General features: G+C 70.3%; 57 protein-coding genes (1 of these 57 only partly in view). 14 read left to right on the forward strand and 43 right to left on the reverse strand.

Annotated features, from left to right (window positions below; genetic code table 11):
• The 13 genes from M503_RS16630 to gspE form a co-directional block, all read right to left on the reverse strand.
• On the reverse strand, positions 1–256 hold a 256-nt coding region (locus M503_RS16630; protein ID WP_037061578.1), incomplete at its 3' end, for a hypothetical protein.
• Positions 257–525: 269 nt separating this feature from the next.
• Positions 526–4803: an RHS repeat protein gene (locus M503_RS0114685; RefSeq protein ID WP_155952083.1), complete on the reverse strand. Its 4278-nt coding sequence runs from the start codon at positions 4801–4803 to the stop codon at positions 526–528.
• Between the two features lie 209 nt (positions 4804–5012).
• Positions 5013–7139: a type II secretion system secretin GspD gene (gene gspD / locus M503_RS0114690; RefSeq protein WP_028917498.1), complete on the reverse strand. Its 2127-nt coding sequence runs from the start codon at positions 7137–7139 to the stop codon at positions 5013–5015.
• A 47-nt stretch (positions 7140–7186) separates the two neighbouring features.
• Complete coding sequence (locus M503_RS0114695) at positions 7187–7873, reverse strand: hypothetical protein (protein WP_028917497.1); 687 nt, start codon at positions 7871–7873, stop codon at positions 7187–7189.
• Positions 7863–8489, reverse strand: coding sequence for a type II secretion system protein GspM (gspM, locus tag M503_RS0114700; RefSeq protein WP_028917496.1), 627 nt, complete (start codon positions 8487–8489; stop codon positions 7863–7865). The genes M503_RS0114695 and gspM overlap by 11 nt, the downstream gene beginning before the upstream one ends.
• Entirely contained in the window at positions 8467–9600 is a 1134-nt protein-coding gene (locus M503_RS0114705; protein WP_028917495.1) for a PilN domain-containing protein, read from the reverse strand. The genes gspM and M503_RS0114705 overlap by 23 nt, the downstream gene beginning before the upstream one ends.
• Positions 9597–10370 carry a general secretion pathway protein GspK gene (locus M503_RS0114710; RefSeq protein WP_051412620.1) on the reverse strand — a complete coding sequence of 258 codons (774 nt, stop codon included), beginning with the start codon at positions 10368–10370 and terminating at the stop codon, positions 9597–9599. Before M503_RS0114710 ends, M503_RS0114705 begins: the two co-directional genes overlap by 4 nt.
• A gap of 131 nt (positions 10371–10501) precedes the next feature.
• Positions 10502–11158: a prepilin-type N-terminal cleavage/methylation domain-containing protein gene (locus M503_RS0114715; protein WP_051412617.1), complete on the reverse strand. Its 657-nt coding sequence runs from the start codon at positions 11156–11158 to the stop codon at positions 10502–10504.
• Entirely contained in the window at positions 11158–11601 is a 444-nt protein-coding gene (xpsI, locus tag M503_RS0114720) for a type II secretion system protein XpsI (RefSeq protein WP_051414663.1), read from the reverse strand. Before xpsI ends, M503_RS0114715 begins: the two co-directional genes overlap by 1 nt.
• Positions 11598–12068, reverse strand: coding sequence for a type II secretion system protein XpsH (xpsH, locus tag M503_RS0114725; RefSeq protein ID WP_051412615.1), 471 nt, complete (start codon positions 12066–12068; stop codon positions 11598–11600). The genes xpsI and xpsH overlap by 4 nt, the downstream gene beginning before the upstream one ends.
• A gap of 43 nt (positions 12069–12111) precedes the next feature.
• Positions 12112–12546, reverse strand: a complete 435-nt coding sequence (gspG, locus tag M503_RS0114730) for a type II secretion system major pseudopilin GspG (RefSeq protein WP_037061592.1) — start codon at positions 12544–12546, stop codon at positions 12112–12114.
• Positions 12547–12590: 44 nt separating this feature from the next.
• The gene (gene xpsF / locus M503_RS0114735) at positions 12591–13808 is read right to left on the reverse strand and encodes a type II secretion system protein XpsF (RefSeq protein ID WP_028917489.1); all 1218 of its coding nucleotides are present in this window, start codon (positions 13806–13808) and stop codon (positions 12591–12593) included.
• Positions 13809–13812: 4 nt separating this feature from the next.
• A complete protein-coding gene (gene gspE / locus M503_RS0114740) occupies positions 13813–15576 on the reverse strand; it encodes a type II secretion system ATPase GspE (protein WP_051414664.1) in 1764 nt (587 codons plus the stop codon).
• Between the two features lie 290 nt (positions 15577–15866).
• On the opposite strand from gspE, the gene M503_RS0114745 reads away from it, so the two are divergent.
• Positions 15867–16160 carry a hypothetical protein gene (locus tag M503_RS0114745; RefSeq protein ID WP_028919638.1) on the forward strand — a complete coding sequence of 98 codons (294 nt, stop codon included), beginning with the start codon at positions 15867–15869 and terminating at the stop codon, positions 16158–16160.
• Between the two features lie 19 nt (positions 16161–16179).
• Here the strand turns inward: M503_RS0114745 and M503_RS0114750 are convergent, their stop codons facing one another.
• Positions 16180–16536, reverse strand: a complete 357-nt coding sequence (locus M503_RS0114750; RefSeq protein WP_037061583.1) for a GFA family protein — start codon at positions 16534–16536, stop codon at positions 16180–16182.
• 129 nt (positions 16537–16665) lie between these two features.
• Between M503_RS0114750 and M503_RS0114755 the strand changes: the two genes are divergently transcribed.
• Positions 16666–18474 (forward strand): DUF885 domain-containing protein, encoded by a 1809-nt coding sequence (locus M503_RS0114755; protein WP_028919637.1) that lies wholly within the window; start codon positions 16666–16668, stop codon positions 18472–18474.
• Positions 18475–18851: 377 nt separating this feature from the next.
• Here M503_RS0114755 and M503_RS0114760 read toward each other — a convergent pair whose 3' ends face one another.
• On the reverse strand, positions 18852–20492 hold the full coding sequence (locus tag M503_RS0114760) for a serine hydrolase (RefSeq protein ID WP_028919636.1): 1641 nt from the start codon (positions 20490–20492) through the stop codon (positions 18852–18854).
• A gap of 155 nt (positions 20493–20647) precedes the next feature.
• Here M503_RS0114760 and M503_RS0114765 point away from each other — a divergent pair, with 155 nt between their 5' ends.
• The 4 genes from M503_RS0114765 (at position 20648) to M503_RS0114780 (ending at position 23690) form a co-directional block, all read left to right on the forward strand.
• The gene (locus M503_RS0114765) at positions 20648–21073 is read left to right on the forward strand and encodes a VOC family protein (protein ID WP_028919635.1); all 426 of its coding nucleotides are present in this window, start codon (positions 20648–20650) and stop codon (positions 21071–21073) included.
• A gap of 46 nt (positions 21074–21119) precedes the next feature.
• On the forward strand, positions 21120–21944 hold the full coding sequence (locus M503_RS0114770; RefSeq protein ID WP_028919634.1) for a DUF72 domain-containing protein: 825 nt from the start codon (positions 21120–21122) through the stop codon (positions 21942–21944).
• Between the two features lie 49 nt (positions 21945–21993).
• Positions 21994–22644, forward strand: a complete 651-nt coding sequence (locus tag M503_RS16635; protein WP_028919633.1) for a DUF2238 domain-containing protein — start codon at positions 21994–21996, stop codon at positions 22642–22644.
• Between the two features lie 74 nt (positions 22645–22718).
• Entirely contained in the window at positions 22719–23690 is a 972-nt protein-coding gene (locus M503_RS0114780; RefSeq protein ID WP_028928325.1) for a DMT family transporter, read from the forward strand.
• Between the two features lie 25 nt (positions 23691–23715).
• Here the strand turns inward: M503_RS0114780 and M503_RS16640 are convergent, their stop codons facing one another.
• From M503_RS16640 to M503_RS0114810, 6 genes are all read right to left on the reverse strand, one after another.
• Positions 23716–24666 (reverse strand): sensor domain-containing diguanylate cyclase, encoded by a 951-nt coding sequence (locus M503_RS16640; RefSeq protein WP_231472389.1) that lies wholly within the window; start codon positions 24664–24666, stop codon positions 23716–23718.
• A gap of 69 nt (positions 24667–24735) precedes the next feature.
• Positions 24736–25158, reverse strand: coding sequence for a universal stress protein (locus tag M503_RS16940; protein WP_051414665.1), 423 nt, complete (start codon positions 25156–25158; stop codon positions 24736–24738).
• An 88-nt stretch (positions 25159–25246) separates the two neighbouring features.
• Positions 25247–25966, reverse strand: a complete 720-nt coding sequence (locus M503_RS0114795) for a pseudouridine synthase (RefSeq protein ID WP_028928326.1) — start codon at positions 25964–25966, stop codon at positions 25247–25249.
• 112 nt (positions 25967–26078) lie between these two features.
• The gene (locus M503_RS0114800; protein ID WP_028928327.1) at positions 26079–27911 is read right to left on the reverse strand and encodes a DEAD/DEAH box helicase; all 1833 of its coding nucleotides are present in this window, start codon (positions 27909–27911) and stop codon (positions 26079–26081) included.
• A 148-nt stretch (positions 27912–28059) separates the two neighbouring features.
• Positions 28060–29247, reverse strand: a complete 1188-nt coding sequence (locus M503_RS16650) for a hypothetical protein (RefSeq protein WP_081721081.1) — start codon at positions 29245–29247, stop codon at positions 28060–28062.
• A gap of 91 nt (positions 29248–29338) precedes the next feature.
• Positions 29339–29731, reverse strand: a complete 393-nt coding sequence (locus M503_RS0114810; RefSeq protein ID WP_028919629.1) for an MAPEG family protein — start codon at positions 29729–29731, stop codon at positions 29339–29341.
• Between the two features lie 108 nt (positions 29732–29839).
• On the opposite strand from M503_RS0114810, the gene M503_RS16655 reads away from it, so the two are divergent.
• The 3 genes from M503_RS16655 (at position 29840) to M503_RS0114825 (ending at position 32873) form a co-directional block, all read left to right on the forward strand.
• Entirely contained in the window at positions 29840–31720 is a 1881-nt protein-coding gene (locus tag M503_RS16655) for an FUSC family protein (protein WP_155952084.1), read from the forward strand.
• Between the two features lie 139 nt (positions 31721–31859).
• Positions 31860–32213 carry a DUF1428 domain-containing protein gene (locus tag M503_RS0114820; protein ID WP_028919628.1) on the forward strand — a complete coding sequence of 118 codons (354 nt, stop codon included), beginning with the start codon at positions 31860–31862 and terminating at the stop codon, positions 32211–32213.
• A 288-nt stretch (positions 32214–32501) separates the two neighbouring features.
• Positions 32502–32873, forward strand: a complete 372-nt coding sequence (locus tag M503_RS0114825) for a GFA family protein (protein WP_037061585.1) — start codon at positions 32502–32504, stop codon at positions 32871–32873.
• Positions 32874–32904: 31 nt separating this feature from the next.
• Here M503_RS0114825 and M503_RS0114830 read toward each other — a convergent pair whose 3' ends face one another.
• From M503_RS0114830 to M503_RS0114865, 9 genes are all read right to left on the reverse strand, one after another.
• A complete protein-coding gene (locus tag M503_RS0114830; RefSeq protein ID WP_155952085.1) occupies positions 32905–33273 on the reverse strand; it encodes a VOC family protein in 369 nt (122 codons plus the stop codon).
• 41 nt (positions 33274–33314) lie between these two features.
• Positions 33315–33443 (reverse strand): hypothetical protein, encoded by a 129-nt coding sequence (locus M503_RS17920; protein WP_269319387.1) that lies wholly within the window; start codon positions 33441–33443, stop codon positions 33315–33317.
• Positions 33422–33700 (reverse strand): hypothetical protein, encoded by a 279-nt coding sequence (locus tag M503_RS16660; RefSeq protein ID WP_197017249.1) that lies wholly within the window; start codon positions 33698–33700, stop codon positions 33422–33424. The genes M503_RS17920 and M503_RS16660 overlap by 22 nt, the downstream gene beginning before the upstream one ends.
• 93 nt (positions 33701–33793) lie before the next feature.
• The gene (locus M503_RS16945) at positions 33794–34171 is read right to left on the reverse strand and encodes a DUF6404 family protein (protein WP_051414667.1); all 378 of its coding nucleotides are present in this window, start codon (positions 34169–34171) and stop codon (positions 33794–33796) included.
• A 68-nt stretch (positions 34172–34239) separates the two neighbouring features.
• Complete coding sequence (locus tag M503_RS0114845) at positions 34240–34470, reverse strand: hypothetical protein (protein WP_028919625.1); 231 nt, start codon at positions 34468–34470, stop codon at positions 34240–34242.
• 88 nt (positions 34471–34558) lie between these two features.
• Complete coding sequence (gene hutU / locus M503_RS0114850; protein WP_028919624.1) at positions 34559–36229, reverse strand: urocanate hydratase; 1671 nt, start codon at positions 36227–36229, stop codon at positions 34559–34561.
• A gap of 130 nt (positions 36230–36359) precedes the next feature.
• Complete coding sequence (locus M503_RS0114855; RefSeq protein ID WP_155952086.1) at positions 36360–36803, reverse strand: hypothetical protein; 444 nt, start codon at positions 36801–36803, stop codon at positions 36360–36362.
• Positions 36804–36866: 63 nt separating this feature from the next.
• Positions 36867–37388 (reverse strand): YybH family protein, encoded by a 522-nt coding sequence (locus tag M503_RS0114860; RefSeq protein WP_051414669.1) that lies wholly within the window; start codon positions 37386–37388, stop codon positions 36867–36869.
• A 6-nt stretch (positions 37389–37394) separates the two neighbouring features.
• Positions 37395–37760 (reverse strand): hypothetical protein, encoded by a 366-nt coding sequence (locus M503_RS0114865; protein WP_028919622.1) that lies wholly within the window; start codon positions 37758–37760, stop codon positions 37395–37397.
• Between the two features lie 135 nt (positions 37761–37895).
• On the opposite strand from M503_RS0114865, the gene M503_RS0114870 reads away from it, so the two are divergent.
• The 3 genes from M503_RS0114870 to M503_RS16670 all read left to right on the forward strand — a co-directional run bounded on the left by M503_RS0114870 (position 37896) and on the right by M503_RS16670 (position 41301).
• On the forward strand, positions 37896–39146 hold the full coding sequence (locus tag M503_RS0114870) for an ectonucleotide pyrophosphatase/phosphodiesterase (protein WP_028919621.1): 1251 nt from the start codon (positions 37896–37898) through the stop codon (positions 39144–39146).
• A 74-nt stretch (positions 39147–39220) separates the two neighbouring features.
• The gene (locus tag M503_RS0114875) at positions 39221–40753 is read left to right on the forward strand and encodes a DNA-3-methyladenine glycosylase 2 (protein WP_028919620.1); all 1533 of its coding nucleotides are present in this window, start codon (positions 39221–39223) and stop codon (positions 40751–40753) included.
• Positions 40750–41301 carry a methylated-DNA--[protein]-cysteine S-methyltransferase gene (locus M503_RS16670; protein WP_028919619.1) on the forward strand — a complete coding sequence of 184 codons (552 nt, stop codon included), beginning with the start codon at positions 40750–40752 and terminating at the stop codon, positions 41299–41301. The genes M503_RS0114875 and M503_RS16670 overlap by 4 nt, the downstream gene beginning before the upstream one ends.
• A gap of 122 nt (positions 41302–41423) precedes the next feature.
• Here M503_RS16670 and trpA read toward each other — a convergent pair whose 3' ends face one another.
• Both trpA and trpB read right to left on the reverse strand, forming a co-directional pair.
• The gene (gene trpA / locus M503_RS0114885) at positions 41424–42224 is read right to left on the reverse strand and encodes a tryptophan synthase subunit alpha (protein ID WP_028919618.1); all 801 of its coding nucleotides are present in this window, start codon (positions 42222–42224) and stop codon (positions 41424–41426) included.
• 160 nt (positions 42225–42384) lie between these two features.
• On the reverse strand, positions 42385–43596 hold the full coding sequence (gene trpB / locus M503_RS0114890) for a tryptophan synthase subunit beta (RefSeq protein ID WP_028919617.1): 1212 nt from the start codon (positions 43594–43596) through the stop codon (positions 42385–42387).
• 99 nt (positions 43597–43695) lie between these two features.
• Here trpB and M503_RS0114895 point away from each other — a divergent pair, with 99 nt between their 5' ends.
• The gene (locus tag M503_RS0114895; protein ID WP_028919616.1) at positions 43696–44583 is read left to right on the forward strand and encodes a LysR family transcriptional regulator; all 888 of its coding nucleotides are present in this window, start codon (positions 43696–43698) and stop codon (positions 44581–44583) included.
• A 395-nt stretch (positions 44584–44978) separates the two neighbouring features.
• Here the strand turns inward: M503_RS0114895 and M503_RS16675 are convergent, their stop codons facing one another.
• The 7 genes from M503_RS16675 to M503_RS0114915 all read right to left on the reverse strand — a co-directional run bounded on the left by M503_RS16675 (position 44979) and on the right by M503_RS0114915 (position 50814).
• Positions 44979–47078, reverse strand: coding sequence for a peptidase domain-containing ABC transporter (locus tag M503_RS16675; protein ID WP_051414670.1), 2100 nt, complete (start codon positions 47076–47078; stop codon positions 44979–44981).
• Between the two features lie 65 nt (positions 47079–47143).
• Complete coding sequence (locus M503_RS17545; RefSeq protein WP_155952087.1) at positions 47144–47617, reverse strand: hypothetical protein; 474 nt, start codon at positions 47615–47617, stop codon at positions 47144–47146.
• On the reverse strand, positions 47610–47771 hold the full coding sequence (locus tag M503_RS0114905) for a hypothetical protein (RefSeq protein WP_155952088.1): 162 nt from the start codon (positions 47769–47771) through the stop codon (positions 47610–47612). Before M503_RS0114905 ends, M503_RS17545 begins: the two co-directional genes overlap by 8 nt.
• A 64-nt stretch (positions 47772–47835) precedes the next feature.
• Positions 47836–48669 carry a hypothetical protein gene (locus M503_RS17550; RefSeq protein WP_155952089.1) on the reverse strand — a complete coding sequence of 278 codons (834 nt, stop codon included), beginning with the start codon at positions 48667–48669 and terminating at the stop codon, positions 47836–47838.
• Positions 48670–48739: 70 nt separating this feature from the next.
• Positions 48740–48991, reverse strand: a complete 252-nt coding sequence (locus M503_RS0114910; RefSeq protein ID WP_155952090.1) for a hypothetical protein — start codon at positions 48989–48991, stop codon at positions 48740–48742.
• Between the two features lie 35 nt (positions 48992–49026).
• Complete coding sequence (locus M503_RS17555; RefSeq protein ID WP_155952091.1) at positions 49027–49269, reverse strand: hypothetical protein; 243 nt, start codon at positions 49267–49269, stop codon at positions 49027–49029.
• 300 nt (positions 49270–49569) lie between these two features.
• Entirely contained in the window at positions 49570–50814 is a 1245-nt protein-coding gene (locus tag M503_RS0114915) for an HlyD family secretion protein (RefSeq protein ID WP_028919612.1), read from the reverse strand.
• Between the two features lie 319 nt (positions 50815–51133).
• Here M503_RS0114915 and M503_RS0114920 point away from each other — a divergent pair, with 319 nt between their 5' ends.
• Entirely contained in the window at positions 51134–51502 is a 369-nt protein-coding gene (locus tag M503_RS0114920; RefSeq protein ID WP_231472391.1) for a helix-turn-helix domain-containing protein, read from the forward strand.
• 36 nt (positions 51503–51538) lie between these two features.
• Here the strand turns inward: M503_RS0114920 and M503_RS0114925 are convergent, their stop codons facing one another.
• The 4 genes from M503_RS0114925 to M503_RS0114940 all read right to left on the reverse strand — a co-directional run.
• The gene (locus M503_RS0114925; protein WP_028919611.1) at positions 51539–52192 is read right to left on the reverse strand and encodes a phosphoribosylanthranilate isomerase; all 654 of its coding nucleotides are present in this window, start codon (positions 52190–52192) and stop codon (positions 51539–51541) included.
• On the reverse strand, positions 52189–52962 hold the full coding sequence (gene truA, locus M503_RS0114930) for a tRNA pseudouridine(38-40) synthase TruA (RefSeq protein ID WP_028919610.1): 774 nt from the start codon (positions 52960–52962) through the stop codon (positions 52189–52191). The genes M503_RS0114925 and truA overlap by 4 nt, the downstream gene beginning before the upstream one ends.
• A 12-nt stretch (positions 52963–52974) precedes the next feature.
• A complete protein-coding gene (locus M503_RS0114935; protein WP_028919609.1) occupies positions 52975–54678 on the reverse strand; it encodes a FimV/HubP family polar landmark protein in 1704 nt (567 codons plus the stop codon).
• Between the two features lie 90 nt (positions 54679–54768).
• On the reverse strand, positions 54769–55458 hold the 3' portion of the coding sequence (locus M503_RS0114940; protein ID WP_028919608.1) for an aspartate-semialdehyde dehydrogenase. The gene runs 336 nt beyond the window's last position; only the last 690 of its 1026 coding nucleotides appear in the window; its start codon lies beyond the right edge, outside the window — the gene reads right to left on this strand; the stop codon is at positions 54769–54771.

Genomic DNA, 55458 nt, shown 5'->3' on the forward strand with positions numbered 1-55458 from the left:
CGCTCGGCCCGTAGGCATAGCCCGTGGCCGTCGCATCCGACCCCCGGTCCTTGCGCACCCGCTGGCCCAGCGCGTTGATCCGGTAGTAGGTCGTGATGCCGCCCTGGGTCACCTGGCCGAGCCGGTCGAACGCGTCGTAGCCGTAGCTGTTGCCCCCGCCGCTGGTCGTGTTGCCGCGGATGTTGTAGACGAAGCTCTTGGCCCGCGGGCCGGTGATCGAGCTCAGCCGGTTGTTGGCGCTGGCCGTCACGTACACGTCGGTCGCCCCGCCCTGTAATCGAAAGGGGTCGGGTTCATTTTCCCTGATGCCTAAAATGTACCTGACCCCTTTTCCTGAAGATTTTCTTGAAGAACATGTAGCTGAGGTACAGGGCTACGAGACCAATTGGAACCGCAACCCAATCGAACGGTTCCAACCCGCCCGTCACATAGATTTTGCTTCCTATGTAGAACACCGCTCGCAAAAAGATTGAGAGACATACCAGCGCGCCAACCCATCTCATAAATTTGCTCTGCATATTCACCTCAATTGCACCCGCATGGGTCATTGGCAGCCTCGTTTATACCCTTCATCGCTTCCATGGTGTCCTTATCCGTCGCTGCTCGGCGCATCAGATTTCGGAAGCCTCTAAGCGCTCCACTGAAGGTCATCGCATTGGACGCCACTTCGCCGATCGCTGCGCCTTGTGCTCCAAGGAGCATCCCTCCGACCTGACTAAATGCAGACGGCCTCTCCTTCCCGTCAAGAGCAGTCTGAATACCAGACATTCCATCGTACATAGTGGCCATTCCAACGCCAGCCACAAGAGCACCAGGCGCTGCAATTTCCGGTTGTCCAGCGGAAACACCTATTAAGAACGATGCAGTTCCACTAATTGCCTCATAGCCACCCATTCCGATGTCCGCAACGCCGAACGCTATGCCCAAGTAATCGGGCGGGCAAGGTCTTAGGCCAAACGGATCAACGAAGCTGACCGGATTCCCCCCGACATAGGCATAGGTATTCAACCCGCCCGCCAGCCCAATCGGATCGCTTTCGACATAGCGCCCCGTACTCGGATCGTAGCTCCGGAACCGGTTGTACCAGAGCCCACTCTCCTGGTCCCAGTACTGCCCCGGGAACCCCAGGTTCAATCCCCCGATACTGTCCAGGGTGACGGTGCGGTCGAACGCATAGTTGCTCGCCCGCCAGACAATCGCCCGGCTGCTGTTGCTCGCCACCTCCGGCCGCCCCAGGTGGTCGGTGTGGATCGCATAGAGTTGCCCGCCGCGCACCAGCGCCACCGGCTCCCCGCCCGGCAGCCGCAGGTAGTGGCTCCAGCTGCCCGCGCCCCAGCTGTACTCGGCCTCCACCTGCCCGCTCGGCCCGTAGGCATAGCCCGTGGCCGTCGCATCCGACCCCCGGTCCTTGCGCACCCGCTGGCCCAGCGCGTTGATCCGGTAGTAGGTCGTGNTGCCGCCCTGGGTCACCTGGCTGAGCCGGTCGAACGCGTCGTAGCCGTATGTGTTGCCGCCGCCGAGGGTGGTGTTGCCCCGCGCGTTGTAGCTGAACCCCTTGGCCCGCGGGCCGGTGATCGCACTGAGCTGGTTGTTGGCGCCGGCGATCACGTAGCTGTCCGTCAATCCGCCCCAGGTGTGGCTGGTCCGGTTGCCGTTGGCGTCGTAGCCGAACCCCTGGTTGGCGCCGCTGGCCGTCACCCCGGTCAGCCGGCCCAGGGCATCGTACCCGTAGGCCTGGGTCAGGGCGCTGTTGACGCCGTTGGTGATCTGGGTGATCTCCTCGGCGGCGTTGTAGCCGTAGGTCAGCCGCTGCAGGTCGGTGCCGCCGTTCTTCGCGTTCAGCTCGGTCAGCCGCCCCACCCCGTTGCGCACCACGGCCCGGGTGGCCCCGTTGCCGTAGGTCCATCCGCTCGCCGCGCCGAACGGACGGTAGCCGATCCCGGTGGCCACGTGGTGGGTCACACCGCCGACCATCGCCGTCATCGCCGTCATCCGTCCGCCGCTGTAGCCGTAGCCTACGCTCACCCCGCCCGGATAGCCGATCCCGGTCAGGCGCCCGGCTGCATCGTAGGCGTATGTCTGCCCGAACGCCACGCCACTGCCGGCCACGGTCTGCGACTGCGCCGTGGCCTCGCCGGCGCTGTTGTAGGTCCAGCCCAGCGTTCCGCTCGGGTCGCCGACCGCGCACAGCCGGCCCTTGCCATTAGTGCAACTGTCCCAGGTGAAGGCCTGGGTCTGGCCGCCGGAGGCCGCCGAGGTCACCCGGCCCAGGCCGTCGTAGCCATACGTGGTGGTCAGGCTGCCGGCCCGGGTCATCGAACTGCGCTGGCCGTAGGCGTTGTAGGCGTAGGTCGTGGTGCCCGTGTCCGGGCTGACCTGCTGGGTCAGGTCGCCGAAGCCGTTGTAGGTGTAGCTGGTGACCTTGCCGCGCGGGTCGGTCACGCTGGACAGCCGGCCCAGCACGTCATAACCGAACTGCGCCGGCTGCAGCAGCGGGTCGATGACCGTCTTCCTGCGGCCATGGCTGTCGTACAGGTACGCCGTGGTCCGGCCCAGCGGATCGGAAACGCCCGCCAGCCGGCCGTTGGCGTCGTACTGGTACAGCGTCTCCTGGCCCGAGACCTGCCACGACCGCTCCAGGAACCCGGCACTGTCGTAGGCGTACTGCGCGTTGCTGGTCTGCGTGAACGAGACGCCATCGGCCTGGTAACCCGTGCGGCGCTGGGTGACGTTGCTGAGCGCGTCGTAGCTGATCAGCAGCCGGTCCAGCGAGTTGGCGCCGTAGAGGCTGCCGCGCGACTCGCGCACCTCGGTCAGGCGGCCGATGCCGTCGTACAGGTAGCCCAGCGAGATCCCGCCGGGACTGGTCGTGGCCGACGGCTGGTCGTCGGACCGCCAGGTCGTGGTCCAGTCGCGATTGCCGCCGGGACCGAGCACGCGCTGCTGGGTCAGGCGCCCCTTGAGGTCCCAGGTGTACTGGGTGACCAGCCCGTTGGCGTCGGTCATGCTGCCCGGCAGGCCCAGGGCGTTGTAGCCGGCGTAGGTGACCGCATGGCCGAGGCCGTTGGTCACCGAAGTGAGGTTGCCGGCCGTGTCGTACTGGTAGGTCACCGCGTCGCCGTTGCCGTCCAGCGGGCCATCGACGACCAGGGTCTGGATCATGCGGTTGCCGTATACGGCATAGGCGTAGGTGGTGGTGCGCTTCTGGCCAGACGTGCAGTCCGGCGCGCACTGTTCCACTTTTTCCAGCAGCCGCGCGCGGGGCGCGTCGCTGTCCGGGTAGTAGGTGTAGACGGTTTCGGCCTGGATGTTGCCGCCGTTGCCGTAGTGCGACTCGCGGACCAGCAGGTTGCGCGCGGTATCCCAGCCATAGGTGGTGCGCTGCTGGTTGGCCGTGCTGTTGCCCGGCGCCGGGCCGACGCCGCTGCGCCGCTCCAGCAGTTCGCCGCGGTCGTTGTAGGTGAGGAAGGTCTGGTTGCCCTCGAAGTCCACGTTGCGGGTGGGATAGCCACGGGTGTCGTAGTCGGTGGCTGCGACTCCCGCCGGACAGGCCGTGCTGGCCGGACGGCTCACCGAGGCCACCCGCTTGATGCCCTTGACGGTCACGAAGTTGTAGCGCGTGGTGTGCCCCAGCGCATTGGTCACGTCGGTGTAGTTGCCGCCATACGCGAATGTGTCGCGCTCGACCGCGCCTTCGCGCCCGGACCAGGCGACCTTCCCGTCGGCCTGGTACGAGTAGCGTGTCTTGCGCACGCCATCGATCGAATACCCGGTCAGCGCCATGTAGGAGACGGGGTCCTCGTAGTGATAGGTCCTCGTACCCAACCCACCGGGATACGTAACCGAGGACAAGACCCCATTGGCGTTGTAGCCGTAGCTGTAAACCTGGTTGTTGGGCGCAGTAATGGACGAGATCAATCCACTGGTCCAGGCAATCGTGATGGATCGCCCGGACGTGTGGGTGACCTTGGTCATCCGGTTGCTGGTGTAGGTGAAGGTGTATCCGACGTTGCGGTTGTCCCGGATGAACAGCGGCAGGCCGTTGCTGTTGTACCGCTCCGTGCCCACCCCTTCTGTCCTGAGGGTGAAGGTGTCCTGAGACTGGTTGCTCCAGAAGTTCGCGTTGATCCAGCTGCGCGATTCGGCGCGCGGGTCCTCATAGCGCCCGCTCGATGCGTTCCATGTGTATTCGTAGGCACGCCCATCCGGACGGTAGACCGTGATCGCGCTGTAGCGGGCGCCCTGCAACGGGCAAGGGACGCCTGGCTCCTGCGTCCCGGGCTGGCATACCGGGGTGAAGCCAGGATTGGGGGTGAAATTCAGCCGGTAATCGAACGCCCATGTCCAACCGGGGCCGAAACTGGGAGCGCCGCGGGCCCTGGAATACCAGCGGTTGAGGACAAAATCTCCGGCGGACGTAGCAAAATCCAATTCTTCGAGAATCTTGTTGCCCGACGGGATCACCACCGGTTGGCCTGAAAGATCAGACGGGGCTTCTTCTTGACCGTCGCAGCGCTGCTCAGGCTGCATCGGCTGGGTATTGTCCACAGTCGTAGCAGGGGCAGTAATATCGCCTCCACTTCCGCCCTCCATACGAATGCTCGAGAATCTACGATAAGCCAGGCGATCGACAAAGCCACGCACCCCTCGCACTTCAATAGGATCCTCTTCCTTGTCTGGCGCTCTTGTCTCAGCCGGGGCCTCATTTGAAGCGGCTATCAAACCGAACAGCAGTATGAAATTAAGAACTACCTGGCCTACAGGTACGGCCTGCTTATCTCGGTTGATCAAGATATCCCCCATCTAGATATTAGTTGCTGGCGTCGCGGGCCAAACCCCATTGACGCACCCCCAATCTTCTAGCGCTGAGCGAGCGCTAGACTTCCCCAAGAATCACTCTGCTCGCGCCCCTCTGCACGAGCCATACGACTTCTGCAATTCCAACGTTAGCCCAAGCCTGTTTGACATTCTGTGATCGGACTCGCACACCTGCGCAAGTGAAATATTTACGCCTATGGCCTGCGAAGCGGCTCGAGTGCTCGAAACGACCTCCCATATTCGTCGGTGAGGTTCGCCGCTTCCTGCGGATTGCGGATTACCGTCGGCGTCAACAGCACGATCACCTCCTCGCGACTGTCGTTCACGACTTGGCGCCCGAATAGACCGCCCAGGACCGGCAGCCGGCTCAGACCAGGCACTCCGGACGAACCCGTGTCCTGTCCTTGGCTGATCAGACCGGCGAGCATGATCGTGTCGCCAGCGCGGATCGCCGCCTCGGTCTTCAACCGGCGGGTATCGATGCGCACGTTGCCGTTCTCGTCGGCGTCGGTCTGCGAGCCTGGCGTGCTGACTTCCTGGACGATGTCCAGGAACACCATGCCGTCGCGGGTCACCCGGGGACGGACCTTGAGGATGATGCCGGTATCCAGGTACTGCACCTGGGTATAGCGGCTCTCGCCCGTTCCCGGCATCACCGACACCGAGGTCACCGGAATCTGGCTGCCGACGATGAAGGTGGCCTCGGCATTGTTGCGGACCACCACCGAGGGCGTCTGCAGCAGCTGCACGTCGGTGACCCTGTCCAGCGCACTGATGACCGCGGCCGCGTTGCGGCCGAGGAAGGTCCAGCCCAGGCCGTTGCCGGTGACGCTGCCGGCGATGCCGCCCCATATGTCGCGGCCCAGCGCGCTGGGCAGGCCGGGACCCGCAGGCGGAGCGGCGGTCACCGCGTTCTCGAAATACCAGTTCACCCCGTAGCTCAGTTCGCCGGTGAGCTTGACCTCGGCGACCTGCGCCTCGATGTGCACCTGCAGCGGCATCACGTCGAGCTTGTCGATCACTTCCCGGATCGAACGCCAGGCGGAGGGACGCGCGCGGACCAGCAGCGAATTTGTTTCCTCCACCGCCGACACGCCGACCCGGTCGCCGTCCACCTCCAGGCTGAGGCTGGCGTTGCCGCTGGCCGCCGGGCTCAGCTGCAGCATGCCTTCGTTGGCTCCACCACCCTGGCCGCCGAAGCCGACCGTTCCGCCACGGCTGTCCAGCCCGCCGCTGTCCAGCTGCATGGGCGTGGCGCCGGGGGCCAGCGTGGGCCCGGCGGTGACACTTCGGGCGCCGGTGCCGACGCCGTAGACTTCGGCCAGGCGTTCGGCCAGATCGCGCGCCTTGATGTACTTGAGTTCGTAGGAATACAGGCGCGCCCCCACACCGGCGCTGTCGATCCGATCCAGCCACTGCTGGACCTGGTCCAGGTAGGCGGCCTGCGGGGTGATCACCAGCACCGCGTTGGCGGCTTCCAGCGGCAGGAAGCGGAACATGCCGGCGCTGGGCGTCTTGCCACTGTCGCCGAACACCTTCTCCAGGTCCGCCGCCACCTGTCCGGCGCGGCCCGACTGCAGCGGGAAAACCCCGACCGACATGCCCGACAGCCAGTCGACATCGAACACCTGTACCGTGCGCAGGTAGTTCTCCAACTCGGCTGCGGTCCCGCCCAAGGTGATGAGGTTGCGGGTCGGGTCGACCGCGACGACCGCGTTGGTGCGTGCGTACGGCTCCAGCACTTTCTTCATTTCCTCCGCGCCGATGTAGCGCAGCGGCACCACGCGCACCTCGTAGCCTCGGGCTCGCGCGGCCGATCCCGCACGCGGTGCCACGCTGCCGTTCATGCCCTGGTCGGCCGGGACCACGTTGTAGCGTCCGCCGCTGTAGATCAGGCGTGCGTTGTTCTGGCCCAGGACCATGTCCAGCAGCCGCATCGCTTCGCCCGGCGATACCGGGTTGGGCGTGGCCAGGGTGACGGTGCCTTGGACGTCGGGCGCGATGACGTAGTTCTGGCCGAGCATCTCGCCCAGGATCGCCTTGACCACCGCGTGCAGCGATTCGCCCTCGAAGTTGAAGGTGGCCAGGCCCGAGCCCGCGTCGCTGGGCGACGGCGGCGCGAGGGCGGCCTCGTTGATGACCTGGCCGCTGCCGCGACGGATCAGCGGCTGGGGACGCGCGGCAACATCCTCCGCACCTGGCGCATCAGGGACGGCTGTAGTCCGTGGATCGCTGTTGCGACGGATATCGGCGGTGGGAACGCTGCTGCAGGCCGCGAGCAGGAACATGAGAAGAAGGGTGGCGATCGTGCGCAAGGTCATGCCGGTGCTCTTGGAGTGTGTCGTTGAGGCCATGCGGGTCCCAGGCCTCATTGTTTGAGTCGCTGGCGGCGTTCTTCGATCCGCCGCCGGATGTCTTCGATCTGTTGCTGCGTGCCGGCAGCGGGAACTGGCGACGCAGGCTGCGCCAGGGTCACGCTGGCGCCCGTGGCCGGTGGTGGCACCGGGGGCGTGGCCGCCGACGCAGGCGCGGGGAAACCGGGAGCCCCCCCCCGCCCTGAGCGGCCGCCTTCGTAGGTCTGCAGCGCCAACGAACGGGTGCCGCCGGGCCCGGCCACCGCCGCCGCGCGGGGTTGCAACGAAAGCAGCCGCCAACCCGCCACCTCGGGACCGTCCAGGCGCAGCCGCAGCGAGGCGCCGTTCGGCGTCTGCAGGGTCGCCAGTTGCAGGCCCGGCGTGATCAGCACGCCGGTCAGGCGGACGTCTTCGGCCGCGGCCGGCTCGGCGTCGGGAACGAGCTGGAAGGCCTTGGGCAGGCGGTCCGCGGAGAACAGCGGCTGTGCGGCGATGCCGGAGTAGCGATCGAAATCCCGCAACCGCTCCGGCGCCTGCTCGGGCAACGCCGGTATGGCCAGCGCCGCCGCGCCGGCCTCCTTCCCGGCCGCCGGCGCAATCCGCCCGCCCAGGCCGGTCATGGCCAACAGCCATACCGATACCGCCCAGCCGGCCACCACCACCAGCAGCCAGGTGCGGGCATTCAATGCTTCAAGGCGCATCGCCGACCTCCACCGGGACGCCGGTGGCCCCTTCCTGGTCGAGATAGCCGCTGAGGTCGAAGCTGGCTTCCACCCCGCCGCTGTTGTCCCGGCCGTCCGCAGTCCGCTGGGCCAGCAGGCTCACCTTGTCGACGAACAGCCGTGGCTGCCCGCTCTCCAGCGCATGCAGCACTGCGGCCAGTGCCGGCACGCCGCAGCGCAGGTGCGCACGGAGCGACACGCGGATGAAGCGGCCTTCTTCGGTCTCCGCCGGCAACGGGGAGCGGTTGTGGATCGCACAGGTGCGGCCGTCGGGACTGGCGGCCAGCACTGCCGTTTCCAGGCGCTGCGCCAGGCCCGCGCTGGCGAGTTCGGCGCTGCGCTCGGGCAGGAAGCCGGGACGTCCGGCCAGCGCGCCGGCGACTTCCTGCAGCTGTCTTTCGACCTGCGCTGCCTGCCGTAGCTGCGCCTGGATGCGCTGGTCGCGTTCCTGCAGGTCCCGGATCCGCTGGTCGGCCTCGCGCATCGGCCCTGTCCAGGCCGGATGCACGATCAGTGCGTAGGCCGCCGCCAGGACGGCGAGGAGCAAGGCCAGCGCCATCCAGCGCTCGCGCCTACTCGGTGCCGGGGTCGCCATCGGCGGTCTCCGTTGCTGAAGAGGCACCGCCCGCCAACTGGGCGGTCACGGTGAAGCGGTTGCGGCCGGACGCCGGGTCGGACTGGAGCGTGCCGGCCAGCGCCGGCTTGCGCCACAGTGGCGCGCCCTCCATGCGTTCGATCAGGGACGGCGCATCGCCGCTGGACCCGACCAGCAGCAGTTGGTCGCCCTCGATCGAGAACTTCTCGAGCCAGGTGCCCTCGGGCAGGCGATGCGTCGCCTCGTCCCATACTTCCACCACGGTGGGCCGCGCGGCACGGACCCGGTCGAGGAATGCGGCACCTTCGACCAGTGCCGAGAGCCGGCCGCGCTGCGCCGCGACCTGCCTGGCCTGCGCGGACTCGGCTTCGACCCGGCGCTGCAATGCGTCGGCGGCGTCACTCCGGTTCTTCAGGACCTGGTGGCCGGCACCGCCGATGGCGAGCAACGCGACCGCGGCCAGGAGCAGGTTCCAGCGCCGCAGCGGATCGGTCCGGCGGCGCCGCTGCGCCGGCGGCAGCAGGTTGAACCCCAGTGGCCGGCCCTGCGCATCGGCCAGGTCGATGCCGGCCAGCGCTGCCGGGGTTTCCCCCTGCCCGCCCAGTTCCCGATCCAGCACGCGCCGCGGCACGACGACGATCTCCACATCGATCTGTCCGTCGTCGCTATGGCCGATCGTGCGGGCGTCGTAGTGGACTTCGCCGGCCGCGAACGGTGTCTGCCGGTCGATCTCGAATCCGACGACCTGCCGCAGGTGCCGCGATGCGGACGCCGGCAGGCGAAGGCGCCGACGCAATCCCGATGCGGTCGGCAGCAGCCACCAGCGCGGCAGGGCGGCCGCACGCGCAGCCAGCAGTCGGTCAAGATCGAGCGAGTCGCCCACGACGGGGATGCGCGCCAGTTCGCGCAATCGTCCGTCCCCCTCCCAGAGGACGAGCAGCTCATCGGCCTGCCTGCACAGCAGCAGGCGGTCGTGGGCCCAACCCAGCAGGTCGCGCCAATCGCGGGGAAGCCACGCCGCCAGGCAGCCTCGCCACCAGTCCCAGAAATCAACCAGGCCCGGAAGCCGGCGCACGCCGACGCCTCCGGGACCAACGCCCGCCGTGTTCATCGTGTCGATGTCCCCCTTTCCCAACGCAAGACCGCATAGGTCGCACCCGGCACCGTGCCACTGCTCCGCACCGTCGCCCGCAGCACTGCTTCGCGGCCATCGACCAACGTAGCGCGGCTGTCGATGCTGTAGGTCCCGGTACCGGCTATCGGCTGTGCATCCCGATGTTCGTGGCCGATGCGCGCGACATCGGGCCCCAGCGCGGCAAGCACCGGCGCGGGAGCGAACTCGGCATTCGGGCGCGGCATGCCGCTGAACACCGTCAAGTGCGGCGCCAGGGCGGCGAACAGTTCCGGTGTCATGCCCAGCACCCGGTGCAACTCGGCCACGCTCTGGAACGGTGCATTCTTGGCGCCGTAGGCCCGGCCGGCGGCGGCGTACGCCGGATCCTCGGCGCCGCCACCGGGCTGGACCAGCGAATCCGGGTCGCGCCAGTCCGCGATCGCGCCGGCCAGCTGCTGGGCCGCCGCCGGCTCCGTGCCCACGGCGCGCAGCAACGCCGCCAGCAGTACCGGATCGGCCTGGTTGATGTCGACCTTGCCCGACTCGTCGACGATCCGCAGTTCGACGGAGGCGCCCGCGAAGGACCAGGCGTAGGGCCGGCCGTCGGCTGCCCATCGGCGCTGGGGATGCGGATCGGCCAGGCGCGCCATCGCGTACTCGATGCCGGCGCGCGCGACCTCCTGGGCCTGTGCACCGTCGGCCTGCACTTTCCCCTGCAGCATCTCCACGCGCGAGGCCAGTGCGAAAGCGCCGATCGTCGCCACCATCACCACGATCAGCCACAGTACGAGCGGAAGCGCTGCGCCGCGCTGCACGCCTGCGCCATGACCGCCTGGCCGGCCGCCGACCTGCCGGCTGAGCCAGCTGAGCCGGCCCGGCAGGGATGCACCCGTCCGCCTCATGGCGTGGCTCCGGCACCGCCGTTGGGCAGCGACACCACCATCGGTGGCCACGCCTCCCCCTCGTCCGGCTCGATCACGACCTCGACCTGCAACGGCATCCGCTCCGGCCAGGGCCAATGCGCCTGCCAGTCGCCAAGGCCGCCTTGCGGGTCGATCCCGCGATAGCGGAAGCGCACCGCCAGCAACCGATCGGCCAGCATCTCCGGTGGACGCGCGGCCGTCCCGGCGACCACCCTGCCCGCCTGGACCATCGACAAGTCCAGCAGCAGCTGTCGCCGGTTGCCGTTGCCGTCCACCTGCAGTTCGTGCAGATACGGCCCTCCCTGGCCCAGGTACGGCGGCAGATCGGCGACGAAGCGCATCCGCTCCGGTTCGCCGACGAAGCGCAGCGGACGTGCGCCGTCGCTGCTGTCGAACGCGATCGGCAAGGCGCCGGCCAGGCGCCAGCGCAGGAAGCCCTCGACCGCGCGCATGCGCTCGCTGCGCGCGGCGATGGCTTCGCCACGTGCAGTGACGGTCTGGGCGGACCGGATCACCGCGAAGGCCAGCGCCAGTCCGGCCGCCAGCAACACCATGGCCAACAGCACTTCGATCAGGCTGAAGCCTCGCGCGCGCACGGCGACCGGACCGGCAGCGATGGATGGACCGGGCATCAGCGGACACCTTCCGCGGGAACCAGCCGCAGGGTGTGCCAGCGCATTGCCTGGGCGGGCCCGTCTCCCCAGCGGACCTCCAGGGTCAGCTGCCGCAGTTGCGGCGAGGCGGACCGCTCCGGCATCGCCTGGACAAGCGCAGGGTCGGCGTAGGGTGCGATCTCCAGTGTCCAGCGGTAGCGATCCCGGTCGAAGGTGCCCTCCCTCCGTCCGGGCTCCAGCGCCTCGCCGACGCCGGCCTGGGCCAGCAGCGATTGCGCGTGCAGGCTGGCGCGGCTGAGCTCCTCCGAATGACGCACCTGCCGCGCGGCGCCCGACAGTGCGCCCAGCAGCATCGTCAGGGCCAGCGCCAGCAGGGCGAAAGCGACGATCACCTCCAACAGGGTGAAGCCGGCGCAACGCGCGGCACCGGCTCGGCCTGCGCGGCGAAGCCGCCGCCTCACCGCACGCCCTCCACCGACAGGCGGCTGAGCGTCACCTCGCCGGTGAGCCAGGCCACGTCGACCTGCCAGACGGCGCCTCCCGACGCCAGGCGCACGCGTCCGCCGGTGGAGCCGCCGTCCTCGAAGAACACGATCGCGCCGGTGCCGGGACCTGGCTGCACTTCACGCGCGCCGATGAAACCGATCTCCACGGCATCCGGAACCCGGCCCTGGCGCGCGCCGGCCGCCCGCCAACGCCGCTGCTGCGGATCGATCTCGAACCGCTGCATCTGTCCGCTGGCGATCGCCTGCGCCCGGGTGTAACGCAGTTGCGCGGCGATCTCCTTGGCGCTGCCGCGCATCCGCACGCCGTCCAGGCCACCGCTGTACGCCGCCACGGCAAGCGTGCCGGCCAGCGCAACCAGCGCCATCACCAGCAGCAGTTCGAGCAGCGACATGCCGTTCGCACGCCGGCGGCAGACCCGCATGCTCACGCTGACGTCCCGTTGCGCACCGGCGGCACCGCTCCAGTCATTCGTAGCGGACCTCCGCGTCGTAACTGTCGCCGCCAGGCTTGCCGTCCTTGCCCAGACTGAACAGGTCGAAGGGCTGTGACTCGCCCGGCACCCGGTACTGGATCGGATGGCCCCAAGGGTCGTTCAGTTCGGCCGCCTTGGCGTAGGGTCCGAGCCAGCCGCCGGCATTGCCGGGCGACGTCACCAGATCCTCCAGCTTCCCTGGCAGCCGCCCGGTATCCAGCTGGTAGTTCTCCACCTTCCCCGCCAGGGTCTGGATCTGCGACCGTGCCAGGTTGGCCTTGCCGCGGTCCGCGCCGCCGAGCACCCGGCTGCCGACCAGGGTCAGCACCCCGCCGATCAGCACCAGCACGATGATCATTTCCAGCAGGCTCATGCCCGCCTGCCGGAAACCCCTGCGTACGGGGCGCGGCCGGGCGATGGTTCGCATTGCGGTCTTCTCCATGGATTGCATTCTTCGGTGGCGCGTCGCACTCATCCCAAGGCACCGGTCAGGTCGTACAGCGGCACCAGCACCGCGACGATCACCAGGCCCACCACGGACGCCAGCACCAGCGTCACCGCAGGCACCAGCGCCGCGAGCAGGCGGTCGATGGCGCGCTGGGTCTCCTGCTCGAAGACCTCGGCGGCCTTGAGCAGCATCCTGTCGAGCGCACCCGATTCCTCGCCTACCTGGATCATCTGCAGGGCCAGCCGCGGAAAGCGCCCGCCCTCGGCCAGCGCCGCGGACAGGCCGAGGCCATCGCGCACGCGGTCGCAGGCCATGCCCACGTCCGCGGCCAGTGCCCGGTTGCCGAGCACGTTGCGGGCGATGCCCAGCGCGCCCAGCAGCGGCACCCCGTTCTTCAGCAGCGTGCCCGCGGTGCGCGCCAGGCGCGCGGTCTCCAGCCGGACCAGCAACGGCCCGAGCGACCGGCGGCGCAACAGCCAGGCGTCCAGGCGCAGGCGGGCCTGGGGATCGCGTCGCTGGCGGTCGAGCCACCACGCCGCCACGGCCAGCGCCACCGGCAGTACCGGCCAGCCCGTACGCACGACCAGCCCCAGCCACAGCACCAGGAGGGTGAACCATGGCAGCGGCACCTCCAGGCTCTCGTACATCAGCGCGAACTGCGGCACGACGTAGCCGAGCAGGAACAGCAGCGCCAGTCCCACCACCACCAGCAGGATCGCCGGGTAGATCAGGGCATTGACCACGCGCGTCTTCAAGGCCTGGCTGCGCTCCAGGTACTCGGCCAGGCGCTGCAGGCTCTCGTGCAGGTTTCCGCCGGCCTCGCCGGCGCGGACCATGTTCAGGTACAGCCGTGAGAACACGCCATGCTGCCGTTCCAGCGCCGACGACAGCGACGCGCCGCCACGCAACGCCTCACGCACATCGGCGATCAGCCGCCGCGTCCGGTCGTCGTCCGGCACTTCGAGCAGGATCGATAGCGCCCGGTCCAGCGGCTGCCCGGCGCCGAGCAGGGTCGCCAGCTGCTGGGTGAACTGCGGCAGTGCATCGCCCGCCAGCGGCCTGCGGCGCGCCAGGGTCCGCAACCACGCGCCGCCACCAGCCGCGCCGGCAGGCCAGGCCTCCACCGGGAGATGGCCCTGCTCCTGCAGCCGCGCGATTACCTCGGCATCGCTGGCCGCCTCCATGCGCCCTTCCAGCATCCCGCCGCGCGAATCGATCGCCTTGTAGTCGAAGAAGGCCATGCGCCTAGCCTTCCTCCGTCACGCGCAGCACTTCCTCGAGGGTCGTCTCGCCACGCAACGCCTTGGCCACGCCGTCCTCGTACATGGTCCGCATGCCGCCTTCGCGGGCGATGCGCTCGATCTCGTCGGCGCCGGCCCGGCGCATGGTCGCGGCGCGCAGGGCGTCGTCCATGACCAGCAGCTCCATGATGGTGGTCCGCCCCAGGTAGCCAGTGGGTGTCAGCGTCGACGGCCGCGGCCGGTGCAGCCGGATCTCGCCCTGCGGCTGGAAGCGGCGCAGACCGAAGCGTTCGATCTCCTCCGGCGAGGCCGGATAAGGCTCGGCGTGGGTCGGCTCCAGGCGCCGGACCAGGCGCTGGGCCAGGATGGCATTGACGGTGGACGTCAGCAGGTAGTCCTCCACGCCCATGTCCAGCAGCCGCGCCACCCCGCCGGCGGCGCTGTTGGTATGCAGCGTGCTCAGCACCAGGTGACCGGTCAGCGCCGACTGGATCGCGATGCGCGCCGTTTCCAGGTCCCGCATCTCGCCGATCATGACGATGTCCGGGTCCTGGCGGACGATGCCGCGCAGGGCGCTGGCGAAGTCCAGCCCGATCGTCGGCTTGACCTGGATCTGGTTGATGCCCTCGATCTGGTATTCGACCGGGTCCTCGACCGTGATGATCTTGACGCCCGGGGTGTTGAGTCGCGACAGCGCGGCGTAGAGCGTGGTGGTCTTGCCCGAGCCGGTCGGGCCGGTCACCAGCAGGATCCCGTGCGGATGTGCCAGGGCACGCTGGAACTGCGACAGCAGTGCGTCGGTGAAGCCCAGCTGCCGGAAATCGAACACCACCGTCTCGCGGTCGAGCAGGCGCATCACCGCGCTTTCGCCATGCGCGGTCGGCATCGTGCTCACGCGCAGGTCCAGCTCCTTGCCCTGCACCCGCAGCATGATCCGCCCGTCCTGCGGCAGCCGGCGTTCGGCGATGTTGAGCTTGGCCATGATCTTGACCCGGCTGAGCACCGCGGCGGTGAGTTGGGCTGGCGGGCTTTCGCCCTCGGACAGCACGCCGTCGATGCGGTAGCGCACCTTCAGCCGGCTCTCGAACGGTTCGATGTGGATGTCCGAGGCGCGCAGCTCCACTGCACGCTGGATGATCAGGTTCACGAGGCGGATGACCGGCGCCTCGGAGGCCAGGTCGCGCAGGTGCTCGATGTCGTCGACACTGCTTCCGTCGTTGCCATCGGCCGTGTCGACGATCACACCCATGGTGGTGCGCCCTTGACCGAAGAAGCGCTCGATCAATGCGTCCACCTCTGTCCCTATGCCGACCTTGGGCGCGACTTGCAGGCCGGTCGCAAGGGCAATCGCGTCCACGGGGTATGGGTCATGGGGATCGGCCAATACCACTTCGACGACGCCATGGCGTGAAGCGATGGGACATATCCGGAACTGGCGCAGGAATCGCAGCGAGATGCCCAGGCTTTCAAGACTCAGGCCATCACCCGGCTCCAGCGAACCGAGCACCGCGCCATCGATCAGCGGGAGGCCGAGGATATCGGCACAGGCTGCCGCCTTGTCCTGCTCCGACAACAACCCGAGCCGGGCCAGCAGCCCGAGGCGACCGGCCTCCGCCCCGGAACCCAGACTTTGGATTCGCTGCAGGTCGCCAGCTTTCAGCCGACCGGACGCGACCAAGGCATCGATGATCGACGCCTCGGCGTTCAGGACACTCCCAGTCGCTATCGCACCTTCTCGAGCAAGCGAGCCGGCTTCTAGTTCTTTCATGGACCCGCTTGACCCCATCCCCTAGGCCAAGCGCCGCATGCGCTTGCCCGGCACCCAAGCTAGCCGGAGGCAGGCCAAATTTTTGTGATATGCGCCTCGATTCGGCCAGCGCGCACGCCAGGCGGGAATCGAACCGGGCCGGGGCAGCGGGCCAATGGGCCGCCAGGCCATCCCGCTGCCACGAAGATCGAAAACGGACGGCGGGCCGGTATAGCGCGGGCACCGACACCATCACCCGGCCTTGATGGGAACGGCGGCAGGCTGGCCACATCCCGCACGGAACCCATGCCATGCCCCAACTCCGCATCCGCATCACCGGCAGCGACGACGACCTGCGCGCGGTGGCCGACCTGCTGCAGAGCGTGGAAGGCATCGAGCACGTGGAGGAGGTGGCCGACCTGATGCCGCGCATGGACGACGACGATTCCAGCTCGGCCGGGCTGTCGGACGACATCGGCCCGGGCACCCACGAACTGGAGGTGGACGCTCCCAACGAGTACACCGCCGGTCGCGTGCGCGAGGCGGTGGAGGAGCTGGCGATCCGCCTGGGCCTGGCGGTGGAGTTCGAGACCGACGGGGAGTGACCCCGCTTCGACCGGCGCCTCAGAAGCTGGCGCCGTCCACCGGCACGATCTTCAGCGTCGCCAGGTCCACGTCCGGCAGGCAGCGCACGTTGACCGCGACCGTCTTCGCCCCGCTCTGCGGATCGACGCCCTCGCTGAACGGCGCGATGCCGCAGGCCGTGCAGTGGTGGTGGTCGATGTGGTGGCGGTTGAAGCGGTAGGTGGCGACGTCCTCCGGCAGCGAGACCAGGTTCAGCGCCTCGCGCGTGCCGAACCAGAGCAGGCCGCCGCGGCGCCGGCACATCGAGCAGTTGCAGTCGTAGGCCTCGGCGATCGGTTCGCCGGTTTCCAGTTCGAAGGCGATGCGGCCGCAATGGCAGCTTCCCGCGTACTTCATGGCTGTGCTCCGTGGCCGGGCGCACAGGGTAACCGCTTGGCGCCCGCGCACCAGTCCCCTCCTCCGGCACGTGCGCCGGGCCGCCGCCGCGGCCTATGCTTGGCGCTTTCCGCCCGCTGGAACCCTCCCATGCGCCACACCCTGCTCGCCGCCGCCCTCCTCGCCGGCCTGGCCGCCTGCCAGAAGGCCGAATCGCCCACCCCGCCCGCCGGCACCCGCAGCACCGTGGCCGCCGCCGACAGCGCGGCCGACGCCGCCTTCGCCGACCTGTCGCAACGCGCGCTCGACGGCTGGCTGCGCTCCTCGCCGGTCCGCGCCACCCGGATCGGCGAGCACCGCTACGACGGCGAGCTGGACGACCTGGGCGAAGAGGCCCGGCGCGGGCGCCTGGAGTTCGCCCGCGCGATCCTCGCCGAACTGGAGGCGATGGACATCGCCGCGCTGGCGCGCGAGAACCAGGTCGACGCCGCGATCCTGCGCAACCAGCTGCGCTACGAACTATGGATCGGCGAGACCCTGCAGAGCTGGGCCACCGACCCGCAGATCTACAACAGCCTGGCCGGCGGCGCGATCTACGGCCTGATGGCGCGCGAGTTCGCGCCGCTGCCCGAGCGGTTGCGGTCGGCCACCGCGCGCATGGAGAAGATCCCCGCGCTGCTGGCGCAGGCGCGCGCCAACCTCGACCCGGCGCGGGTGCCGAAGGTCCATGCCGAGACCGTGGCCAGGCAGAACGCCGGCATCCTGCGCATCGTCGAGAACTACATCGCCCCGAACCTGGACCAGCTGGACGGCGCCGACCGGCAGCGGGCCGATGCGGCGATCGCAGGCCTGGAGCGGGCGGTGGCCGAGCACCAGCAATGGCTGGACGGAACCCTGGTGCCCAATGCGAAGGGCGAGTTCCGCATCGGCGCCGAACTGTACGACCAGAAGCTGCAGTTCGCCCTGCTGTCCTCGCTGTCGCGCGCGGAGATCAAGCAGCGCGCCGAGGCCGAACTGGCGCGCGTGCGCGGCGAGATGTACGTCATCGCCCGCGAGGTGCTGGCCGGCAAGCCGGGCGCGCCGGAACTGCCGGAAAACCCCACGCCCGCGCAGCAGCAGGCGGCGATCGAGGCGGCGCTGGAGCTGGCCTACGCCGAGCGCCCGGCGCGCGACCGGGTCGTGGCCGACGCCCAGGCCGCGCTGGACCGCGCCACCGAGTTCGTCCGCGCCAGGGACCTGGTGACCCTGCCCGACGCGCCGGTGGAGATCATCGAGATGCCCGAGTTCCAGCGCGGCGTGGCGGTGGCCTACGCCGACTCGCCGGGGCCGCTGGACAAGCACCTGAAGACCTTCTACGCGGTCTCGCCGATCCCGGAGGACTGGAGCCAGGCGCAGGTCGACTCGTTCCTGCGCGAATACAACTCGCGCATGATCGAACTGCTGAGCATCCACGAGGGCACCCCGGGCCACTACCTGGAGGGCTGGCACTCGGCCAAGCACCCCTCGACCCTGCGCGCGGTGCTGCGCTCGGGCATGTTCGCCGAGGGCTGGGCGGTGTACACCGAGAAAATGATGGCCGACGCCGGCTACCTGGACGACGATCCGCTGTTCCGCCTGGTGCAGCTGAAGTTCTACCTGCGCACGATCGCCAACGCGATCCTCGACCAGGGCGTGCACGTGGACGGCTGGACGCGCGAGCAGGCGATGGACCTGATGGTCAACCAGACCTTCCAGCAGGAGCGCGAGGCCGCGGGCAAGTGGGTGCGCGCGCAGCTGACCTCGGCGCAGCTGCCTACCTACTTCGTCGGCGTGCAGGAGCACTTCGACACGCGCAAGGCGGTGGAGGCGAAGCTGGGCGATGGCTTCAAGCTGAAGGCCTACCACGACCAGGTCCTGTCCTACGGCGCCCCGCCGGTCCGCTTCGTCCGCCAGCTGATGCTGGACGAGCCGATCCAGTAAGACTGAAGGGCGCCGTGAGAACGGCGCCCTTCTTCTGTTGGGCGCTGGGAAACTGCGAAGGCAGAGCAACAACAGCAACAACAACAGCAACAACGTTAGGCGGGCAGGCTTCGGAGGGAGCCGCGGCAGCGCGGGGGTATGCCGCATCGCGCGGTTCCGCCATCCCTGGCTCCAACGCGCGAACGCAGCACATCCATGTGCTGCTTGCGGCATACCCCCGCGCTACCACGTCTTTCGGCCCGTTGAGGTCGTAGCTTCGTTCCTGTCCCCTCTCCCACCGGGAGAGGGGCCGGGGGAGAGGGTCGGGAGCTCAAGCCACGCTGGCACACCGACCCTCTCCCCTCCCCCTCCCCCGGAGGAGGAGGGGTTCAGGTGGATCACTCCACCGGCTTCAGCACCAGGTCCTGGAAGTCGAAGCTGAAGTCGGTCAGGTCGGAGGCGGCTTCCATGCGCGCTTCGCGCGGCTTGCCATCGGCGTCGAGGGCGAAGGTCACGAAGGCGTCGCCGTTGAGGGTGCGCTCGTCCCACTTCACCAGGAAGGTGTCGTGCTGCCAGTGCTCCAGGGTGCCGGTGAGCAGCGGGCTGCGCGGGAAACGCATGCGCAGGCGGCCGTTCTTCTGTTCGATCACCACGTCGCCGTACCAGGCGTCGCGCCAGGTGCCGGTCCAGGCCGAATCGGGCAGCGAGGGCTTCGAGCGCCTGTCGCGCGCGGCGACGCGCTTCGCCCATGCCTCCTCAGCCCTGGCGCGCGATTTCCGCGCCGCGGCGGCATAGGCGGCGATCCAGTCGTTCTTCTCCGCCGGCTGCAGGAAGGCGTCGAGGATCTGCAAGGTCAACGCATTGAACGCGCCGCCGGATTCCTGGTTGGTCAGCACCACCACGCCGAGGTTGCGGCCCGGCACCAGGGTGACGCGCGAGACCATGCCCGGCCAACCGCCGGTGTGCCATACCAGCCGCTCGCCACGGTACGAGGACGTCATCCAGCCCAGGCCGTAGCCGAGGAAGTCCGGCTTCGACGCGGCCAGCCCCGGCACCGCCGGTTCGGCGATCGGGATCGGCGAGATGAGCGACCACATCTCCTTCTGCCTTGCCGGGGTGAACAGCTGGTGTTCCCTGCCCTGCTCGTCGGTGAAGGTGCCGCCGGCCAGCTGCGCGCGCATCCAGCGGCCCATGTCGTGGACGCTGGAATAGATGCCGCCGGCGCCGGCGGCGTTGTGCCAGGTCAGCGGGAAGGTCGGCCGCAAGGTGGTGAAGTCGGCCTTGGCATGGCCGGTGGCGGCCGGGTCGCCGGGGCGCAGCGCGTCGGCGTTGAAGCGGGTGCCGGACATGCCCAGCGGTTCGAAGAAGCGCTGCTGCAGGAAGTCGGCGTAGGACTGGCCGGAGACCTGCTCGATCACCAGGGTCGCGGTGGCGTAGAGGATGTTGTCGTAGGCGTAGCGCTCGCGGAAGCCGGTCTTCAGCGGCACGCGGGCCAGGCGCTGCACGACTTCGGTGGTGCTGTAGTCGCTGCCCGGCCAGAACAGCAGGTCGCCGGCGCCCAGGCCCAGGCCGCTGCGGTGGGTGAGCAGGTCGCGGATGCGCATGTCGGCGGTGACGTAGGGGTCTGACATGCGGAACCACGGCAGGTGGTCGGTAACGCGGTCGTCCCAGGACAGCTTCTTCCCGTCCACCAGCATCGCCAGCGAGGCGGCGGTGAAGGCCTTGGTGTTGGACGCGATCGCGAACAGGGTCTGCGCGTCGACCTTCTCCGGCTTGCCCAGCTCGCGCACGCCCCAGCCGCCTTCGAACACGACCTGCCCATCCTTGACCACGCCGACGGCGATGCCCGGGACCTCGAAGCGCTCGCGCACCTCCTCGACCCAGGCATCGAGCGCCCTGGCGTCGAAGCCGGCGTCGGCCTGCGCGGCGCTGGCGGGTCCGGTGGCGGCTTCCTGCGCCAGCGCCGGCCACGGCGCGAGCAGCGACAGGCCGAGGGCGAACAGGCAACGGAGGCGGAGCGTCTGGAGGCGTGGCGGCATGCGGGTTGTCCGGGGCGGAAAGCGTCGATTCTAGACATTGCCGGCCGTCGCCGGAGTGGCGGAAGTCCCGTCCGCCGCACGCCACCTCACCGGTGCTTTACGCTGGACTGGCCACGCTGCCCCCGCCGCACCGCACCGGTCCCCTGGAGATCGCCATGCCCCGCCCGCCCCAGACCACCAGCACCATCATCCCCTGCCTGCGCTATCGCGACGCCGAGGCGGCGATCGAATGGCTGTGCCAGGCCTTTGGTTTCAAGAAGAACGCCGTGTATGCCGAAGGCGGCGTCGTGCTGCATGCGCAGCTGACCTGGGGCAACGGCATGATCATGCTCGGTTCGACCGACAACGCCAGCGAATGGGGCAAGCTGATCGCCCAGCCCGACGAGACCGGCATGCGCGAGACGCAGAGTCCCTGCGTCATCGTCGAGGACGTCGACGCCCACTACCAGCGCGCGAAGGCGGCCGGGGCGACCATCGTCCAGGACATCGCCGACCAGGGCTATGGTGGACGCGGCTATTCCTGCCGCGACATCGAGGGCCACCTGTGGTGGTTCGGAAGCTACGACCCGTGGAAGGCATGAAGCGGATGCAGGCAATGGCGATCAACACAACGGAAGTGCAACCCGGATGAACGACCTGTTCTCGACCCCACCCGCGCGCCATCCGCGCATCCACGTCGGCATCGGCGGCTGGACCTTCGCGCCCTGGCGCGGCGGCGTGTTCTATCCGCAGGGGCTGGTGCAGCGGCGCGAGCTGGAATATGCCAGCCGCCAGCTCACCGCCATCGAGATCAACGGCACCTACTATGGCGCGCAGAAGCCGGAGACCTACGCGAAGTGGCGCGACGAGACGCCGCCGGGCTTCGTGTTCACCGCCAAGGCGCCGAAGCGGATCATGGGCAGCCGCAAGCTGTCCTCCACCGGCGCGCAGGTCGAGGATTTCGTCGGCGGCATCGCCACCCTCGGCGACCGCCTCGGCGCGCTGCTGTGGCAGTTCGACCGCGGCCAGAGCCCGGTGCCGGAGGAACTGGCCGCCTTCCTCGACCTGCTGCCGGCCAAGGCCGGCGGCCAGCGCCTGCGCCATGCGCTGGAGATCCGCGACCGCGCACTGTTCACCCCGGAGCTGCTGGGCCTGCTGCGTGCGCGCAACATCGCCCTGGTGTTCGCCGGTTCGGACGAGCACCCCTCCTACGCCGACATCACCGCCGACTTCACCTACGCACGGCTGATGCTCGCCCGCAGCGGACTGGCCCAGGGCTACCCCGACGCGGAGCTGGACGCCTGGGCGCGCCGCGCCCGCGAATGGGCCGACGGCGGCGACCCGGCCGACCTGCCGCACGTGGAAGCGCCCGTCGCCAGCGGCACTCCGCGCGAGGCCTTCGTGTTCTTCATCGCCAGCGCCAAGGAGCGCAACCCGGCGGCGGCGCAGGCGCTGCTGCAGCGGCTCGGCTAGCCCGGCGCGGCCGCCACGCCGGCCGGCATTCGTGCGAGGATGCGGCGCCATGACCGACGCCGCCCTCCGCACGCCTGCCTCGCCGCGCCTGGCAAAGACCTTGCTGGCCCTGTTCGTCGCGATCTGGATCGCGCTGGCGGTCTCGCCCTGGTACCGCCAGGACTGGGCGCTGGAGAACGTGCTGGTGCTGGTGGCCGTGCCGGCGCTGGCCTGGGGCTGGCGGCGGATGCCGCTGACCGGGCTGAGCTACATCTGCCTGTTCGTGTTCGGCGTGCTGCACGAGATCGGCGCGCACTACACCTATGCGGAAGTGCCCTACGACGCCTGGTTCCAGCGCCACCTCGGCTTCTCCCTGGACCAGGCGCTGGGCCTGGAGCGCAATTCCTTCGACCGGCTGGTGCACTTCCTCTACGGGCTGCTGGTCACCCCGGCCTGCATCGAGCTGCTGGACCGGGTGGCGCCGCCGCGCGGGATCTGGCGCTACGTGATGCCGGTGAGCTTCATCATGTCGCACTCGCTGCTGTTCGAGATGTTCGAATGGCTGGCCGCCAGCGTGTTCGGCGGCGACCTGGGCCAGGCCTACCTTGGCACCCAGGGCGATGTCTGGGACGCGCAGAAGGACATGCTGATGGCGACCCTGGGCTCGCTGCTGGCGGTGGCCGTGCTTGGCCCGCTGGGCTGGCTGTCGCCGCGGCGCTGATCCGGGCGCGGCGTAACCGAAAGATCGCCCGCCAGGCCAGCGTCGCCGGCCCGTCGCCGGGCGATAATGCGCGCATGCCGATGACCGACACCGCCCGCGCCCAGCTGCAGATCCACTTCTGCGTCCTGCTCTGGGGCTTCACCGCGATCCTCGGCAAGCTGATCAGCCTGCCCGCGCTGCCGCTGGTGTGGTGGCGAATGCTGCTGGTGGTGGCCGCGCTGGCCCTGGTGCCACGGGTGTGGCGCGGCCTTCGCGCCCTGCCGCCGCGGCTGTTCCTGGGCTATGCCGGCATCGGCGTGGTGGTCTCGCTGCACTGGCTGACCTTCTACGGCGCGATCAAGCTGGCCAACGCCTCGGTGGCGGCGACCTGTATCGCCCTGGCCCCGGCGTTCACCGCGGTGATCGAACCGTGGGTGGCGAAGCGGCCGTTCCGTCCGCGCGAACTGGCGCTGGGCGTGGCGGTGCTACCGGGCGTGGCTATGGTGGTCGGCGGCGTGCCCGACGGCATGCGCGTGGGCGTGGCGGTCGGCGCGCTGTCGGCGCTGCTGGTGGCGGTGTTCGGCTCGTTCAACAAACGCCTGGTCGAGCACGCCGATCCACTCACCGTCACCGGCATCGAGCTGGGTGCGGGCACCCTCGCCCTCACCGCGCTGGCGCCGCTGCTGCCGCTGCTGATGCCGGCCTTCGATGGCGACCTGCTGGCGGTACCCGGACTGTACGACGGCACCCTGCTGCTGGTGCTGGCGCTGGGCTGTACCCTGCTGCCCTTCGCGCTGTCGCTGGTCGCGCTGCGCCACCTCAGCGCCTACAGCGTGCAGCTGGTGACCAACCTCGAACCGGTCTACGCCATCGTCCTGGCCGCGCTGCTGCTGGGCGAACAGCGCGAGCTCACCCCGCTGTTCTACCTGGGCGTGGCGGTGATCCTCGGCGCGGTGTTCCTGGATCCGCTGCTGGCGCGGCGCACGGCGGCACGGCAGCCGGCGCCGGGCGACGTGCAGCATCCGGAGGTGCTGGGCACCTCGGAAGCGCGACAGGTGGTGGACTAGCCGGCGCCCGCGCAGCGGGCGGCGGTCAGGCCTTGGACTCGACGCGGTTGCGGCCGTCGCGCTTGGCCCGGTACAGGGCTTCGTCGGCGCGTTCGAGCAAGGCCGCGTAGGTCTCGCCCGGGCGGTAGGCGGTCACGCCGATGCTGGCGCTGACCACCGCGCCCAGTGGCAGCGCGCCGACGGCCTGGCGCAGCAGCTCGCACTGCGCGCGTGCCGTATCCAGCGTGGTGTCCGGCAGCAGCAGGGCGAACTCCTCGCCGCCGTAGCGCGCGGCTACGCCCGCCGCGGCGAAGTGCGCCTGCAGCACCTTGCCCACCTCGGCCAGCACCCGGTCGCCTTCAGCGTGGCCGTGCACGTCGTTGATGCTCTTGAAATGGTCCAGGTCCAGCAGGGCCACGCATAGCGGGCTGCCGGCGACGTTCGCCCGCTCGATCTCCAACGCCAGCGCCGTCGAGAAGGCGCGGCGGTTGCTCAGGCCGGTCAGCGGATCGGTGCGGGCCTGCTCGGCCAGCTGCGCGTTCTGCCGTTCCAGCAGCTCGGCGTAGCGGGCCAGCTCGCGTTCGAACCAGGTCGACTCGCGCACCTGCTGGTCCAGCGCGCGGGTGACGCGGCGCAGCTCGATCACGTGCCCGGCCTGGCGCGCCAGCGCGCGCAGCGCGGCGGCCTGCGAGGCCTCCAGGGTGCCGGGAACGCTGTCGAACACGCACAGGCTGCCCAGGGCCATGCCCTCGCCGTCCAGCAGCGGCACGCCGGCGTAGAAACGGATGCTCTTCCCGCCGATCACCGGCAGCCGGCCGGCGAAGCGCTCGTCCTGTTCGGCGTCCTCGACCAGCATCAGCCGGTGCGGCTCGAGGATCGCGTACTGGCAGAAGGAGCGGTCGCGCGGGGTCTCGCAGGTGTCGAAGCCATGGCGGGCCTTGAACCACTGCCGGTCCTCGTCCACCAGCGATACCGCCGCCATGGACTTGCCGGCCACGGCGACGGCCAGGTTGACCAGCCCCGACGCTGGCTGAGCGGCGGCCTGGCACGGCCGCCGCGTGCAGGTTCAGTGGCAGACCAGGACCGGGACCGGGCTCAGCGCCACGACCTTCTGGGCGACCGAGCCCAGCAGCAGGGTCTGCAGCGCGTTCCTGCCGTGGCTGCCGATGGCCACCAGGCCGGCCTTCTTCGCCCTGGCCGCTTCCAGCACGGTCGGCACGACCTCGCCGATCGCCTTCTGCTCGGTGACCTTCAGGCCGGTCCGGCGCAGCAGCGGGCGCAGCGGCGCCAGCGCGCGCTCGGCCTCGCGCTCGTAGTAGGCGTCCGGGCCGGCGGCGCCGAACTCCTTCTCCGCGGCCTTGGACAGGCGCGGGACCACGGTCAGCACGTGCAGCTGCGGCGGGGTAGCCATGCCCTTGGCCAGTTTCGCGACCTGGCGCACCACGGCCGCGGCCACCGGGCTGTCGTCCACCGCAAGCAGGATCTTCATCGTTCGTCTCCGAGGGATGTACAAGGCGTGCGGCGGAATTCTAGCGGGACGCCATGCCGGGGCGCTGATCGCGCTCAAGCGGGCCGGCTTACCAGTCGGTGTGCTGCGGCAGCAGGCCGCGCAGTTCGGCGTCGGTGAGGTTGCGCCACTGCCCCGGCTTGAGCGCGCCCAGCTTGATGTTGTCGATGCGCACGCGGCGCAGCTGGGTGACCCGGTAGTCGAAGGCCGCCGCCATCAGCCGGATCTGCCGGTTGAGGCCCTGCTCCAGGACGATGCGGAAGCCGAATTTGGCGAGGCGGCTGGTCCGGCACGGCAGGGTCATCTGCCCGTGGATGCGCACGCCGCGCGACATGCCGCGCAGGAACTCGTCGGTCACCGGCTTGTTCACCGCCACCAGGTATTCCTTCTGGTGCCGGTTCTCGGCGCGCAGGATCTGGTTGACGATGTCGCCGTTGCTGGTCAGCAGGATCAGCCCTTCGGAATCCTTGTCCAGGCGGCCGATCGGGAAGATCCGCTGCTCGTGGCCGACGAAGTCGACGATATTGCCCTTCACCGAGCTCTCGGTGGTGCAGGTGATGCCGACCGGCTTGTTCAGGGCGATGTAGACATGCCGGCGTTTGCCGGCCTTCGTCGTGCGCGCCTTCAGCGGCTGGCCGTCGACCAGCACCGTGTCGCCCTCGCCCACCACCGCGCCGACGCCGGCCGGCTGGCCGTTGACGGTGACGCGGCGTTCGGCGATCAGGCGGTCGGCCTCGCGGCGCGAACAGAAGCCGGTCTCGGCGATGTGCTTGTTGAGGCGGACGGTCATGCCGGCATTATCGGGGATCGGCGTGCGGGTTCGCGCGCGGCGCCGGCCGCGGGCCGGCGCGACGTGGCGCCATCACATGGAAGGAGGTGCGGGACAGGTCCCGCGCCGCGGTTCAGCGCGGCGCGGACGGGCCCTTGCGGTGCGGGCGGGCCGGCGGCTTGCCGGGACGACCGGGGCGTGCGCCGGGCGGGCGGAAGCGGCCCTTCGGCTGGTTTTCCGACGGGGCGTGGCTGCCGTCCCACTTGCTGATCTTCAGCTGCTGGCCGACCACCCAGGTCTTCTGCAGGTGCTGCAGGATCTCCGGCGGCATGCCTTCGGGCAGGTCGAGGACCGAGTGGTCCTCGTGGATGTCGATGCGACCGATGTAACGCGCTTCCAGCCCGGCCTCGTTGGCGATGGCGCCGACGATGTTGCCCGGCTTGACCCCGTGGACGTGGCCGACCTCGACCCGGTAGGCCTCCATGCCCGGCTGCGGCGCTTCGCGCGGCGGCTTGGGCGCGCGCGGGGCGCGCTGCCCGAACGGTTCCTCGTCGCGGCCGCGGTGCTCGCGCGGGGCGCGGGCTTCGCGCGGTTCGCGCTCGAAGCGCGCACGCGGCGCCGGCTCCTCGCGCGCTTCCAGCAGCAGCGGGGTGTCGCCGTGCAGCAGCTTGGCCAGCGCGGCGGCGACTTCGGTGACGGTGACGTCGTGCTCGCCGGCGTAGCGCTCGACCAGCTCGCGGTAGTCGTCCAGGTCGCCGGCTTCCAGCGCGCCGGAAATGCGCTCGAAGAAGCGCGCGACACGGCGGTCGTTGACCGCCTCGACGGTCGGCAGGCGCATTTCCTCGATCGGCTGGCGGGTGGCGCGCTCGATCGCGCGCAGCATGCCCTTCTCGCGCGGGGTGACGAACAGGATCGCCTCGCCGCTGCGCCCGGCGCGGCCGGTACGGCCGATGCGGTGGACGTAGCTCTCGGTGTCGTACGGGATGTCGTAGTTCAACACGTGGCTGATGCGCTCCACGTCCAGGCCGCGCGCGGCCACGTCGGTGGCCACCAGCACGTCCAGCTTGCCGTCCTTGAGCTGCTGGATGATGCGTTCGCGCTGCTGCTGCTGCAGGTCGCCATTGATCGCGGCGGCGGCCTGGCCGCGCGCCTGCAGCTTCTCGGCCAGCTCCTCGGTGCCGGCCTTGGTGCGCGCGAACACGATCATCGCGTCGAACGGCTCGGCCTCGATGATCCGGGTCAGCGCGTCGAGCTTGTGCATGCCACTGACGAACCAGTAGCGCTGGCGGATGTTGGCCGAGGTGGTGGTCCTGGAGGCGATGGTGACTTCGGCCGGATCGCGCAGGTAGGTCTGGGCGATGCGCCGGATCGGCGCCGGCATGGTCGCCGAGAACAGCGCCACCTGGCGTTGCGGCGGAGTCTTCTGCAGCACGGCCTCGACGTCGTCGATGAAGCCCATGCGCAGCATCTCGTCGGCCTCGTCCAGGACCAGGCACTTGAGCTCGGACAGGTCCAGGGTGCCGCGGTTGAGATGGTCGATCACCCGGCCCGGGGTACCGACGACGACGTGCACGCCGCGACGCAGCGCGTGCAGCTGCGGGCCGTAGCCCTGGCCGCCGTAGATCGGCAGCACCTGGAAGCCGGGCAGCTTCACCGCGTAGCGCTGGAAGGCCTCGGCGACCTGGATGGCCAGCTCGCGGGTCGGCGCCAGCACCAGCACCTGCGGCTTGCCCTTCGACAGGTCGAGTCGCGCCAGCGCCGGCAGGGCGAAGGCGGCGGTCTTGCCGGTGCCGGTCTGGGCGGTGCCCAGCACGTCGCGGCCGGCCAGCAGCGCGGGGATGGTGGCGGCCTGGATCGGCGAAGGCGATTCGTAGCCGACCGCGGTCAGCGCGGCCAGCAACGGCTCGGGGAGGCCGAGGTCGCCGAAATTCGGCGCGGCGGGGGATTCTTGGTCGGGGGCGGACATCCGGAGCTCCGGCGGCGCGCGCCGGGACGGCGCGGCGAAGGCAATAAGAGCCGTTATTGTGCGCCCGCGGCCGGCCCTTGTCGCGTCGCAGCTGAATAGGAGGCCCGCATCGGTTCAGCCGGCGGGCCCGCCGCCGTACGGTCCGGCCTCAGCCGCCGCCCTGCTCCGCCGAAGGAGCCGCCGCGGGAGCGCCCTCGCCGGCCGTCGTCCCGACCGTCGGCAGCGGCTCGTCGTCGGCCTTGGCCGCTTCCGGCTGCGGGACCTCGCCCAGCGCGTCGGGCAGCTCGTTGAACTCGGCCAGCGGGCTCTCCGCCGGGCAGTCGTCGTCGGGGAAGCCGAAGTCGCGGCGCAGTTCCAGGCCGCAGGCGTTGAGCGCGTAGACCCGGTCCTGGGCGCGGCAGCGCTCGTCGAAGGCGCGCACCCAGGCGTCGCGGCGGCGCATGAAGTCGTCGCCGCACTTGTCCAGCAGGCGCACGCGGTCGAGGTCGTCCTGCGCGGCGTTGTTGCCGTCCAGGCCGTACATGCGCAGCTCGTCGCCGGTGAGCAGGCGCAGGCTGCGGTTGGGCACGGTCTTCATCACGTCGGCCAACAGCGGCGAGGCGCCGTTGCGTTCGAGGTACTCGCGCACGGTGGCGTAGACGGCCTGCAGTTCGGCGTTGAGCTCGGTGCGGCTGGTGGCGGTGGAACTGAGGCGGATGATGCGGTGGATGCCCACCCGCCCGGCCAGGCGCCGGCTGTCGCCGCCGGCGAGCACGAACACGCAGGCGCTGTGGCAGACCGAGTCCTCGCGCACCCAGATGGTCCAGCGGTTGCCACCGATCCAGTCGCCGGCGCGGATCGCGTCCTCGACCTGGCCGCCGGTGGAATCCAGGTCCAGCACGCGGCTGCCGACGCCCAGGCTGTCGGCGACACGGGTGACCCGCTCGACCAGGGTGGTGAAGTCGGCAGCGATCCGGCCGCGGTAGCGCAGGCGCACCACGTCGCCCTCGCGGCACGGTTCGAGCAGCTGGCGCAGGGTCTCGCGGTCCGGAGCCGATACCGGCTCGCCGTCGCCCTGGCGGTAGTCGAGGCCGCAGTCGATCCAGGCCTGGCCGGAGGCCAGTTCCAGCGGCGACCAGTCCGGCGCCTTCTTCGCCGGCGGCACCGCGACCGGCGCGGCGGGCGTCGCCGGCGGCGGCGTAGCCACCGGGTCGCGGCTGACCGCGCCGCCTTCCTCGGGCGAGGCCACGGTCTGGGTCTGGATCGGCTGCTCCGCCTCCGGCGCAGGCTTGCGGCAGCCGGCCAGCAGCAACAGGCTCAAGGCCAGCAGGAACAGCGGACGCAGGCGCGGGATCACGGCAGACGGCAACCACGGTGACGAAGGCAGCACCCAGTCTAGGCGGTGCCCGCCACCGAGGGACAACCGGCGCTAAACGCGCCTTGCGCGTTCAGCGCAGCAGCGGCCAGAGCACCATCAGCAGGCCCAGCATCGAGACCGCCCACACCGCCGAGCGCAGGTACGGGATGCCGGCCAGGTACAGCGGCACGTACAGCAGCCGCGCCCACAGGTACAGCTGCACGCCCAGCGCCGTGCCGTGGCCGGTGCGCCCGGCGGCGACCACGCCCAGCACCGCGGCGGCGAAGAACGGGAAAGTCTCCAGCAGGTTGCGGAACGCGCGCTCGGCGCGGCCGGCGGCGCCCTCCAGCGGCGGCGGCGTGCCGTCGCGCGCGCTCGCGTTCCATTTCAGGCCGCGCCGCGCGGTCGCCAGCGTCGCCGCCAGCAGCAGCTGCGCGATGCCCAGCACCACCGCCCACGCCAGGAACTTCAGTTCGATCGCCATCGCCCACCCTCCTTGCCGATGCGCCGCAGCCTGGCAGAAGCGCGGTGAAACCCGCGCATTGCGGTCCGCGTCATCCGGCCACCGGCGCGGCGGCGCTACGATATGCGCATGAGCCTGCCGCCCCCGCCCGCCCCGCCGCCGCGGCCCAGCGTGCGCCAGATGCTCCGGGAGATGCGGCAGGTGCGCCCGCTGCCGCCGCAGCGCTGGGCCTTCGCGGTGCGCGCCGGCCTGGCGATGGGCGTGCCGATCCTGGCCGGCTGGCTGGCCGGCGATCCGGCCGCGGGCATGATGGCGACGATCGGCGGATTCACCTCGCTGTACGGCAGCGGCCGCCCTTATGGGGCCCGCGCGCTGATGCTGGCGGTGGTGGCCGGCGTGTTCGCCACTGCGGTGGCGTTCGGACTGTGGCTGGAACACCTGCCCTGGCTGGTGGTCGTGCCGGTGCTGTCGCTGCTGGCGATGCTGGCGGCCTGGCTGTGCAACGCCACCCGCACCGGTCCGCCGGGCGCCTACCTGTTCGTGCTCGCCTGCGCCGCCGGCACGGCGATACCGGCCGACCACCTCTCGCCGCTGCAGGCCGGTGCCCTGGTGTCCGGCGGCGGCGCCTTCGCCTGGCTGCTGCACATGGCCGGCATGCTGTGGCAGCCGCGCGGACCGGAACGCAAGGCGGTGGCGACGGCCGCCGCGGCGGTGGCGCGCTGGGTCGGCCATGCCGGCGAGGCCGGCGCGCGCCTGGCGCGTCGCCAGGCGGCGCTGGCGCTCCATGACAGCTGGCAGATGCTGGTCGGCTTCCAGCCGGTGCCGGCACGCGCGCACGGCGAACTGGCCCGGCTGCGCGCGCTCAACCACGAGCTGCACCTGCTGTTCGCCTCGACCCTGGCCACCGCGCCGCCGCCGGAACACCGCGCCGCGCTGCAGGCGCGCGCCTCGCGGCTGGCCGAGGAAGCGCGGCAGCCGCCGATCTTGCGCCCGCCTTCACTGCCGGCCGACGCGGTGCCGCACGGCTATCCGCGTTCGTGGGTCCGGCTGCGCGAAGGGCTGGCGCCGGGTTCGAACGCGCTGCGGATGGTGCTGCGGATCGGCATCGCCACGCTGCTGGCCGGCATCGTCGCCGGCGCGCTGGACCTGGAGCGCGCCTACTGGGCGATCGCCGCGGCGCTGCTCATGCTCTACCAGGGCTTCGACTGGCCGCGCACGGTGCTGCGCAGCCTCGAACGCACCCTGGGGACCTGGCTGGGCCTGCTGCTGGCCGGCGCGGTCCTGTGGATCCACCCGACCGGCCCGTGGCTGGCACTGATGGTGATGGTGCTGCAGTTCACCATCGAGATCACGGTGGTGCGCAACTACGCGATCGCCGTGGTGTTCATCACCGGCGTGGCCCTGACCATCGCCAGCGGCGGACAGCCGGTGGACGACATCGGCGCCATGCTGCTGGCCCGCGGCGTCGACACCGTGCTCGGCTGCGCCTGCGCCCTGCTGGCCTTCCGCCTGCTGCCGCCGCGTGCCGACCACCGCACCCTCGCCAACGGCATCGGCCAGTGCCTGCTGGCGCTGCGCGAGGTCTGCCGGCACCTGGCCGCCGGCGACGCGACCACGGTCGCCGCGCGCGCCGCACGTCGCGACCTGCAGCACCGCATCTTCGTGCTCGAACAGGCGGTGGATGAGGCCCTGGCCGGCAGCGAGGCCGACCGCCGCACCGCCACGGCCTGGTGGCCGGCGGTGGCGACCTGCCAGCGCCTGGCCTACCGGGTGCTGGCGGCGTGCTGGGACACCGAACGCCACCCGGTCGCCGCGCCGCTGCCGGCCACCGATACGGGGCACGCCGACGAAGCGCTGGGCACGCTGGCCCGCGCCTGGCTGCAACTGCGCCCGCCCGCGCCGCTGCCCTCCGTGCCCCCGCTGCTGGCGCAGGAACTGGGCGACCTGCATGGCTTCCTGCAGCGGCAGCTGCGGCCGGGAGATGCCGCTGCCGCCTCTTCCGGGAACTGAGCCGGCGTCGGTTCCGCCCTGCCTGTCGCCACGGGTCCCTCTGCGGCGGCCAGCGCCTTGCGGACCGGCATGTCGATCCGCCGCGCCGCGAACCGTCGCACTCACAGGCACCCCCGCCGCAGACCCGAGGAGGCATCCCATGTCCTACGTCGATGGTTTCGTCATGGCCGTCCCCACCGCCAGCCGCGAGGCGTTCATCGCCCACGCCGGCAAGTTCGACCCGATGTTCAAGGAATGCGGCGCGCTGCGCGTGATCGAATGCTGGGCCGACGACGTGCCCCACGGCCAGGTCACCGACTTCTTCCGCGCGGTGCAGGCACGCGAGGACGAATCGGTGGTGTTCTCCTGGGTCGAATGGCCGGACAAGGCCACCCGCGACGCGGGAATGAAGAAGCTGATGGAGAGCGACGCGATGGATCCGGCGACCAATCCGCCGCCGTTCGACGGCAAGCGGATGATCTTCGGCGGCTTCGCTCCGGTGCTCGAGCTGTAGGCGCGGCTGTCGCGCGCCTGCTCAGCGCGCCTTCGCGAACGGCAGGCCACGCATCAGCACCCCCGCTCCCCCTTCTCGAATGCGGGCGATCTTGCGGGTGCAGCCAGGTCCGCACAAGCCCGCGCGCCGCGCGGCGTGCCCGCGCTCACGGAACCGCGGGCCGGTCTGGCGCCTCCGGTCGTGCGACGCACGCGCCTGCGCTGCCGCGACCGCAACGGCCGTTTACAGTGGCCGCTTTCCCATGGGAGGACTCCGATGGCCCGTAGCGGCGGATGCAGATGCGGCGCGGTGCGCTACACCCTGTCGGCCGAACCGGTCGCCACCCGGCTGTGCTGGTGCCGCGACTGCCAGTACTGGGCGCTGGGCAATGCCGCGGTGAACATCATGGTGCCGCGCGCGGCCGTCGAGGTGACCGGCACGCCGCGCCGCTTCGAGAGCGTGGCGGACAGCGGCAACCGCATGACCCGCAGTTTCTGCGGCGAATGCGGCACGCAGCTGTTCAGCGCCTCCAGCGGCAACCTCGAATACATGGTGGTCCGCGTCGGCACCCTGGACGACGCCAGCGGCATCCGCCCGACCATGGCCATCTGGACCGGTTCGGCGCCACCGTGGGCGCATATCGATCCGGCGCTGCAGGCCTTCCCACGCCAGCCGGGCTGATGCGCCTGGCGCGTGGCGCTACGGCCGCGCCTCAGCCGTGGCCTGGCGGGCGCCGGTCCTGGCCGATCCACAGCCGGTTGCCATTCGGATCCTCGATGCGGAACTCGGTCATGCCGTAGAACGTGGTCTCCAGGTCCGGCGCATCGAGTCCGTTCGCGCGGGCCTGGCGGTGGAACTCGACGATGTCTTCCGGATACAGGTACAGCACCGCGGTCCGCGGGATGCCCGGATGCAGGCTGATCGAGCGATCCAGCATCAGTTCGTGCCGGCCGCAGCGCAGGCGCGCCCAGCCCAGCCCGTCGTCGCGCTGTTCGACGCGAAAGCCGAGCTTGCCGTCGAAGGCCACGGCCGCTTCCAGGTCGCTGACCGGTTGCATCGGCACCAGGCGTTCGAGGTTCATGGTGATTCCTCCGTGTTGGAACAGGCGAACGGTGGCGCGCTTCAGCGCGCGCACCACAGCACGATGCCGCCGATGGCGAACATCACCAGCCAGGACAGGTGCCGGCCGCGGGTGCAGGCCAGCGGCAGGATGCCGGAGGCGATGAAGGTCAGCCCGACAATGCGGAGCACGCGCGAATCCGCCGGCCCCTCTCCGCCGGCCCCTCTCCGCCGGCCCGCAGGAGCAGCGCGGCGAAGCCGAACCAGGCGATCGAGGTGACGTGCCAGGCGAAGCGCAGCGTGCGCGCGGTGAACTCCGTGCCGCCGAACAGCTTCGGCAGGTCGGCGCGCCGGAACAGGCGCATGAGGATGTCGCGCTCGCCCAGTACCGAATGCGCCAGTCCCATGGCGATGGCGAGGAACGCTGCGAACGCAAGCAGGAACGACATGGGCAGGGACCTCGGCCTTGCACCGACCGTCGCACTCTAGCGCCGAACGGGCCCGGCCGCGCGCCAACGCGCGAACCGGAAACACGTTGCCCCTCAGCTCTGCACGCGTTCCCGCGCGATGCCGGTGTACTCCTCCCAGCCAGGCAACCAGTGCTTGCGGGCGATACGCGCGCAATAGAGCGCCATGAACGCGCCAAACAGCAGTCCGGCCGCCAGCGCCGGCGCCGCCATCCGCGCCAGGGGCATGCCCTGCATCCACCACATGACCAGCCACATCAGCAGGCCCCAGCCGACCCCGAAGAAACCGCCCATCAGCAGCGCGTTCCAGGCGAAGGGCTGGAACGGCGGCGGCGCCAGCTCCAGGCCGCAGAGCCGCAACAGCCGCCACAGCGGCGGATCCGCGCTCAACGGCGACACCCCGACCGCCTGCATGTGCTGGTGGAACGCCTGGACCTTTTCCCTGTGCGTCATTGCAGTCTCCTTCCATGTGCGCCATCGGCGCCGTTGATCCTCGGGAACATTCCCTACCCCGCCTGGTATCAGCCTCCGGCCTGATGCCGTACCACGGCCCGGAAACCCTGCACCATCCGGCCGGTGAAGAACAGCACGACGCCGCCGAGGAATCCGGCGCGCACGCACCACGACAGCCACATGCGGAGCGGCTCCGCGGGCGCGATCGCCCACAGTGCCCCGGCGCAGGCCAGCGCGAGCAGGAGCATCGCCACGCCGGCCTTGAGGTGGATGTTGGGCAACTTGAAGCTCAGGCGCATTCCAGTCTCCTTCGGCTTTACCGGCTTTCCGGCGCGCCTGGTGCGGCACGCCGGACTGGAGCAGTGGGGCGAGCCCCACTCTACGGGGTCAGGGGAGCATGGGGAGCTTGAGGCCCTGCTCCCGGGCGCACTGCCTGGCGATGTCGTAGCCGGCGTCGGCGTGGCGCATCACCCCGGTACCCGGGTCGTTCCACAGCACGCGGGCGATGCGGCGGTCGGCGGCCTCGCTGCCGTCGCAGACGATGACCACGCCGCTGTGCTGGCTGTAGCCCATACCCACGCCGCCACCGTGGTGCAGCGACACCCAGGTCGCGCCGCCGGCGACGTTGAGCATGGCGTTGAGCAGCGGCCAGTCGGAGACCGCATCCGATCCGTCCTTCATCGCCTCGGTCTCGCGGTTGGGCGAGGCCACGCTGCCGCTGTCGAGGTGGTCGCGGCCGATCACGATCGGCGCCTTCAGCTCGCCATTGCGGACCATCTCGTTGAACGCCAGGCCCAGGCGGTGGCGCTGGCCCAGGCCAACCCAGCAGATGCGCGCCGGCAGGCCCTGGAAGGCGATGCGTTCGGAGGCCATGTCCAGCCAGCGGTGCAGGTGCGGATCGTCGGGAATCAGCTCCTTGACCTTGGCGTCGGTCTTCGCGATGTCCTCCGGATCGCCGCTCAGGGCGACCCAGCGGAACGGGCCGACGCCGCGGCAGAACAGCGGACGCACGTAGGCCGGCACGAAGCCGGGGAAGTCGAACGCGTTCCGGAGGCCTTCGTCGAACGCCATCTGCCGGATGTTGTTGCCGTAGTCGACGGTGGGGATGCCCTGCGCGTGGAACGCCAGCATCGCCTCGACGTGGGTGCGCATCGACTTCTTGGCCGCGTCGCGCACCTTCTCCGGATCGGCCTTCTGGCCGGCCAGCCACTGCTCCACCGTCCAGCCCGCCGGCAGGTAGCCGTGCACCGGATCGTGCGCGCTGGTCTGGTCGGTGACGCAGTCCGGGCGCACGCCGCGGCGCACCAGCTCCGGCAGCACCTCGGCGGCATTGCCCAGCAACGCGATCGACCTGGCCTCGCCGGCGGCGGTGTACTTGGCGATGCGCGCCAGCGCGTCGTCCAGGTCGGTGGCCTGCTCGTCGACGTAGCGCGTGCGCAGGCGGAAATCGATGCGGCTCTGCTGGCACTCGATGGTCAGCGAGCAGGCCCCGGCCAGCGAGGCGGCCAGCGGCTGGGCGCCGCCCATGCCGCCGAGGCCGGCGGTGAGGATCCACTTGCCGGTGAGGTCGCCGCCGTAGTGCTGGCGGCCCATCTCGACGAAGGTCTCGTAGGTGCCCTGGACGATGCCCTGCGAGCCGATGTAGATCCACGAGCCGGCGGTCATCTGCCCGTACATCATCAGGCCCTTGCGGTCGAGCTCGTTGAAGTGCTCCCAGGTGGCCCAGTGCGGCACCAGGTTGGAGTTGGCGATCAGCACGCGCGGCGCGTCCGGGTGGGTCGGGAACACGCCGACCGGCTTGCCCGACTGCACCAGCAGGGTCTCGTCGTCGCCGAGGGTCTTCAGCGTGGCCAGGATCGCGTCGAAGCTGGCCCAGTCACGCGCGGCGCGGCCGATGCCGCCGTACACCACCAGGTCCTCGGGACGTTCGGCCACATCCGGGTCGAGGTTGTTCTGGAGCATGCGGAACGGGGCTTCGGTGAGCCAGCTGCGGCAGCTCAGCTCGGTGCCGCGCGGGGCGCGGACGACGCGGGACGGATCGTGACGCGGATCGGACATGCCGGGGGCCTCGGATTTCGAAACCGGCATTATCGCAGGTGGTGCGGGCGCGGCTGCCCTCGCCGGTCACGCGCGCGATGCTGCGCCGCGGCGTGCAAACCCGCGCCGTGCGTGCCGCGGACGCCGGAACTCAGCGCGGGGGCTTCGGCGGATCCGTCGCCTGCGTCGCCTGGGCGCGCTGGCGCTCAAGCTCCTCGCGTTCGCGCTCGTAGGCCTGGCGGCGCATCTCGTAATCCTGGCGCAGGCGCTCGGACTCGGCCGGAGTGGCCGCTGCGGCGCGCTGCCGCTCGGTGCGGGCGCGGTCGGCTTCCAGGCGCCGGCGGTTGGCGTCGATGGCCACGCCGATACGGTCCTGTTCGCCGCGGCGCACCGCATCCTGCTGTTGCCGGCGGGCGTCTTCGGTGGCCTGCTGCTGGCGCTGGTACGAGGTGTCGGTCGAGGGCCTGGGCTGCGGCGGAGTGCCGTAGCGGTTCGGCTGCACCGACTGCGCCAGCGCCGGGATGGCCGCCAGCGCGATAAGCAGGGCCGGCACGCCGGCCCGGGCGATCCACGAACGTCGGAAACAGGTAGCCATGCGGCCATGGTGCCACGCGCCGGCGCGGCTGCACGTGCGCCGGCCGCGGGCTTCAGCACCGCGTCAGCCCGGTGGACAGTCCGTGACCCGTCCGGCGTGGAAGGCCTGCACCTGCGCCTCGTCCGCCGGCTGCGCCTCCTGGCCGTCGTCGAACACGATGCGCCACACGCCGTCGTCGCCACGCTGCCAGATCGAATTGAAGCGGCCGATGGCGTAGGCGCCGGTCGCAGGATCCTGGTAGAGCGAGGGACCGCTGGAGGAGACCACCGTGCCGTCGCCGCCAGGGTGCACCCGGTCCGGATACCACCACAGCTTCGCGGCGGTGCCGTCGATCAGGCCCGTCCAGGCCCTGAGGATCTCGTCGCGGCCGCGCTGCGGCCGTGCCCGGGTGACGCCGAACACGGCCTGCGGATGCAGGTGTCCGGCGAACGCGGCGCCGTCGTTGTCGGCAACCGACTGCGCGAACGACAGCTCGCGCGCCCACACCTCGCAGCGCGCCTGTTCGAACGCCGTCGTCGCGGGCGCGGCAAGGGCCGGCGCCGCGGCAAGCGCCAGCATCGACACGGATGCGCGCCAGCGCTGCATGGGGAGTCAGCGCTCGGGAATGAAGACCTGGCCGCCGCCGATCGTGCACGCGCCCTTGCCGCTCTCCTCGCGTCTGGTGCGGGTGCCGGTGTACTTGAGGCAATTGTCCTTCCGCGACATGTCCGGCTCGCTCACCTGGTAGAACGCCGAGAGCTTCAGCGCCGGGCGGGCGTCCGGCTCGGGATCGGCCAGGCGGCTGCGGCGGGCGCGCTGCGGCGTTTCGGGAGCGGCGGCCTCATCGGTGGCGGCGTTCACCGCGGGCAGCGGCGCGGAGGCCTGCTTCTGGTCGGCGATCGCGGCATGCGCCGGCGCGGACAGCGCCAGCGCCAGGCCAAGACTGAGGGACAGCGTGCTGGCCATCTTCATCTTCATCGGTCCTGCTGGCGGCGGTTGGCCGAGCATGGGCAGACCGGGAGGCTGCCGTCAAGCGCGCGCCAATGAGATCCGCGCATGCGGGCACGCGCCGGTTCTGCCAAGCTTTACGGGTCTTCCCTCCCCCGCCGCGCAATGTCCTTCCGCCGTATCGTCGCCCTGTTCCTGCTGTTGTCGCTGTCCGCCTGTGCGGCCTCGCCCCGTCCCGAAACCCCATCTCCTTCCGCCACCGGCGCGCCGGTACCGCTGCTGCTGGTATCGGTCGACGGGCTGCGTGCCGACGCTCTCGGCCGCGGCGACACGCCGACCCTGGACAGCCTCGCCGCCGGCGGCGTGCGCGCGCAGTGGATGCGCCCCTCGTTCCCGGTGCTGACCTTCCCCAACCACTACACGCTGGCCACGGGCATGCGCCCGGACCACCACGGCATCGTCCACAACTCGATGAACGACCCGGAGCTGGGCCGTTTCGTCGTCGGCGACGCCGACGAGGCGGCCGTGCCGGGCTGGTGGCAGGCCGAACCGCTGTGGACCACCGCCGAGCGCGCCGGCCTCGTCACCGGCGTGTGGGCCTGGCCGGGCGCTTCGGCGCCGCGTGACGGCGTGATGCCGCGCCACAACCAGATCTTCGTCAACGAGATCCCGCTCGCCGATCGCGTCGAGGCGGTGGCCGGCTGGCTCACCGCGCCCGGCGCCGGGCGCGCCCGCTTCGTGGCGGTGTACTTCGAACAGGTCGACCAGGCCGCCCACGACCACGGGCCGTCGTCGGAGCAGGCCCGGGCGGCGATACGTGCGGTCGACGCGGCCATCGGCGAGCTGCTGGCGAAGGTGCAGGCCGCAGGCCTCGCGCTCGACGTCGTGGTGGTCTCCGACCATGGCATGGCGCTGGTGCCGCCGAGCCACTTCATCGCGGTGGAGGACATGGCCTCGATCGAGGAAGCCCGGGTGGTGAGCATCGGCCAGGTGATCGGACTGGCGCCGAATCCGGGCTTCGAGGCCGCGGTCGAGGCGCGCCTGCTCGGACGCCACGACCACTACCAGTGCTGGCGCAAGAGCGAGCTGCCGGAACGCCTGCACTACGGCACCCACCCGCGCATCCCGCCACTGGTCTGCCAGATGGACGAAAGCTGGAACGCGCTGCCGCGGGCGATGCTGGAGCGCCGCGCCGCCGCCGGGCCGCACGACCGCGGCGCGCACGGCTACGATCCGGACCTGCCGTCGATGCGCGCGGTGTTCGTGGCGCATGGCCCCTCGTTCCGCGAAGGCGCGCAACTGCCGCCGTTCGACAACGTCGACGTGTACCCGCTGCTCTCCTCGCTGCTGGGCCTGCCGGCGCGTCAGGTGGACGGCGACCCGGCCACGCTGCGACCGGCACTGCGCGCTCCCTGAACCCCCGCGGGGCTCCGGGCAGTCATGTCCGGAAACGGCGAGTCCGGGGGCATCGGCGGTGCTAGCCTGCGTCCATGTCCTCCCCCGCCCCCAACACCAGCCGCCTGCCCGATCCGCAGATCTGCGAACGGGCGCGGCTGAGCCGCGATCCGCGCTTCGACGGCCTGTTCTTCACCGCCGTGCGCAGCACCGGCATCTATTGCCGGCCGGTGTGCCCGGCGCCGGCGCCGAAGCGCGCGAACGTGGATTACTACCCCAGCGCGGCGGCCGCCGAGGCGGCGGGCTTCCGCCCGTGCCTGCGCTGCCGCCCGGAACTGTCGCCCGGTGACGGCGCCTGGCGGCGCGGCGACGAGGCGGTGGCGCGGGCGCTGAAACTGATCGACCAGGGGTTCCTGGCCGAGCGCCCGCTGGCCGAGCTGGCCGCCCGCGTGCACCTGGGCGAACGCCAGCTGCGCCGCCTGTTCGTGCAGCGTCTGGGCGCGGCCCCGGCTGGCGTGCACGGCACCCGCCGCCTGCTGTTCGCCAAGCAGCTGCTCACCGAGACCTCGCTGCCGATCACCGAGGTGGCGCTGGCCGCCGGCTTCGGCAGCCTGCGCCGCTTCAACGCCGCCTTCCAGGAGGCGTACCGGATGGCGCCGCGCGACCTGCGCAGGCATGCCGCCGATGACGCGCCGGCCGCCGACCCTGCGCAGCCGCTGGTGCTGCGGCTCGCATACCGGCCGCCGTACGACTTCGCCGCGATGCTCGATTTCCTGCGCACGCGCGCCCTGCCCGGCATCGAGCAGGTCGACGCGCGCAGCTATGCGCGCACGTTCGGCACCGCGGAAGCGCCGGGCTGGCTCCGGGTCAGTGCCTGGCCCGCCGGCCGCGACGGCCGCACCCATGCGCTGAAGCTGGAACTGCAGGGCGCGGCGCCGGCGCAGCTGGCGGCGATCGTCGGCCGGGTGCGGCGCATGTTCGACCTGGATGCCGATCCGGATGCGATCGCCGCGGTGCTGTCCGCCGACCCGCGCCTGCGCCCGCTGCTGCGCAAGCGGCCGGGCCTGCGCCTGCCCGGCGGCTGGGACGGCTTCGAGGTCGCAGTGCGCGCGGTGGCCGGGCAGCAGGTCAGCGTCGCAGCGGCGCGCACGCTGTGCGCGCGCATCGCGCAGCGCCATGGCCACGCGCTGGCGGCGCCGCTGGCGCCGGGCCTGACCCATCTGTTCCCGACGCCCGGGGCGCTGCTCGAGGGCGATCTCGAAGGCGCCGGGCTGACGCCGACCCGTGTGCTCACGATGCGCGGCATCGCCCGCGCCCTGCTCGACGGGCGCGTCGGCTTCGCGCCGGAACAGACGCTGGAGCAGTTCGTCAACAGCTGGAGCGCGCTGCCGGGCATCGGCCCGTGGACGGCGCAATACCTGGCACTGCGCGCGCTCGGCCATCCGGATGCGTTTCCGGCCGGCGACCTGGTGCTGCGCAAGACCGTTCCGGCCGACGGCAGCCGCATGGCGACGCGCGAACTGGAAGCACGCGCCGAGGCCTGGCGGCCCTGGCGTGGCTACGCAGTCATCCACCTGTGGCGCGACGTCGCGGCGTCGCCGCCCGCTTCCGCGGAGGACACCGAATGAACACGATCCATTTCCGCCGTATTCCCAGCCCGCTCGGCCTGCTGACGATCGCCGCCAGCGACGCCGGCCTGCACGCGATCGAGTTCCCCAGCAACCGCCACCCGCAGCGCCGCAGCGACTGGCGCGAGGACGACCATCCGCTGCTGGACCACGCGCAGGCGCAGCTGGACGAGTACTTCGCCGGCACCCGCCGCAGCTTCGACCTGCCGCTGGCACCGCAGGGCACGGCGTTCCAGCGCGAGGTGTGGTTCGCGCTGGCCACGATTCCCTACGGCGCCACGGCCAGCTATGCGCAGCAGGCGGCGAAGGTGGGACGGCCGACCGCCACGCGCGCGGTCGGCGCCGCCAACGGCCGCAACCCGCTGCCGATCGTGCTGCCCTGCCACCGCGTGATCGGCGCCGACGGCTCGCTCACCGGCTTCGGCGGCGGCCTGCCGGCCAAGCGCTTCCTGCTGCAGCTGGAAGGCGCGATCCCGACGGAGGAGGTCGCGCGGGACCTGTTCGCACCTCCACCAGGCGCGCCCTCGGAGTTTGCAGCGAAGGTGTAGCAAGATGCATGAAGCCCCCTCTCCCCTCGGGAGAGGGGTTGGGGAGAGGGTCGGTGTGCCAACGCGGTCGGAAGCCTNCCCTCTCCCCCTGCCCCTCTCCCGGAGGGAGAGGGGGGAATCCGTCAGCCGTCGATGGCCTGGCGCAGCGGCGCCAGGAATGCACGCGCACGCTTGGCGGCATCGTCCGCATCACCGGCTTCCGCCAGTACCGAGACGAGCGCCGAGCCGACCACCACGCCATCCGCATCGACCGCCATGGCCTTGGCGCTCGCCGCGTCCTTGATGCCGAAGCCGGCCACCACCGGCACCTTCGCGCCAGCGCGCAGTTCCTGCAGGCGCCGCCCGGCCGCGCCGGTGTCGAGGCGGTCGGCGCCGGTCACGCCGGCGTAGCTGACGTAGTAGAGGTAGCCCTGCGCGTGGGCGCACAGCATCGCCGCGCGCTCGGCGGTGGTCGTCGGCGAGGCCAGCATCACCAGCGCCAGGCCGGCGGCGTCGAACGGCTGCTGGAAGTCTTCGGCTTCCTCCGGCGGCAGGTCGACCAGCAGCACGCCGTCGACGCCGGCAGCCACCGCTTCGCTGGCGAAGCGCGCCGCACCGCGGATCTCCACCGGGTTGAGGTAGCCCATCAGCACCACCGGCGTGTCGCCATCGCGCTCGCGGAAGCGGCGCACGCAGTCGAACACGTAGTCGGTGCCGGCACCGCGCGCCAGCGCGCGCTCGGAGCTGCGCTGGATCACCGGGCCATCGGCCATCGGGTCGGAGAAGGCCACGCCCAGTTCGATGCAGTCGGCACCGGCTTCGACGAGGGCGTGCATCACCGGCACCGTGGCCTCCAGCGAAGGATCGCCGGCGGTGACGAAGGGAATCAGCGCCTTGCGGCCTTCGGCGGCGAGGCGGGAGAACTTGCGTTCGAAGCGGCTCATGGGAGGAGGCTCTTCTGGATCTGGAAGGAGGAAGCGGAGGCGCTGCCGGCGCACGACCAACGCCGGCGGAACGCACCAGCGTGGGCGTCGGCGGCCGTGCGCGCGAAACGGCCGGCGCGGACTGCCACGCCGCTGGCAACGCGCGCCACGGCACCGCGCATCACAGGGTGATGCCCTCGCGCGCGGCGATGGTGTGCACGTCCTTGTCGCCGCGGCCGGAGAGGTTGCACAGCACCAGCCTGTCCTTCGGCAGTTCGCGCGCCAGCTTGATCGCCTGGGCGACGGCATGGCTGGATTCCAGCGCCGGCAGGATGCCTTCGGTGCGGGTGAGCCGGTGGAAGGCTTCCAGCGCTTCCTCGTCGGTGACGCCGACGTACTCGGCGCGGCCGCTGTCCTTGAGGAACGCGTGCTCCGGGCCGACGCCGGGGTAGTCCAGACCGGCGGAGATCGAATGCGTTTCGATGATCTGCCCGTCGTCGTCGCAGATCACGTAGGTGCGGTTGCCGTGCAGCACGCCGACCCGGCCGGCCGCCAGCGACGAGGCATGGCGCCCGGTCTCGATGCCGTCGCCGGCCGCCTCGGCGCCGACGATGCGCACCGAGGCATCGTTGAGGAAGGCATGGAACAGGCCGATCGCGTTGCTGCCGCCGCCGACACAGGCGGTAATCGCATCCGGCAGGCGGCCGTATTCGGCCAGCATCTGCGCCCTCGCCTCGCGCCCCACCACGGCGTTGAAATCGCGCACCATGCGCGGATACGGGTCCGGGCCGGCGACGGTACCGATGATGTAGAAGGTGTCCTGGACGTTGGTCACCCAGTCGCGCATCGCCTCGTTGAGCGCGTCCTTGAGCGTGGCCGAGCCGGAGGTCACCGGAACGACCGTGGCGCCCAGCAGCTTCATCCGGTAGACGTTGATCTTCTGCCGCTCGATGTCGGTGGCGCCCATGTAGACCACGCACTCCAGGCCCAGGCGCGTGGCCACCGTCGCGCTGGCCACGCCGTGCTGGCCGGCGCCGGTCTCGGCGATGATCCGCTTCTTGCCCATCCGCGCGGCGAGCAGCGCCTGGCCGATGGTGTTGTTGATCTTGTGCGCGCCGGTGTGGTTCAGGTCCTCGCGCTTGAGCAGGATCTGCGCGCCACCGACTTCGCGGCTCAGCCGCTCGGCGTGGTAGATCGGGCTGGGCCGGCCGACGTAGTGCTTGAGGTCCTTCTCGAAGGCGGCGATGAAGTCCGGATCGACGCGGGCGGCGTCGTAGGCCGCGGCCAGCTCCTGCAGCGGCCCGATCAGGGTCTCGGCAACGAAGCGGCCGCCGTGCCGGCCGAAGTGGCCCTGGGCGTCGGGGAAGGCGTGGAAGTCCGTAGGGGCAGTCATGGGGTGCGTCGGTAAGCTGGCGATGCCTCAGCCTAGCGCACAGGTCATGCCCGGATAAATCGACAAATTCGAACCAACCTGTGAGATAAACTCACGGCCATGTCGCGGCCCCTGCCCCCGCTCAACGCCCTGCGGGCCTTCGAGGCCGCCGCCCGCCTGGGCAGCGTCAGCCGTGCCGCCGAAGAGCTGCACGTGACCCACGGCGCGGTCAGCCGGCAGATCCGCAGCCTCGAGCAGGCACTGGGCGCGCCGCTGTTCCAGCGCGACGGTCGTGGCCTGGCCCTGACCCCCAGCGGCCTGCGCCTGCGCGATGCCGCCGGCGACGCCTTCAACGCCCTGCAGGCGGCCTGGACCCGCCTGCAGCGCGGACAGCGCCCGGCCGCCCTCGTGCTGGGCTGCCCGGGCAGCCTGATGGCGCGCTGGGTGATCCCGCGGCTGGAACGGCTGGGCGCCGACCTGCCCGGCCTGAAGCTGCACCTGTCGGCGCAGGAGTCCGGATTCGACGCCCTGCTGTCAGGGCTGGATGCGGCACTGCTGCTGGGCGAGGCGCCCTGGCCGCCGGAATGGGATGTGCAGCTGCTGGCCCCCGAGCGCATCGGACCGGTGCTGAGCCCGCGCCACGCCCGCTTCGAGGCCTTGCGCGGCGTGGCCAGCGAAGCGCTGCTGGACGAACCGCTGCTGCACACCACTTCGCGCCCGCAGGCGTGGCCGCGCTGGTTCGAGACGCAGGGACTGGACGGCAACCGCTGGCACCCCGGCACCGGCTTCGACCACCTCACCTATCTCCTGGAAGCCGCGGCCGCCGGCCTGGGCGTGGCGATCGCGCCGCAGGAACTGGTGCAGGCCGACCTGGACAGCGGGCGCCTGGTCGCGCCATGGGGTTTCATCGAAACCGGGGGCCACTGGGCACTGTGCACCCGACGCGGCGAAGGCGGCTCGCTGGCCATTGCACTGGCCGAATGGCTCCGGCGCGAGCTGCGGCCCTGATCCGTCGGCGCTTACGGACCGGAACGATCCCGTGCGTGAGAAAGCGCTGGTAGAGGTCACCGCAGCCGACCGCCAGCAGGCCGACCACCATCGAACGAAGCACCGCGCTGGCCAGCCCGAACCTGTCCGGCAACGAAGCGCACACGGCTGCGGCCAGCATGACCATGACCGCAGCCACCACGCTCCAGCGCCGCCTCCTGATCGCTGGCGCCAGTACGACGACGCCCACGAGCGGCGTCACGAACGAGGAAAGAAAGAAGGTCCAGGAACCCCATCTCGGGCTCCCGCCGACAGCCATCGGGACCCATGCGCCCGGCCTGGCGGCGGGCAAGCCTGCGGGCGCGCCCGCGAGCATCGCCAGGCCGTCGCCTGCATACCGCCGGCCGCTCGTCACCTCAGGCCAGCATCGCCCGGGCTTCAGCCCGCTCGCGATCGCCGGCGGCTTCGCCTATGCGTCCTCCATCCAGCACCAGCACGCGGTCGGCACTGGCGATGGTTTCCGGGCGGTGGGCCACGATCACCTTGGTCAGCTTCAGCGCCTTCACCGCCTCGTTCACCAGGCGCTCGTTGGCGACATCCAGATGGCTGGTCGCCTCGTCGAGGAACAGCAGCCTCGGCTGGCGGTACAACGCGCGCGCCAGGATCAGGCGCTGCTTCTGCCCGCCGGACAGCGAGCTGCCCATGTCGCCGATCAGGCCGTGGTAGCCCATCGGCATGGCCGCGATCTCGTCATGGAGGGCCGCCATCCGTGCCGCCGCCTCGACCCGCGCCATGTCGCAGCCGGTATCGAAGAAGCTGATATTGTCGGCGATGCTGCCGGCGAACAGCTGGTCGTCCTGCATCACCGCGCCGACGATGGAGCGCACGTTGCGCGCCCCGACCTTCGCCAGGTCGTAACCGCCGATGCAGATGCGTCCCTCAGTTGGCTTGAGCAGGCCGAGCAGCAGCTTGACCAGCGTCGTCTTGCCGCAGCCGGAGGCGCCCACGATGGCGACCGACTCGCCGGGCTTGATGGTGAAGCTGCAGTCCCTCAGCACCCACGGTTCGCCTTCGCCGTAACGGAAGGACAGGCCCTCGACCGCGATGCGCGTGTCCGGCGGAGGCGGCAGTTCCGCATCCGCGCCGTCGTCCTCCGGCGCCGTCAGGACGATGTCCGCCAGGCGCTCGCCGTGCAGGCGCAGCATGCGGAACTCGATCCAGCGGTCGACCAGCGCCGCCATCCGCGAGGCGAACTGGTCCTTGTAGGCCAGGTAGGCGATCAGCATGCCGACCGAGAACACGTTCTGCAGGGCCAGCACCGCGCCGATCCAGATCACCGCGATCCGCTCGGCACCGAACACCAGCTGGCTGGCGCCGCTGAAGCCCAGGCCCATGCGCGCCAGCCGCACCTCGTGGTTGACCGTCTCCACCATCAGGTTCTCGTAGGTGGCGCGCCTTTGCGGCTCCTCGCCGGCGACCTTGAGGCTCTGCATGCCGCGCAACGACTCCAGCAGGTGGGTCTGCTGGCGGGCCGCCGCCACCAGCTGCTGCTCGGTCCGGTCGCGCACCGGACGGTAGGCGATCGCGCGGATGCCCATGTACAGCGCCACCGCCAGCAGGGTCACCAGCGCCAGCTTCCAGCTGTAGACCAGCATCAGCACCAGGGTCACCAGCGCCATCAGGCCGTCGATGATCGCCTCGACGAAACTGGTCGTCAGCGTACGCTGGATCGCCTGCACCGAGCCCATGCGCGAGGTGATGTCGCCCAGGTGGCGCTTCTCGAAGAAATCCAGCGGCAGCCGCAGCGCGTGGGCGAAGACATTGCCCATCCATTGCAGGCCCAGCCGCGACGACAGGTACACCACCGACCAGCCGCGCAGCACGCCGATGCCGATCTGCAGCAGCAGGGCGAGGCCGAAGCCCAGACCCAGCACGGTCAGCAGGTCGCGGTCCGCGGATACCAGCACCTGGTCCACGACCCACTGCATGAGGAATGGCGACAGCACCACGAAGACCTGCAGCGCCACCGACAGCGCCAGGATCTGCGCCAGTGCGCCCCACAGCCCGCGCACGGGCCCGGTCAGCTGCCGCGTCGTGATCGCAGGCTTCGGCTTCTGCGGCTGGAACCCGGCCGCCGGCGCAAGCTCCAGCGCGATCCCGGTGAAATGGTCCGACACCTCGCCCAGGCGCATCCGCCGCTCGCCGAACGCGGGATCGAGGATGGTCGCGGTCCTGCGATCCACCCGCGACAGGACCACGAAGTGGTTGAGATCCCAGTGCAGGATGCACGGCAGGCGCAGCCTGGACAGGTCCTCCATCTCCAGCCGCAGTGGCCGGGTCGAGAAGCCCAGCGCCTGCGCCATGCGCATCAGCTGGTCCAGGCGTGCGCCCTTGAGCGAAAGCGGGAATCGGCGCCGCAGCTCGGCAATCCCCAGGTGCAGGCCATGCGCACTGGCGACCATGGCCAGCGCGGCCAGCCCGCACTCGGCGGCCTCGCCCTGGATGAGCGGCTTCAACGATCCCGTGCCCACCTGCTTCGCCTCCTTGCGAATACAAGCTCCGGTGTGTCGCTCCTGCTACTCTATTCTGTCGCGGAGAGCGACTTTCCTCCGCCGCTCTCCGGCAGCACCTCACCGACTGATACGGTGGCCCTGATGCATGTCATGGTTTTCCCGTCGCCGTAACGGACCTCCCCGGTCTTCGGATCGGCCACATACGCGCGGACGCGTATGACATCGCCAGGAGTCGCCGGGAAACGGACCGCGAAGAGGCCGTTGTCCCCCGATTGCACCCGCATGAAGGGCATGCGCGAACCGCCTTTTCGATACAGGGCAAGCCAGGCATGGGGCACAAGTTGCGGAGGGTCACTTGTCCCGCGGCGCTTTGCGCCAGAGATGATTTCGCAGGTCGTCTCATCGACCATGCGGGCCATTGGCAGGTCCGACATGTCCATGCCTTCTGGTAAAGACACAAGCTGCACAGGCTCCATCGCCTGTGCAACCTGAGTGGCTGCCAGTAGCAGTCCCCACCAACCGAGTCTGGCGAGCTCAGCCATGCCGCGGACCGTTGCGTCGCAACTGGTCTTCAAGAAACTCGATCAATTGCCGCATCTGTTGCTCGACCTCTCCGTAGTCGTGCTCAGGAACCTCATCGAAATTGTCAAACCCACCAGCTACCAGCTCCATCTCAGCAACATCGACGTTACGCATGGTGTCCTCCTTGATCTGCGACACATTCCCTGTGTCCATCAGGTGCCGGCCCGCCCGGCAACTCCTACCGACGAGGCGGATCGAAGAAATCGATCCGCTTAACTCGTACCGAAATCCCCTCCCCTTCAATATCCGCGCACCCGCCCGCGCGCATGAATACATCTATGGCATTCCTGCCCGAAGCGATCTCCCATTGCCACGACCGGTCAGCTGATCGCTGGTGGACGTAGAGCATCGCAGTGGATCCGGATGTGTAAACCCGGTTATCTCCCCGAATCATCGCTCGAGCTTCTGGATACGCGCCCCCAGTCCCGTAACCGAATGCCCGGACTCTGGCGTAGAACTCGGCTGGCCACTCCCAGAATGCTCGATGGAGGACGTGAACCTTGTCTACTTCATCCAGCGCGTCGAAAGCACTACGGATCCGCCCGCAATCAATCTCACCAGGTCCCGCCAGGGCACCAGATGCCTGAGATTCAATCTCTTCCCAGAAGGCTGATACGGCGTCTTTGTCCGAAACGACGGGCATGTCAACCAGCTTGTCGGTCCGGATCCTGGCGCCGTAGTACTGAGCCGCAAGGTGGAATGCCTCGTGCGCCGACGCAAAATCAATGACGTGCTCGGATTGGAGTTCACCCGTTGGCAGCAGAACAACGAGATCATTCTCAAGCTGGCCGAGGCGCATCTGCGCGGGCTCCTGGACGCGCGTTTCCGCGATACCGTAATCCGCAGCAAGCTTGTCGACGGCGTAGTAGACCCGAACACCGACACGATCCCCAGGCCATCGTACTTCGGTGCCAGGAGCCCATATTTCTGTATCGATGCGATAAATGCGATCGTCCGAAGCAGAGGCCACCTGGATGACCCCGGTACGCAATCCGCAGGCAGTTACTGCCATAAGCAGTGCAATAACCGAGCCGCGTGCGAGGCAACCTCGCACGCGGCGACCCCGGCCGGATATCCAGGCGTCAAGTTGAGCCCTTGGCTGCCTCACGAAGCTCCCCACAGGTCAGCGTGAAACTGATGGTCTCGACGACGCCACCACTCGTGCTGCCCAAACCTCCACTGGTGTTGTTCTCCAGCGTGATGGTGATGCTCTTGTCGTCGGGAAGGCCCTTGCAGAGCTCGAGCCCCCTGCTGACGATATCGGCCTGACCGCCGTTACTGGACCCGGCCCCACCAGTAACCATGCAAAGTGCGGAATCGTCAAGAACGTTCATCAGCCCACTCCTTTGGCAGTTGTCCAGAAGAACGCTCACGTCCCACCTCCCGACTTTTCCCGAAGCTCTCCACAGGTCGTCTCGATCGTCACCGTGGCGTTCTGCGAAATCTTGAACTCGGAGATACCAACGCTTCCTTTGTTGTTGACCGAGATCTCAATCCGGGTACTGTCGGGGAAGTTGTTGTCGTTGCAGACGTTCAAGGCGCGCTCTGTTGCGGACTTCTCCCCGGTACCGCCTGCCGCCAGGGGGAGCGCATCATTGGCGAGAATCCTCATTGGTTCCTCCTAGATTCCAGTATGCGGCGGGTTGCCAGACTGGTCGTCAACCGGAGGCGGAAACGTCCCGCCAGACCGACGAGGATCTGGCCCTTCCGGGTTGTACGGCGGCGGGTCGACGTTGAACGTTATCTCGATTGCAGGCACCTCTTCTGTGCCCTTTGCCTGTCCACCGCCCACCAGAATCGACCTTTCAGATTCGAGTGAGATCATTGCCTACTCCTCCTTGAGATGGCGCTCTCCGGTGCCGAAACCGGGAGCACCCGGATATTTCTTCCCCTTTGCTCCATCGTCCCCCGCTCAACCCACGCCCTTGAGCGAGTACAGCGGCTCCAGCAGCCATTCGACCAGCCGCCGCCGTTCGCCGAGGATGTCGGCGTCCAGCAGCATTCCCGGCCTCAGCGGCTCCTCCCTGCCATAGGCGACCACGGCCTGCCGGGCCAGGGCCACGGTGACGCGGTAGTACGGCTCGGCGGCCTGCACGTTGCCCAGTTCGCCCGGCCCCAGCGCGCTGCGGCTGATGCGTTCGACCCGGCCCTGCTGGTGGCCGAACTTCTGGTACGGATACGCCTGGTAGCGCAGCATCACCCTGTCGCCAGGCTCGATGAAGCCGATCGCGCGGCTGGGCACCAGCAGTTCGGCCTCCAGGACGCCATCGCCTGGAAGCACGCTCAGCAGCGGTTGCCCGGCCTGCACCGCCTGGCCGGGCTTGGCCAGCAGTGCGGTCACGATGCCGTCTACGGCGGCGGTCAGCACCAGCTCGCCACGGGCGCGCGTTTCCACCTGTTCCTGCTCCAGCGCCGCCAGCTCCCCCTCGTAGCCGGCATCGGTGCTGCCGCGCTGCGCCGGCAGCTCGGCCAGGGCCTGCTCGAGCTGGGCGATCAGCCGCCGGGTCGCGGTGGCCTGCCGTTCCAGCACCTGCATCTCGCCGACCTGGGCCAGCGCCACCGATTCCTGCTGCTTGATCTGCAGCAGGCTTACGTAGCGCACGTCCTCCAGCTGGCGCAGCCGGTCCAGCGTCTCGTGGGCGATGCGTACTTGCTCGCGCCGCGTGGCGATCCCGGCTTCGACCTCCGCAAGCTCCCGGCGCGCGGTAGCCAGCTGCGAACGCAGCCCGACCTCCTGCACACGCAGCTGCTGCAGCTGCGCGGCCTTGCTGGCGACCAGCCCCTCCTGCCGGCGCTGCAGGCGTTCCTCCAGCGCGGCGAGCGTGTCGCCATTGCCGAGGGTGGCGCGCGGCACGGTGACCACCGCCAGACGCTGCCCTGCACGCACGCGATCGCCTTCCTGCACGTCGACGCGGCCGACCACCCCGCCCGCCGGCGCCACGATCGTCGACAGCCCGCGCGTCGGCACCAGCTGGCCGGTCACGGTCGAACGTCGGGTATAGCTGCCCAGCACCAGGAAGGCGACCACCGCCGAGGCCGCGAGCGCGGCGCCCAGAGTCAGCAGCCACAGCCGCAACGGCTGCGCCAGCTGGATGCCCCCCAGCCAGCTGCTGCGGCGCGCGTCCAGCGCTTCCCTTCGGAACAGTCCATCGGACATGCGGCACTCCTTGCTCGCATCCGGCGCGATCCTTCGCACCGTCATGCCATCGGCGGACTTGCCGCCACGGATGGCGGGACGATCCTCACGCCGCTCCGCCGGCGAGTGCAAGCAGGCAAGGCGCCGTCGGCACGGCAGTTCCGCTTGCATGGCGAAGCGGCCGCCCGCTATCGCTTTCGCACGCCCGAACCTGCAAGCGGAATTGCACAGGATTCGCCAGTATCGCTTGCACCGTGGCCGCCGCTTGCGAGGCCCGCTCCGCCGGGTCTAGGCTGAACTGACTGCACGGACGGGCAGGCGGTGGCATATGGACCTTGCAATGCGGATCCGCATCGCGCGCCAGAGGGCGCGGCTGTCGCAGGAAATGCTGGCCACGCAGCTGGGCGTGACGCGCGGCGCGGTGGCCAACTGGGAAAGCGCGGTCGGCGTGATGCCGGCCACCGCGCGCCTCGAACGCCTGGCCTGCGTGACCGGCGTGCGCTTCGAATGGCTGGCCACCGGCCGCGGTCCGCTGGCCTACGACGAATCCCCTGCCGCGGAACCGCCCATCGACGCGGAGCTGGTCGACGACCCGCTCGAGCGCCGCCTGCTGCTGGCCTACCGCACCGCCGGGCGCGAAACGCGACGCATGCTGCTGGGCCTGGCCGAAGCGCAGCTGGCCACGGCCCGCGTGCGCAGGAGCAGTTGATCGGTATCAGGCAAATCCGACGCCGCCGGCGCCGCGTCAGCCGAAACTGCAGTCCGCCCGCCGCACCTCGGCGACGAAGCGGCGCATCCTGTCGCCGTCCTTGATCCCCGGCGACATCTCGATGCCGCTGGCCACGTCCACCGCCCACGGCTGGGTGGCGAGGATCGCGTCGTAGACGTTGTCGGCGGTGATGCCGCCGGCCAGCACGAACGGCCGGTGCAGGCCGGTCGGGATCCTCTTCCAGTCGAAGGCGTGGCCGGTGCCACCGGAACCGCCGGCGCCGTGGCTGTCGAACAGGAAGCCGTCGGCATGCGGCCAGCGCTGCTGCAGCGCCCGCGCATCCCAGGTCTCGCCACCACCCATCGGCACCGCCTTCAGGAAGGGCACGCGGAAGGTGCGGCAGAACGCGTCCTCTTCCTCGCCATGGAACTGCAGCAGCGAGGGCCGCACCTGGCGCACCACGTCGCGCACTTCTGCGGCGGTGTTGTTGCGGAACAGGGCCACGCTGCTGACCATCGGCGCCAGCGCCGTGCGCAGCTGCCGCGCCTCGCCGGCGGTGATCCGCCGCGGGCTGCCTTCGGCGAACACGAAGCCCACCGCGTCCACGCCCAGCTCGCTGGCCAGGCGCACGTCGCCCGGACGGGTCATCCCGCAGAACTTGATCCGGGTGCGATAGAGGATGCGGCTCACAGCGTCACCTCCGCGGGCAGGCCCCATTCGGACGGATACAGCGGACGCAGGAACACCAGTCCCTGCGGCGGTGCGGTGGGCCCGGCGAGGGTGCGGTCGCGCCCGGCCAGCAACTCGGCGATCCACGCTTCGGGCTTCGCGCCGGCGCCCACCTCCAGCAAGGATCCCACGATATTCCGGACCATGTGATGGAGGAATGCATTGGCCTGCACCTCGATCTCCACCACCTCGCCGACGCGCCGCACCAGGATCTCCTGCAGGTCGCGGCGGGCGTGCGGGGCCTGGCAGTGCACGGTGCGGAAAGCGCTGAAGTCGTTCTCGCCCAGCAGCGCCTGGGCGGCGCGGTGCATGGCGTCGGCATCCAGCCGCCGCCGTTCCCATGCCATCAGCTGGCGGTACAGCGCAGGCCGCACCTGGCGGTTGACCAGGCGGTAGCGGTAGCGGCGCGCCCGCGCCGAGAAGCGGGCGTTGAACTCCAGCGGCACCGGCACGCACCAGCGCACGCAGACCTGCGGCGGCAGGCGGCCGGTGACGCCCAGCGTCCACGCGCGCGGATCGCGCTGCGCGGTGCTGTCGAAGTGCACCACCTGGCATTCGGCATGCACGCCGGCATCGGTGCGGCCGGCGCAGGTGACGGTGATCTCCTGGTCGGCGACCGAGGACAGCGCCTTCTCGAGGGTGGCCTGCACGGTCGGCGGCCCGGACGGCCCCAGGCCCTGCCAACCCTGGAATCCGCCGCCGTCGTATTCGACGCCGAGCGCGTAACGCATGATCGTCCTGGCTCAGCCGATCTCGCGCAGCAGCTGGGCCGCTTCGTCGCGGGCGGAAGGATCGTGGCCCAGCGCGACCTCGTGCAGCAGGGTCCGCGCGGTTTCCACGTCGCCCAGGTCCAGGTAGGCGATCGCCAGTTCCAGGCGCTCACGGCCGGCCGGCGCCGGGTTGATCGGCAGCACTTCGGCGGCCGGATCGTCCACGTGCCAGGCCGGCAGATCCGGGTCGGCGGCTTCGGCGGCGAATGCGTCCTCGTGGGCGTGGTGGGCCACGTCGGGCGTGTCGGCGGCCAGCATCGGGTCCTGCTGGGTCTGCGGCATCGCCGCGGCGAGCGCGGCGGCGTCGAAGCTGCCGTTGCGCTGCACCGGGATCGGACTCGGCTTGGGCCGGCGCGCCAGCCACCAGGCGCCGATCACCACCAGCCCCAGCACCAGCCCACCCCACAGCCACGCCGGGCTGCCGCCGTCGGCGCCCGCGGCGCCGGCCTCGTTGGTCTTGGCCAGGGCCTGCTGCGCGGCGGCCAGCTCGCTGTCCTTCAGCTCGATCAGCCTGGACTGCTGCTGCTGCAGCTTCTCCAGCTCCTCGACGCGGCTGCGCAGTTCCTGCAGCTCGCTGTCGCGCGCGGCCAGGTCTTCCTGGGCCTGGCGCAGTTGTTCGTTTGCCAGCATGTCGCCCTCGCCACCGGCGCCAAGTCCGGATTCAGTCGCCTGGGTACCCGCCGCCGCGACGGTCGGTGCGATTTCAAGCCGCGCGCCCTGCCCGGCCGCGGCCGGCGCCTGCGTGGCGGGCGCGGCCCTGGGGGCCGCCGCATCCGCCGTGGCGGTGCCGGCTTCGGCCGGCTGCGGGATCGGGGTCGCCTGCCGCCACTGCGCGGTCTGTTCGCGCACCAGCGCGGTGGCCGCGGCCGCGTCGATCGCGTAGTCGTCTGCACCGGGCATGCGCAGCACCGCGCCGCTGCGGATGCGGTGGATGTTGCCGCCGATGAAGGCCTCGGGGTTGGCGCGCAGCAGCGCCACCATGGCCTGGTCGAAGCTGTGGCCGCCGCGATCCATCGCCGCGACGACATGCGACAGCGTCTGCCCGCGTTCGACCCGGGCCAGCACCTCGCCCGGCCCGGCGCTGGCGCGCGGGGTGCTGCGCGGCCGCGGGGCCGGTGCGGTCGCGGCCGGTTCCGGCTGCGCCACCGGCGCGGCAGGCGCCGGCGTCGCGGGTGCCTCCACCTTTGGGGCCCGGACGATGGCGTTGGACGGCGCCGCCTGCGGCGCCTCGATCACCGGGGCCTCGATCGCCGCGGCGGTCTGCGGCGCGTTGACCAGCGCCGAGTATTCGCGCACCAGCCGGCCCTGGCCCCAGTCGACCTCGACCAGGAAACCGACCACCGGCACGTCCACCGGCCGCGTGCTGGTGACCCGGAGCACGGCCCGGCCCTGCGCGTCGGCGGCGATCTCGAACTGCAGGTCGCTGACCAGGCCGGTCGGCGGCTGCAGGCCGACGCGGGCGAAGGTCTCAGGCGAGGCCAGGCGCGCGCGCGCGTTCTCCAGCTCGCCCGGCTCGTTGGAAATGATCGGGATCTCGGCCAGCAGCGGCTGCCCGGGCGCCGACAGCACCCGGATCTGGCCCAGCCCCAGCGCCAGCGCGTTGCCGGCCGGCAGCGCCAGCGCGAGCGCCAGCAACCAGTGCCACGGGCGCGTGGCGCCCTGTCCCCTCTTCTTCATGCGGCGCACTATAACGGACGCCCTGCGTTTGTAGCAGCCGCCGCGCAGCACCCGGCCAGGCCGTGGAGCGGCCCGGCCGGGCGCCGGCGGTCAGCCGCCGGCGGCGACCAGCTCGGCCAGCTGCACCGCGTTGAGCGCGGCGCCCTTGCGGATGTTGTCCGAGACGATCCACAGGTTGAGGCCGCGCGGGTGCGAGAAGTCCTCGCGGATGCGGCCCACGTAGACCGCGTCGTTGCCCGAGGCGTGGGTGACCGGGGTCGGGTAGCCGCCCGGCTTGCGATCGTCCACCACTTCCACGCCCGGCGACTTCTCCAGCAGCGCGCGCGCCTCCTCGACGGTGACCTTGGTCTTCGTCTCGATGGCGACGGCCTCGGAGTGGCCGAAGAACACCGGCACGCGCACCGCGGTCGGGTTCACCTGGATGCTGTCGTCGCCGAGGATTTTGCGGGTCTCCCAGACCAGCTTCATCTCTTCCTTGGTGAAGCCGTTGTCCAGGAACTCGTCGATGTGCGGGATCAGGTTGAAGGCGATCTGCACCGGGAAGCGCTGCGGGTCCGGATCCTGGAAGTTGAGCAGCGCGCCGGTCTGGCGGCCCAGTTCCTCCAGCGCCGAGCGGCCGGCGCCGGACACCGACTGGTAGGTGGCGACGTTGATGCGCTCGATGCCGTACTCGCGGTGCAGCGGCGCCAGCGCCACCAGCATCTGCATGGTCGAGCAGTTCGGGTTGGCGATGATCCCGCGCGGGCGGTTCTTCGCCGCTTCCGGGTTGACCTCGGACAC

It is taken from the genome of Pseudoxanthomonas suwonensis J47, from assembly GCF_000513955.1.
Classification (GTDB): domain Bacteria; phylum Pseudomonadota; class Gammaproteobacteria; order Xanthomonadales; family Xanthomonadaceae; genus Pseudoxanthomonas; species Pseudoxanthomonas suwonensis_C.

Bases quoted from the DNA above. Each gene is read 5' to 3' on its own strand.
- M503_RS0114745 (WP_028919638.1), top strand. From the start codon at position 15,867: ATGCCCCAACTCCGCATCCGCATCACCGGCAGCGACGACGACCTGCGC.
- M503_RS0114765 (WP_028919635.1), top strand. From the start codon at position 20,648: ATGCCCCGCCCGCCCCAGACCACCAGCACCATCATCCCCTGCCTGCGC.
- xpsF (WP_028917489.1), bottom strand. From the start codon at position 13,808: ATGGCCTTCTTCGACTACAAGGCGATCGATTCGCGCGGCGGGATGCTG.
- M503_RS16945 (WP_051414667.1), bottom strand. From the start codon at position 34,171: ATGACGCACAGGGAAAAGGTCCAGGCGTTCCACCAGCACATGCAGGCG.
- M503_RS0114695 (WP_028917497.1), bottom strand. From the start codon at position 7,873: ATGCGCCTTGAAGCATTGAATGCCCGCACCTGGCTGCTGGTGGTGGTG.
- M503_RS0114895 (WP_028919616.1), top strand. From the start codon at position 43,696: ATGTCGCGGCCCCTGCCCCCGCTCAACGCCCTGCGGGCCTTCGAGGCC.
- M503_RS0114875 (WP_028919620.1), top strand. From the start codon at position 39,221: ATGTCCTCCCCCGCCCCCAACACCAGCCGCCTGCCCGATCCGCAGATC.
- M503_RS0114755 (WP_028919637.1), top strand. From the start codon at position 16,666: ATGCGCCACACCCTGCTCGCCGCCGCCCTCCTCGCCGGCCTGGCCGCC.
- M503_RS0114795 (WP_028928326.1), bottom strand. From the start codon at position 25,966: ATGACCGTCCGCCTCAACAAGCACATCGCCGAGACCGGCTTCTGTTCG.
- M503_RS0114770 (WP_028919634.1), top strand. From the start codon at position 21,120: ATGAACGACCTGTTCTCGACCCCACCCGCGCGCCATCCGCGCATCCAC.
- M503_RS0114830 (WP_155952085.1), bottom strand. From the start codon at position 33,273: ATGAACCTCGAACGCCTGGTGCCGATGCAACCGGTCAGCGACCTGGAA.
- M503_RS0114870 (WP_028919621.1), top strand. From the start codon at position 37,896: ATGTCCTTCCGCCGTATCGTCGCCCTGTTCCTGCTGTTGTCGCTGTCC.
- M503_RS0114865 (WP_028919622.1), bottom strand. From the start codon at position 37,760: ATGAAGATGAAGATGGCCAGCACGCTGTCCCTCAGTCTTGGCCTGGCG.
- M503_RS17545 (WP_155952087.1), bottom strand. From the start codon at position 47,617: ATGGCTGAGCTCGCCAGACTCGGTTGGTGGGGACTGCTACTGGCAGCC.
- M503_RS0114920 (WP_231472391.1), top strand. From the start codon at position 51,134: ATGCGGATCCGCATCGCGCGCCAGAGGGCGCGGCTGTCGCAGGAAATG.
- gspD (WP_028917498.1), bottom strand. From the start codon at position 7,139: ATGACCTTGCGCACGATCGCCACCCTTCTTCTCATGTTCCTGCTCGCG.
- trpB (WP_028919617.1), bottom strand. From the start codon at position 43,596: ATGACTGCCCCTACGGACTTCCACGCCTTCCCCGACGCCCAGGGCCAC.
- M503_RS0114820 (WP_028919628.1), top strand. From the start codon at position 31,860: ATGTCCTACGTCGATGGTTTCGTCATGGCCGTCCCCACCGCCAGCCGC.
- M503_RS0114860 (WP_051414669.1), bottom strand. From the start codon at position 37,388: ATGCAGCGCTGGCGCGCATCCGTGTCGATGCTGGCGCTTGCCGCGGCG.
- M503_RS0114905 (WP_155952088.1), bottom strand. From the start codon at position 47,771: ATGCGTAACGTCGATGTTGCTGAGATGGAGCTGGTAGCTGGTGGGTTT.
- M503_RS0114810 (WP_028919629.1), bottom strand. From the start codon at position 29,731: ATGGCGATCGAACTGAAGTTCCTGGCGTGGGCGGTGGTGCTGGGCATC.
- M503_RS0114760 (WP_028919636.1), bottom strand. From the start codon at position 20,492: ATGCCGCCACGCCTCCAGACGCTCCGCCTCCGTTGCCTGTTCGCCCTC.
- M503_RS0114705 (WP_028917495.1), bottom strand. From the start codon at position 9,600: ATGAACACGGCGGGCGTTGGTCCCGGAGGCGTCGGCGTGCGCCGGCTT.
- hutU (WP_028919624.1), bottom strand. From the start codon at position 36,229: ATGTCCGATCCGCGTCACGATCCGTCCCGCGTCGTCCGCGCCCCGCGC.
- M503_RS16660 (WP_197017249.1), bottom strand. From the start codon at position 33,700: ATGTCGTTCCTGCTTGCGTTCGCAGCGTTCCTCGCCATCGCCATGGGA.
- M503_RS0114935 (WP_028919609.1), bottom strand. From the start codon at position 54,678: ATGAAGAAGAGGGGACAGGGCGCCACGCGCCCGTGGCACTGGTTGCTG.
- M503_RS0114750 (WP_037061583.1), bottom strand. From the start codon at position 16,536: ATGAAGTACGCGGGAAGCTGCCATTGCGGCCGCATCGCCTTCGAACTG.
- M503_RS0114800 (WP_028928327.1), bottom strand. From the start codon at position 27,911: ATGTCCGCCCCCGACCAAGAATCCCCCGCCGCGCCGAATTTCGGCGAC.
- M503_RS16655 (WP_155952084.1), top strand. From the start codon at position 29,840: ATGAGCCTGCCGCCCCCGCCCGCCCCGCCGCCGCGGCCCAGCGTGCGC.
- gspG (WP_037061592.1), bottom strand. From the start codon at position 12,546: ATGCGAACCATCGCCCGGCCGCGCCCCGTACGCAGGGGTTTCCGGCAG.
- M503_RS0114780 (WP_028928325.1), top strand. From the start codon at position 22,719: ATGCCGATGACCGACACCGCCCGCGCCCAGCTGCAGATCCACTTCTGC.
- gspM (WP_028917496.1), bottom strand. From the start codon at position 8,489: ATGGCGACCCCGGCACCGAGTAGGCGCGAGCGCTGGATGGCGCTGGCC.
- truA (WP_028919610.1), bottom strand. From the start codon at position 52,962: ATGCGTTACGCGCTCGGCGTCGAATACGACGGCGGCGGATTCCAGGGT.
- M503_RS0114715 (WP_051412617.1), bottom strand. From the start codon at position 11,158: ATGCCCGGTCCATCCATCGCTGCCGGTCCGGTCGCCGTGCGCGCGCGA.
- M503_RS0114845 (WP_028919625.1), bottom strand. From the start codon at position 34,470: ATGCGCCTGAGCTTCAAGTTGCCCAACATCCACCTCAAGGCCGGCGTG.
- M503_RS16940 (WP_051414665.1), bottom strand. From the start codon at position 25,158: ATGAAGATCCTGCTTGCGGTGGACGACAGCCCGGTGGCCGCGGCCGTG.
- M503_RS0114915 (WP_028919612.1), bottom strand. From the start codon at position 50,814: ATGTCCGATGGACTGTTCCGAAGGGAAGCGCTGGACGCGCGCCGCAGC.
- gspE (WP_051414664.1), bottom strand. From the start codon at position 15,576: ATGAAAGAACTAGAAGCCGGCTCGCTTGCTCGAGAAGGTGCGATAGCG.
- M503_RS0114710 (WP_051412620.1), bottom strand. From the start codon at position 10,370: ATGGTGGCGACGATCGGCGCTTTCGCACTGGCCTCGCGCGTGGAGATG.
- xpsH (WP_051412615.1), bottom strand. From the start codon at position 12,068: ATGCGGGTCTGCCGCCGGCGTGCGAACGGCATGTCGCTGCTCGAACTG.
- M503_RS17555 (WP_155952091.1), bottom strand. From the start codon at position 49,269: ATGAGGATTCTCGCCAATGATGCGCTCCCCCTGGCGGCAGGCGGTACC.
- M503_RS16670 (WP_028919619.1), top strand. From the start codon at position 40,750: ATGAACACGATCCATTTCCGCCGTATTCCCAGCCCGCTCGGCCTGCTG.
- M503_RS0114855 (WP_155952086.1), bottom strand. From the start codon at position 36,803: ATGGCTACCTGTTTCCGACGTTCGTGGATCGCCCGGGCCGGCGTGCCG.
- trpA (WP_028919618.1), bottom strand. From the start codon at position 42,224: ATGAGCCGCTTCGAACGCAAGTTCTCCCGCCTCGCCGCCGAAGGCCGC.
- M503_RS16635 (WP_028919633.1), top strand. From the start codon at position 21,994: ATGACCGACGCCGCCCTCCGCACGCCTGCCTCGCCGCGCCTGGCAAAG.
- M503_RS17550 (WP_155952089.1), bottom strand. From the start codon at position 48,669: ATGGCAGTAACTGCCTGCGGATTGCGTACCGGGGTCATCCAGGTGGCC.
- M503_RS0114910 (WP_155952090.1), bottom strand. From the start codon at position 48,991: ATGAACGTTCTTGACGATTCCGCACTTTGCATGGTTACTGGTGGGGCC.